The organism is Acidithrix sp. C25, from assembly GCF_904848545.2.
Genome location: NZ_CAJHCI020000003.1, coordinates 675,172 through 732,842 on the forward strand (window position 1 = coordinate 675,172; position 57,671 = coordinate 732,842).

Genomic DNA, 57,671 nt, shown 5'->3' on the forward strand with positions numbered 1-57,671 from the left:
TTCTTGAAGAGAATCGTTAAAATCCCAATTAAAACCAAAAGTGGTACGCAGGTAGATAGTGCACTAATGACCGTAATCGGACTCCATCGCCCCAACTTAGCCGGAATGAATTTTCCGTGATCGTCGGGTGAATTTGCCAAAGCGTCTTCAACAACAGATGTGGCCATTTGTAGTCCTCGTCTAATTGGTGGATTGTATTTAATTCTTCGACAAACGACCTGACATGGAAGTCAGGTCGTTTGTTTTGTACAGCCGCTTGGAAATATTCGAATGATTTCTAGCGGATTATTTTTTAGCCAGCTTGGATCTTGTTAATTTGCGCAAGAGAAAGAGCAGCTACGGACGATGGCAGAGGTTGGAAATTGACCTGGCTTAGATACGAGGCGGCATTCCCATGACTTGGATCGATCGCCCAGGTAAGTACGGATCTGATGGTGGCTGCTTTGTTCGCATCGGTTTGTGCTGTATTTACTATCGCGTATTCAAAGTTGATTATCGGATAAGACGCTGTCCCTGGGCCGTAAATAAGCGAGATCGCTTCGTTGCTAGGCACCTTGGCGATGAAGCTTTGGGCTTCAGCTTGAATGGAAGTTGGGGTTGGGACTACATATTTTCCGGCGGCATTTGAAATGGCTGCCATGGTAAGGTTGGCTTTCTGAGCAGACGATGCAAAGCTAACACCGACATATGCAATGCAACCCTTAGTGGCGCCGCATGTGGTCACCATTCCACCGTTCCCATTTGCTGATAGAGCAGTCGATACGGCTGGCCATGGCACCGTGGTTCCATAGGATACGCTACTTCCCCATCCGCTTGGATCGACAGCTGAGAGATATTGCGTAAATATGAAGGTATCACCTGAGCCATCAATTCTGTGAACGGGGATGATTGCTAGGTGTGGCAATGTCGCCGAGGGATTTAGGGCTTTGATGGCCGGGTCGTCCCAATATTGAATCTTGCCCTGATAGATCTTTGAAATGACCGATCCGCTTAGATCAAGTTGTGTCGTTACTCCAGGGATGTTGTAGACGATCTCCTGAGCCGAGATAGCTAGGGGGATATTTACCAGTGTTGGACTCTTGGTAGTTTGGGTGGAGGAGAGATATGCATCCGAGGCACCTATGTCGACAGTGGCTGAAGCAGCATCTGCTATTCCGGTCCCAGATCCCGTTCCCGCAGTAGTTATTGTAATGTTAGGAAATTGCTTTTGATAGTCGGGTGCCCAAAGGTTAAAGAGTGGATAAAGTAGAGTGGAACCGGTCTCTTGTATTGCAACCTTTGCAGTCGGTGGATTTTCTCCTGATGCAAAGTTCGGTGCAGTAGTTGTTGAGGCTGACGGGGCGGCGGTCGTAGCTGCTGCTGTGGTAACGCTCGACGAGTTTGACGACGATGACGAGGAGCTACCGCAAGCTGATGCGACCAACCCGCCTGACAGAAAGATGCCAGCGAGTAATAGAGGTTTTTTCGGCAACATGCCGTTTCCTTTCAATAGAGTGGTTTTTGTCTAGATCGACGTTTTTGTTTACCCGATACGTCCGGAGATGTAAAATTGGGTCTCTGGCATCTGAGGGTTTTCGAATATCTCCGAAGTCACTCCAGATTCCATTAACTTTCCGTCGAAAAAGAACATCGTGTAATCAGAGATTCGTTTGGCTTGAGCCAAGGAATGTGTCACAACGATGAAGGTGATCTCTGGGACGAGCTTGGAAAATAGATTTTCTACGGCTTCCACAGAGATCGGGTCAAGCGCAGACGTGGGTTCGTCTAGCAGCAGGACTTTTGGTTGCACGGCAAGACTTCTTGCCAAGCACAATAATTGTTGTTGTCCTCCAGAGAGTCTGAAAGGGGAATCATCCAAGCGATCATATACGGCTTTCCAAAGGCCGACCTTTTCAAGGGCGTCTTGAACGATCTCTTTGTATGCAGCGCGCGGAGCCATTTTGTGGGCTTTGATTCCGGCAAGTACGTTATCCTTGATTGACATTGGAAAAGGATTTGGTCGTTGAAAAAGCATTCCTACTTGGCGGCGTAACTCTAGAAGGTCGATCTCCTTGGAGAGGACCTCTTGGTCAAGGAGATTGATGCTGCCTTTGGTCCAAAAGCCCGATACTTTGTCGTTTAGTCTGTTTACACTTCGTAAAAACGTAGTTTTGCCTGACCCTGTTGGTCCAATTAGGGAAACGATTGACCCTGTAGGCATCGCTAAATTTACATCTTGGATGACATGCTTGTCTCCGAAACCAATATCAAGATGTCGGACGTTGAGAATTGTTCTCGACGTACTGACATCTGTCCTTTGAGAGGTCTTATTGCCCGGATCCTCTTCGCGGTCTATAACCAAGTCTTTCATTTGCCCCTCACCAAGGTGATGCCATTTGGTTTCCAAGTATTTCTTCGAACCTTGGTTATGAACTTAACGAGGCAATGTTAACGCCGGGTAAACATGGACGATTATTTGGATTTATTAATGTGCAATATTGATAGCTCCTATGGTCTTTTCTAGTAATGCTGATGGAATCTAAGTTGGATGAAAGAGCCATAAATAGATCACGAACAGGTATTTAGTAATTGCTATTGTAGGTTAACTTCGCTGGGAGATATTAATGATAATTTCTGAAACCTTTGTCAGGATTATCGGATTTTGAGGCTCTTTTTTAGTATTAATAGGACGGTTGTATCTTAAATGAGTACGATTGATGATTTTGAAATGTATTCTTTTGCTTGTAAGTGGGCTGAGTATAGATGAAGGCGAATTCGCGTATCGATGAGTATTTCACTGAGATCTGTTAGGATTGGAATTAATCAGGTTATTAACATGAGCCATTTTTCGCATAAGAGCAGTATGTAACCCAAATGATCATCCACGCAAAGTGATCAGCCAATATGATCACAATTTTGGACAATCATTGCGGCCTTGGTTGTCGCCTCATATAGGGCTATCGTTATCTTATGGATCTAAACGTAAATGTCCGAAATGCCGATGTTGTAACCATCAAAATCCCATTCAACAGAGAACTCCGCTCTTCGCTCCATCGGGATAACTTTAAATCGGGGGTTATCCTGACTTTGGAAGGCGGTGGCCATCTCGGATTTGGTGAAGCTCCAACATTGGCACTTCCCAGCTATGGCCCAGACTTCACCAATGGGGCATTTGTGGCTGTGGAGTTGTTTCTGGAGATGGCAAAGGGCTATTACGAATCGAACTCTAAGGAGATTACTATTCCAGTCGGCGACTTTATAGGTAGGTTGCTGCAGAGTTATAGAGGCAACAGACCCGCTATAGCCGCAATTGAGATGGCGCTTTTGGATCTTTATGCCCGTCAAAATAGTATTGGTCCACTTGAGACTATCGCGCAATATTTGAATCATGGCGAGGTTGAATATGGAGTCGGTGCCGGGGCTCTTGTGGATCGTTCCGGAGACCTTTTGGACTTTGAACTGGAGCCCCAGGGTGGCTCGCTTGGTTTTCTGCCCCTATCTGGGCTGGAGGGTGCCGAGGCGGATGATTCCTATGACTACTCCCAGTATCTAGCTTTGATCGAGTCAGGGTTTCGTCGAATCAAAGTCAAGGTTGACGGATCCAAGGGTGGATCGATATTGGGGTCACTTGCTAAGGTTTGTGAACTCAATCAAGGTTTTGTAGAACTATCGGTTGATGCCAACTGTAGTTTACGCCAGCCATTTCTGCTGGAGAGTATCTACGATATCGGCTTTTCCTACGTTGAGGATCCCTATGAGTTTGATTCTCTAAGCAACCTTGCCGACTCTCTCTCCAATAAGAGCGGAAGGGTCGCCTTGGATGGTTGTTTGACTTCGCTTCCTGTGGTCAGCGACTATATCAAACTCGTTAACTTTGACATCGGGGTACTCAAGCTCGATCGAATGGGATCAATACTTGAGGTTGTGAGGTCGGCAAATGCGCTAGCTCTGGCTGGTAAGAATTTCTACATCGGGGGTATGTACGATAGTCCGATACTTCGTCGTTTGAATGGGAATTTGATTCGAGTTCTAAGGCCGACTGAGGCGAGCGACTTAGGCGCCGACGGTGATTACTTTGATTGCGAATTGCTTCCAAGTGCTCTTCGAATGGATGATGGGAGACTAACGCTCCCAGGTGGAGTGGGTCTTTGTGGCATATTTCTACCAAATGAAGATCAAATCGGTATTTCAACGTCTCTTTTATTTGTTTGAGTTGATGCGCCATCCGCATAAAGATAATTCCACCATAGTCTTGTGCTTCTTTTGGAGTCGATAAAATTAAAGTCTGCGATATCAAATACAGCCCGTTGGGTTTGGACGTTCGGCGGACGGGAAAACCTTCGTATTGATCTTGAACAAGTTCTGCGTTGGCGGATCCCAATAGATGTTAATCGAGCCCCAGTTGAGTATTCCAAAACTCTTTACTAGTCATTGTGGCCTTTTATTCAAGGTCTGTCATCTGAAAACTAGGGTTCGCTCGAATGATCGAGTTCCTAGATCGCGATTTCGTTGGGAACGCCAAGCGCTCTAGGCCAAAATTAAATAGTCCAATAGCTTTATGTCGCCTGAGATGTATGTCGTCAATTAGGATAGCTCATGCCGCGTATGACCCCTTATGTGGACTAACCGAGTCGTCTTTAAGCGCAATGGTAGAGCGGTTCACGTAAAAGTGTTTTTGAATATTGGTTTAGCGCAAAGGGTCGATATTATGATCTTCGAGCTATCAGCAACCTTGCAAGAGCTGGATTGCGAAGATCGTCCTTGGCGTCTCTTCGACGTCAATCGGCCAAAGGCGTTAAATTCAGAGAGGCGCCAAGCTGCTTACTTAGATTCATTTGGCATGAAGACTAATTTTTGCTAGCGTCCATGAGTGCGGATAGCCTCTTGGATATAAGGGTTGGTGAGGCGCTCTGTGCCAATAGTTGTGCTGGGGCCATGGCCTGGTAGCACAACGGTATCGTCTGAAAGTGGCAGGATCTTGGTCACGAGAGACTCCATTAGCGAATCGAGCGAACCTCCTGGCAGGTCAGTTCTACCAATTGAGCCCGCGAAGAGATGATCTCCGGTGAATATGAGGGGCGGGAGACCCTCAACCTTGACTTTAAAGCACGTCGAACCTTGTGTGTGTCCAGGCGTATGAAGGGCGTCGAAAGACAATCCAGCTCCAGAGAATGTCACATCGTCGTCTAGATACTCGATCAATTCAGGAATTTTGGTGGACAGGCGTGCTTGAAGAAGAGCTTGGCCAAGCATCGCTGATGAACCTATCGGGTCTCGGATTAACTCTATGTCATTTTTGTGGGCTATCACTCTGATTTTCTGATGATCCAAGTCGTCTAGGAACTCTTTTTCCTCCACAACAGTTGGAATTCCCCCAATGTGGTCGATATGGCCATGGGTAGCTATGATGGCTACTACTTTGAGATTGGCGTCTTTGACGAACTTGATTACCTTTGCAGGCTCGGGTGGAACATCTACTAGAACGCACTCCCTCTGGCTTGTTGAGGATCGAATAACCCAAAAGTTGGTTGCAGCCAGCCACAGTGGCGCTCCATGTATAAGTTCCATTTTTGTATCTTCTTTTTTTGATGATCTTTCTTTGGTGAAAGCTTACATGAGCTACGCCACGTTCAATTTTGAGTGATTGATGTATTTGGGACTGCAACTATGCCGGATGGTCAAAGCTGAATCTGGCATCTTCTGATAAAGTTCTACGGATGTGATATCTGTTGGTTTCATCGAACTGAATTCTTTTTTTTATGCGACAATTGCAGTGCTTAGATCCATCTAGCGTCACATCTCGGCGGCTCTTGGCCCTGATGATCACGGCACTGATAATCTCGGATCGAACGGGAAAGTTTCTGGCTATCGGCAAAGGACAAATTAAGGTTTAAAAGGTTCCCCGTCGTCTCCTTGGCTACCACAACTTCGCAAACCATGGTGACTAGGATCCCCTTTATAAGACGACTTCAAAGTTCAAGTTTCGATGGGACTCTTTGGCAATTGGCTCGGTTGATTTCACCATGAGTATTCGCATCAAGATGTATTTTTTCTAATCAACCGTATACCTATTCACACCCCGCCTAGAGATCGCTTCGGGGGTCTTATCGGAGCTTTCACGGGGGGGGTGGTTCTCCTGTTGCTAGTCATCGTGATCTTTATCGTCATCTCTTTTTGCGGCTGCTACTTGCTATTTTAGGTTGGATCGGCTATCTCTATGGGATTTTGCAATTGTTCGTAATAGTTACGAAGTGCAAATTATGGGTGTCAAGCTTGCATTGGCTGTGGATCAACCAGATGAGAGGTATCCAGCTTTGGGTCTTTTGATTGCGATCGCTGAGTCCACCCGAGACAAGGATGGATGAGCTGTTGCAAATAGATCTTTAGTTCGCCGACAGCGGGGTTTAGGATAGAATCCTTGTGGTTTTTCAAATTTGATTACCATATAAAAATTAAAGTGTTATCAAAATGTGTTTGAGGTTAAGGTTCGATTTGAGTAAAAGATCATCGATCATCTAAGTTACGATGATGGGTTGCGGTTGACTTTGGTTAGAGACGGTCGAGTTTGATTGGTTCGAGGTCGATCTCTTTTTTACGCCTGGATCCTTCATTTCGCTGGCGAAGGTGATCTCCGGGCGAGCTAATTGAGGTTTACCTCACCTTTTCTGGCAAATCTTTTCCAATCAGCCTTTTTAGATTTGCCCATTACTCGTTGACTTGTTTGGAGATATTGACTTACCTTGGGGGTAGTCTGAAATCTTTGCCGAGTTTGCAGATGCCCGGACTCATGCGAACTATTTGATATTATTAGCTCTTTTTGAAGTTCTGACCTAGGTTCATCGACATGTGGCATTGAGTGTAGTTTGAGGGATTTATCCTTGTTCTAGACTATCTTCTTTAGATGTATTGGGATACTACGCAGTAGTTGTCCGGAACTTTTTTCGAAGTTGAGCGGTTTTGTCGCCGCAAAACTTGTGGATTTTGGTCGATGGATCGAGATCGAATGGAGGCTCAAATGGCTCGTGTGGTAATCGCAGAAGACGAAGCGATAATTCGGCTTGATCTGAAGGAAGCTCTTGAAGAGCTTGGGTACGAGGTAGTTGGCGCAGCAAGTACTGGAGATGAGGGACTGGAAATGATCCGATCCCTAAAGCCCGACTTCGCAATTTTGGATATCAAGATGCCGGGCCTCGATGGATTGCAGGTTGCCCATGAAGTGGGCGAAGATAAGATCTGTCCGGTAATTATTTTGACTGCTTTCTCGCAGAGGGCCTTGATTGAACAGGCGAGAGATGCTGGCGCTCTGGCATATTTAGTTAAGCCATTTCAGCCAGCGGATTTGGTTCCAGCGATTGAGATTGCAATCGCTCGGTTCGCGCAGGCCCGGGCACTTGAAGAGGAGATCGCAGCACTTTCGGATCGCTCGGATTCACTCAGCGCGCAGCTTGAACTTCGAAAGTTGCTCGATCGTGCAAAAGGAATACTGATGGAGCGTTATGATATGACCGAGCCGGAATCATTCAGCTTTATACAGCGATCCGCTATGGACAGCCGCGCGCGAATGTCAGAGGTCGCAACCAAAGTTATCTCTGGGGAGCTTACCCCGCTGGCTCAATAAGGGTCTCTAGGGATATATCCGCGGCCAAAGGGTGAACCTAGCGGGTTCATTTCTATTTGATACCTATTCCACCCATTCATTGGCTCAGATTTAATAAGGCGTAGATATGAAAAGACTTGTCGTTGTCGATGGATTCAGCCTCGCGTTTCGCGCATTCTTTGCAATTCCATTTGAAACCATGCACAACTCTTCTGGCTTACGCACTAATGCGCTTTACGGTCTAGTGTCCATGCTCGATGGTCTACTGGAAAATTGGAAGCCATCGCATATGGCTGTGGCACTTGATTTGCCGGAGCCTACCTTTCGCGACGAGTTAAATCCAAACTATAAGGGTCATAGGCCTCCAACTCATGAAGCTCTAGTTGAGCAGTTGGAACTTCTATCTTTGGCTATAGGTTCGCTAGGAATAGCGGTTGTCTCTAAATCAGGCTTCGAAGCTGATGACATTTTGGCGACCCTGAGTAATTTAGGCAAGGGTGCTTCGATTGAAACAATTCTTGTAACGGGCGATCGTGATAGCTATCAATTGGTAGAAGACCCATTCGTCAAGGTGCTTTATAATCGTCGGGGTGTTAGCGACTATCTCTTGCTCGATGAAGCAGGGGTGATGGAAAAAGTTGGTGCTACCCCTAAAAATTATCCGTTACTAGCTGCTCTTCGAGGAGACCCTTCAGATAACCTAATGGGCGTTACCGGAGTAGGGGATAAGACGGCTGCCAAGTTGGCAACTACCTACGGGACACTCGATTCGCTTTTGAGTAACTTGGATGCGTTGACCCCCAAGATTTCTCGTGCAATTGAGGCTGGCGTCGACAACCTGCGCCTGAATCTTGAGCTTACTCACCTGCGTGGAGATTTGGATCTTTCCTTGTCGCTTGCGGATTTAGAGCTAGGGCCACTAGACGATTCTAAGGCTAAGGAATTTTTTGATCTAATCGAGTCGAAGAAACTTTATTCACGCACCCTTGGTGCATTTGACTATATTGGGCACCTGTCCAGTGGTCATGACAATACTAATGAACCAACAGTAGAGATCAGAGACGTTACCCGTGAAGAGTTTTTTAAAGACATAGGATCTTCGCAGAATGATTTTGCCGTTGGCATCGATGTTACCTACACAGGCGAGGCAGGAAGAAGTTCGATTGATGTTATCTGGTTGGCAAAAAGAGAGGGACCTGCCCAAATTGCCACCACCAAGGTGGCGCTAGAGTACCAAGATGAACGTCTTTGCCTTGAGACTCTTATTAGAGATTTGGGCGATCTTTCACTTGTTGGCTTTGGACTCAAAGAGTTTTTACGAAGACTATTTACAATAGGGCTTACTTCTCCAAAAATCGGTGCAGACTTAGGACTGAGCGCTTATTTGCTCGACAGTTCACTAGGGGATTACGATCCATTTTCGGTTCTAGAGGCCTTTACCCCTGAGGTAGTCGGTTCTATCCGTCAGGTTGAAGGAGGAAGCGGAGATTTGATACCAGATCTCTTCTCAACTCTAAAAGATGATGTTTCATCTATGCAGATCGCATCGATGGCTGCGCTCGCCGATTTGGAGATTCGACGGTTGATCGAAGCTGACAAGAGTGATTGGCTACTTGATGCGATAGAAAATCCGCTTTTAGTCGTCCTAGCCAAGATGGAGGCGGTAGGTGTGTTGGTCGATCGCGGCTACTTGAGCGATCTCAAGGACGATTTCATCCGTCAGGCCAGGCAGTTGTCGAATCAAATACAATCGATGGCAAGAAGGACCTTCAACGTAAATTCAACCAAGCAATTGGGATCAGTTCTATTTGAGGATCTGGGTCTAACTCCGCCTAAAAAGACAAAGACGGGGTTTTCGACTGACGCCTCGACACTTGAGAAGCTGGTAGGTATCCACCCAATCATCGAATTGATTATTCGGTATCGAGAGGTGGAAAAGCTACGATCGACTTACGGTGAGAGCCTTTTAGCTGAAGTAGGAGGTGATGACCGTATTCATGCAACCTTTAATCAAATGGTTGCCCGGACTGGGCGACTATCTTCGGATCATCCAAACCTTCACAATATACCAATTCGTTCCGAAGAGGGAAAGAAGTTTAGATTTGCGTTTGTTGCGCCACAAGCAACCAAATTAATCGTTGCGGATTACTCACAAATAGAGTTGCGAGTAATTGCGCACCTGAGCGGAGATCCCGGTCTGGTGGAAGCTTTTTCATTGGGGACAGATATTCACACCGAGTTGGCATCTCGTGTATTTGGTATCCCCTCGAGCCAGGTAACCTCCGCGCAACGATCAAAAGCAAAGATGGTCGCTTATGGCCTTGCCTATGGAATGGAGGCATACGGCCTAGCAACACGTTTGAACATCGATGTTGGGGAGGCCGATTCCATTTTGCAAAGCTTCTTCGGCGCTTTTCCAAAGTTGCGCCAATATATGGATTCAGTAGTTAAAGAGGCCGTCAAGAATGGCTTTACCGAGACCCAGTTCGGTCGCAAAAGACGTATTCCGGATCTTTCTAATCCAAACGGGCGACTACGTCAAGGGGCAGAGCGTCAGGCCATGAACTCTGTAATTCAAGGGCTTGCAGCTGATATCTTCAAACTTGCGATTGTAAACCTCGACACCAGCCTTGATCCCGAAAATGCACGTCTGATACTTCAGGTGCACGATGAGGTTTTGGTGGAAGTAAGAACGCCAGTTGCCCAAGAGGTTGCAGACGTCGTCGTCGACGTGATGGAGAATGCGGCGAGCCTGAAGGTCCCACTGATGGTCAACTCCTACATCGTTGACAAGTGGGGGGATTCAAAATGAATCGCTACAGGAAGTTGCCGAAATGGACTTCAATCAAAAGATCGTGCAAGGCAACTTTTAGATAGATCGAAGAGGCGTTGCAAAAAATGTCTTCTAATTGTTTGATTTCGTTTAGGTAATATAAAGTAATTATTAACTATTATTATGCTTTGAGGAAAAAGTATGTCTTCATTACTTAGATTGTGGTAGAGGTTTATCATAAATGTGGATATGCTTTGAGATGAAGCGTAATCATTTTTTTGATTTGCTTTCAAAATTGTAAGTAAAGAAAGCGTTCTACATTCATGTCCGATTCGGTTAGCGCGCCAGAAGTTGAAGTTGAAGAAATTCAGCTTGAAGACGAAGGCACACCGCGAGTAATAGTAGCAGACGATCTCGGCGATCTCTCATTTGATGATGCGATTGCACAAACGATCGTTCGTTTTGACGATGGAGATATCGTCAAAGGTAAAGTTGTAAGGGTCGATAAAGACGAGGTTCTCCTCGACATCGGTTTCAAGTCCGAGGGTGTTATCCCCGCGCGGGAACTTTCGATCCGTCACGACGTCAACCCATTTGAAGTCGTCAAAGTTGGCGACGAGGTTGAGGCACTTGTCATCCAAAAGGAAGACAAGGAAGGTCGTCTAATCCTCTCCAAGAAGCGAGCTCAGTATGAGCGCGCTTGGGGCTCTATAGAAGAGGTCAAGGAGAAGAATGGCTCAGTCAAGGGTGCGGTAATCGAAGTCGTCAAGGGCGGACTTATCGTAGACATCGGACTTCGCGGTTTCTTGCCGGCATCGTTGGTAGAGCTTCGTCGAGTACGAGACCTCACTCCATACATTGGCAAGATGATGGAAGCTAAGATCATCGAGCTGGATAAGAATCGAAACAACGTTGTTCTTTCACGTCGAGCATGGTTAGAGGAGACTCAGAAAGAGCAGCGCGAAGAGTTCTTGGCCAACCTCAAGCCTGGCGACGTTCGAAAAGGTGTGGTTTCGTCTATCGTTGCCTTTGGTGTCTTTGTGGACCTTGGCGGAATGGACGGCCTCGTTCACGTCTCGGAACTTTCATGGAAGCATGTCGACCATCCATCTTCGGTAGTACAAGTTGGCGATGAGATTGACGTTCAGATTCTTGAAGTGGATCGATCCAAGGAGCGAATTTCGCTCTCCCTCAAGGCAACTCAGCGTGATCCTTGGGAAGAGTTCGCAAGCGCACATAAGCCTGGAGAATTGGTTTATGGTCGCGTAACTAAGCTGGTTCCCTTTGGTGCATTTATTCAGGTTGCTGAAGGAATCGAAGGTTTGGTCCATATTTCAGAGATGTCTTTCCAACATGTCGACTCGCCTGACCATGTAGTGGAAGTTGGCGAAGAGCTTTGGATTAAGATCATCGATATCGATCTTGCACGTCGACGAATTAGCATCTCCATCAAGCAAGCTGCAGATGGTGGCGAAGTGGCTGCTGAATATCAAGATATCTACGGTGAGCATGCCTACGATGACGATGGTAACTTTATTGGTACCTATGACTACTCAGCAGTTGACTTTGAACCCGAAACCGAAGCCCAAAAGGCTTGGCTTGCAGACCTAGAGTCCCAGCGGGGCACCTCGGCGAGCTCAGAAGAGGATTCGCAAGAGTAATATTTGTCATCAGGAGTTACCTATCAAAGCGACAGCTCGATAGCTATTACTGACGGAAATTACTATAAATACTGTCTCAGACCACTTGGTTTGGGACAGTATTTTTTTATATAGCCATGATGAATCGTGGGAGTGCTAGTTCAATGTCGCATCTTCGTATCATTGTTGGGGCTGGTTAGGATAGAGTTATGCGAATCTTTGGTTTGACTGGTGGTATAGGGTCGGGTAAGTCGACGGTTGCTGCGTATTTAGGTAGGAGCGGTTTTGAAGTCATTGATGCCGATGAGATTGCACGCTATGTGGTAGAACCAGGTACGGCAGCCCTGCTTGAGATTGTCGGGGAATTTGGCACTTCTATCCTCGATGCCAGTGGTGCATTGGATCGGGCAAAGCTTGCCTCCATTGTATTTTATGATTCGGATAAGTTGCAGCTCTTGAACAGCATCACACATCCAGCCATAGGAGTGGAGATCGCGAGAAGAATTGGAAAAATTGGAGCTGGTAATCCTGATGGCGTAGTCCTGCTTGACATCCCTCTTTTGGTCGAGGGAGGAGGTAAAGCTAGATACGGTCTTGAAGCGCTAATAGTGGTAGATTGTGATCCCGCTATTGCATTGGAGCGGATCGTAGCCAACCGCGATATTACAAGGCAAGAGGCTCTTGCAAGGATAAATTCCCAAGTTTCTCGGGAGGTGCGCCTTGGTGTAGCAGATTACGTCCTAGATAACTCTTCGACCAAGGAAGATCTTTTGAGACAGGTTGAAGATCTGGTCGACCTATTAGATATTGCCTGAGGTACTGGAGTAGCAATTCTCTTCTAATTTGGCTTTCAATATAAATATCCATGAATCTGGATATTTAAATTGAATTGCGATATCCAACTACATTAGATCTTTGAATTTGCTATAAAAGTGCTAGTTTAGGTTTGTAATTCAGCCTCTATCGATTTTTGCAGAACCTTTTGGATCTCTTGTGAAACAGACCTCAAAGTCTGTTGGTCTATATATTTGTCAGATTAAATGGCCAGACAAAGTGATGCTTGTTGGCTTAAGCTTTTCCTCATGTTCGGTGGTATGACTGAGGGATGAAAGTCCAGATGGCTTTACTGTTTCGAAGACTTCGCTACCAAGATGATCGAGGCGATGTTCTGATCGCACACCTTGTCTGATCGAATCTTTAGTTGCTTGGTATCTTCCAGCCCTTGGCCTGAGCAACTTCTTTGCACGTGGGACATAGTGGATACTTTTGAGGATCTCGAGTTGGGACCCAGGTCTTGCCACAAAGGGCTGTGCATGGCTTTCCCGTGATGATAGCTTCGGTAACAGCTGAGGCAGGTAGAACGATATGGGCCATTCGGTCCCTCTCGTCGATATCGTTATTGTCTGTTCTGGTATCTTCAAGTACGTCAACTCGAGACATTTATTAGATCCCCTTGCGCAATATATCTTTACTGCTACAATAGTTGATTTTGGCTGGAGTCGATCTAAAAAACCTGTCACCGGCTCTCTCGCCTCGTTGATAGGTCAATGGCTACTTCTATCAATTCGCCTCTAGTTTTCATTGTTTGCAGGTCCTGGGTAAGTTTGACGCAGGGAGTCCCTGTTGTTTTTGTTAATCTGGTCGGAACGGCAAGAGTTGGCGTTGGGGTGGTTCATTTTTTTGTGGGAACTTTTGCGGCTTTAAAGGTATAGGTAAGGGAATCGTAGTTTCGGATGGCGCCCTAGATTGATGTTGTGACTAAATTCAAAGTTGTTTCTCCTTATCAGCCTGCAGGGGATCAGCCTACGGCGATAGCCGAGCTAAGCGATGGAATTCAGCGCGGCGAGAGGTTCCAAACCCTTCTTGGAATTACCGGTTCGGGCAAAAGTGCAACTATAGCTTGGACTATAGAGGCGGTACAGCGCCCGACCCTAGTGATTGCGCCTAATAAATCATTGGCTGCACAATTGGCGAGTGAGTTTCGCGAGTTTTTTCCAGATAATCGAGTCGAATACTTTGTGTCATATTACGACTACTATCAGCCCGAGGCTTACATACCTTCCTCAGATACCTATATCGAGAAGGATTCTTCTGTAAATGATGAGATCGATCGATTGCGCCACGCCGCTACCTCTGCTCTTTTGACGCGCCGAGATGTGATTGTAGTGGCATCTGTCTCCTGCATCTATGGCCTAGGATCCCCGATCGAATATTCGGAGAGGATGCTCGCCTTTCAGGTCGGGGAGAGCTATGAACTAAGAGGTGTTTTACGAAGGCTTGTCGACATCCACTACGACCGGAATGATCAAAATCTCGTACGCGGAAAGTTTAGGGTTAGGGGGGATACACTAGAGATTCACCCAGCTTATGAAGAGAGGGCCTATCGCTTTGAGTTTTTTGGTGACGAATTGGAGCGGATTCAGGGTTACGACGTTTTGACCGGAGAGGTTACGGAGGAGCTCGCCGAGTATGTGGTCTTTCCTGCTACCCACTACGTAGCTAGTAACGAGACTATGACAAGGGCCATCGCGTCGATCGAAGTCGAGTTGGGCGAGCGCCTGCGGGAATTAGAGGGTACCAATAGGCTTCTTGAGGCGCAAAGACTTAGGATGCGAACTGAATTTGACCTTGAGATGATGGCTGAAGTCGGATTCTGTAATGGTATTGAGAACTATTCGCGACACCTAGACGGACGATCGCCAGGAGAGCCTCCCTTTACTCTGTTGGACTTCTTTCCCAAGGACTTTCTTTTGGTGATTGACGAGTCCCACGTTAGCATTCCACAATTGCATGGTCAATATGCAGGCGATAGAAGTCGAAAAGAGAACCTCGTTGAGTTTGGTTTTCGGCTTCCTTCTGCTCTGGACAATCGACCGCTTAGGTTTGATGAATTTTATGAGAGAATCAATCAGGTCGTCTTTTTGTCTGCAACGCCCTCGAAATACGAGATCGCCCAATCCAGTCAGGTTGTCCAGCAAATAGTAAGGCCCACTGGACTGCTCGATCCTAAGGTAGTCGTGCGTCCTACTCAGCATCAGATAGATGACCTTCTTTCGGAGATTCGCGTTCGAATTGAAAAGAATGAACGTATCCTCGTGACTACTTTAACGAAAAAGATGGCGGAGGATCTAAGCGATTACCTTCTTGAACAGGGGCTTAGGGTTCGTTATCTGCACTCGAATATAGACACCCTTGAGAGGGTGACCATTCTTCGAGACCTGCGTCTTGGTGAGTTTGACGTTTTAGTGGGTATCAACCTTCTTCGAGAGGGTTTGGATCTGCCCGAGGTTACTTTGGTTGCGATACTCGATGCAGATAAGGAGGGGTTTTTGCGCTCTGAGACAGCTTTGATACAGACTATCGGGAGGGCTGCAAGGAATTCGGAGGGATTTGTGATCTTGTATGCGGATACAATTACAAATTCCATGACGAGAGCTATCTCTGAGACTGAGCGTCGCAGGGCCCTCCAGCAGGCCTACAACCTAGAGCATAATATAAACCCTGTAACAATCACTAAAGCGGTAACAGACATATTGGACCAATTGAGACCATCCAAGACTGCTCCGCTTCCCAAATCTAATTCAAGACGAAATAAGGGTATCTCGGACTATGCAACTATGAATATGAATGAGGTGGTAGCGCTTGTTCAAACCCTAGAGGCCGAGATGGCCGAAGCCGCAGCCGACCTTCGTTTTGAATATGCCGGAAGACTGAGAGATGAGATTAAAGAGTTGCGTAAGTATCTCGCTGATGTGGGTTGAATAAATTGCAACATAGAAGAATCGACGCTACTCTTGTAGCTGGATTTGGGGTCCTAATTGTTAGATATTCCACTTATCAACGGGTTACCTGGAAGTTGAAATTCTGGGTTGATAGAATTTCCTAGCTACGATTTTTACGGAAGGTCTTGGTTTGTCTCTTATCTATCTTCAAAGAGCGCTGTTACCTCTTGACGCACTGAACCCTGGCGTTGGTATGGATCATCCGATGCGAAAAGTTGTCAGGCAGGTCGCTTTTGAGAGGGATGGATGGACGAAAGAGCGTGCTAAAAAAGTAGGCGACCTCTTTGATTCAATGGCAGAAGACTGGAGTCAGAGGAGCGGCGCAGAAAGGACTGAAGCCCTCTTGGACGGACTTAACCGCGCTCAGTATTTGAATGGAAGATGCTTGGAGATCGGATGTGGCACTGGATCTAATCTAGAACTCCTCTGTAATTTCTTCGGGGAGGTAGTTGGTATCGACTTATCTCTGTCCATGCTTTTAAAAATGACCACTCAATCGCCGCCGGTTATCAATTGTGATGCCAGTTGTTTGCCATTTAGCGACGAAAGCTTCGATTCAATTGTGATTCAGAATTCATTTCTCTTTCGAGACGAAGTTTTGCGACTACTACGTCCGAGTGGAACCCTCTTTTGGGTCTCTACAAACGCAGATCGAACTCCTATTTATTTGAGTCCATACGATGTCCACAAAGCGCTTGGGGCCGATTTTAACGGAGTCACCTCGCTCGCTGGGAATGGCATTTGGTCGGCGTTCTCAAGATCCATGACGACCTAGGAGGTCTCAGGCTTTTTCAGATCGCCCTTGCCTGTTGGGGTATATCTTCGAAGGAAGATTTTGTGACTGGTTTATCTTCAGACGAATCTTCCTAACCAGAGTCACTAGGAGGCAATTGCGCAATTCATAATTCGACTCTTTCAGGTGGCATTTTTTGACTCAGAATGCAGGTACTATACCTTGTTGGGCATTAAGTGCGGACCTTAAAATCCAAAACGGGTAACAATCCACTTATGCAAGTGTCTCCTAGGCCTTTGCCGAAGCCAAATCCTTCGAGCTATACATTTTTTAGCTGTTTGTATGAGGATAGACCGCTATGCCTAACTATATGAATGTGTAGCTACGAAGCTCAGGACCCATCAAAGGGTGAGAGATTCTAAATTAAAATTGGTGGTGATATTTATCGGTAGTCATCTTTTTGGGGTGTGACAAGATCTAATTGTTGGCTAACCCCAGCTTCGTTAGAAGCTCGAATTGTGACATAGAGGTGATCTCGATCACTTTATTTCGATTATGAGCACCCATCACAATATTTACAAGAGATTTTTGAGTTGAAAGTGCCTTGGCGAGAAATGTTACCAGTTCTTGATTTGCGCGATCCTCAACGGCTGGTGATGTGAGCGATATCGCGATTGCTGTTTCTCGTATGCCTGTGATCTCAGTTCTTGATTTTCGAGTCGAGATATAAAAAGGAACCCTGATCCCATCTTTATATTCGGTGATTGCAATCTGGTTTGGTTGGTAATTAGGATTCACGCAATTTCAATTTTATACCCAAGATTAGTCCAAGGACAAGGTTAGCGACATAGTTGGAAAGCAGCTCCCATAATTCTCTGAGCTGAACCTAGGTGGATGTGTGGTGGTTGGCTCTAAATTGGGAGCAATTTTTCCTCTATTGTCGACCTTGAAGAGATGAGCCATTTGCTTATTTGGCAAATCCAAGGTTGCCCTCACCTTGATTCTGGATGGGGGTAGCTTAGGCTAATGATGTAGGTTGACTGGCGCTGTGGTCGATGCTCTTTCCGATCGATAAGGAGATGACGAGGATTAGAAGGCACGCAATCGCATCAAAGGCGAGTCCGTGCGATATAGACCTGGAGCCATGAATGGCCAATGCGGTCGCGATAAGTCCGCCTGCGACGCCAGTTCCAACCGAAACACCAGTCGTGTCAGCTAAGGCGAGTGCGGAGCTCGATTCATCTAAGTGGTCTCTAGGTGCGACATCAAGTAAGGCGACAGAGAGCGAGACGTAGGAGATGCCCATCCCAAGGCCAGCGATCGTCCACCCTGCCAGGATGAACCATGATCCAATACCTTGAAAATAGAGGGATATCCCTGTCATTGCTACCCCTATTAGAGCTATTGCGATTCCGCGCCGAAAGAGCGTTCCTCGATGGTTGGGCTTGGTGAATCGTGAATGTAAATAGGAGCCGGCGCTCCAACTCAAGCTTGCTAGGGTCAAAGTTGATCCGGCTAACGCCAGGCTGTATCCTCTATCCCTAAAGAGGGCAAGGGGTAAGAAGCCGTCGATTCCAAAGAAGGCGAAGTTTGTCAGAACCCGCAGCAGAATGATCCTTCGAAGGGCTGGGAATTGCGAGAACGCAACTTTTGGAAGGAGGCGTTTTCCAGCGATGCCAGCGAAGACGATGCCCGGGATGATTATCAAGAGTGGTGTGATACGTGGAATAGAGTCCAGCGCTAGGAGGATCGCAAGGATCGATGCGGCGAAAATTGTGGCATAGACGATTCGTAGGAGAGGATTGGACTCGAGTACTCGAGGCTTTATCTTCGACCTTTTAGGTAGCGCTAGGGCTAGGACCAAGGTCGCTATCAGAGAGATCGGGAGTACTACTAGGAATGGAAATTGCCATCCAAAGTTTTGTGCTAGGTATCCAGAGATTCCAGGTGATATCAATGACGGGACAACCCATGCTAGTGAGAAGGCAAAGAAGATCTTTGGTCTTTCGGTTGTATCGAAGTAATCATTGATGATTACATAACCAACCGATCCGAAGGCGCCCCCTCCAAGGCCCTGGATGCCTCGCATCAAGATTAGGAAGGTAATGTTGGGGCTGAGCGAGACCAGTACTATCCCTACCTGAAATAGTGTGCTTCCGACAAGCACTGCAAGTTTTGGACCGCGGACTTTGGAAAGCTCCGATAGAGCGACAACCCCAACTATCTCGGCAACAAGAAAAAAACTAAGAATGAGAGCGAGTGACTTTGTGGTATGAAAGTGTACCCCAATGGCTCCAAGGTCTGCAGTAGCTGCGAGGTTCTCGAATGCAACCGCGGTTATCATAGTTATTAGGGAGACTTTTAGCAGCCTCTTGTTTATGTTCTTTTGTTCCAAGATTTTCCTAGGTCATTGCCTTGGCTCGAAGGCTATTTTTTCACCTTGAATCGCAAGGATATCTTTCGAAGCGTCCAATTTTGTTAGGAAATCGATGGCGATGAATCTCAAGTCGAATAACTAAGTGTAATTCGAACCAACCGGATGTGATTAAATAATTTAGTTTTTGTTCAAACAAGCCATCGTGGAAGGCGCACATGGGTTGTAATTATTTCCAATTTTACTTTCCGATAGTTGAAGTGTTCTACATATTTATGGTGCTTTTTCGCCTGCCGAATACCTTGAAAACTTTGGAAGTAACTTCCAGATCGCCAAGGAACCAGCGACGCAGGCGACCCCACCAGTAATTACGGCCAACGTGGTTCCAAGGAGCGCACTAGCGCCGCCGGACTCTAGGTCGCCAAGGCGAGGGCCACCAGTCACCACTGAGATTTGTATTGAGAACAGTCGACCCCTCATCTCCGGAGGCGCGATCCTTTGTAGGATTGCATTTCTTAGAACTGACGAGACCAGATCTACATATCCAGCCACCGCCAGAAGTAAAAGTGCAAGAGAGATTGAGTTGATAGCTCCAAAGACAATTATTGCAGTTCCCCATGATAGGACGGAAAGTATTATTCCTAATCCCTGTCGTTTGATGTTTGTGACCCATCCCGAGGTAACCGCTCCGATTGAGGCACCAACTCCTAAGGCGCTATAGAGGTACCCAAGTCCGCTTGCCCCGTCATGAAAGTGTGTTAAAGCCAATGCAGGAAAGAGGGCTCGGGGCATCCCAAAGACCATGGCTACCAGGTCAATTAGGAAGATTCCTTTTAGAATTTGGCTTGATGCAACTTCGCTAAACCCTTCTTTGATTGACTTTAATCCTCTGCTCTTACTTTTTTCGACGGGATGCAATGGGGGTAGAAAAAAGCACGCTATTGCTCCGACTAAATAGGTCAGGGCATCGATGCCCAGGGCGGTTGCTACGGCGAAATGCGCGATGAGTATGCCAGCAACTGCCGGACCAACGACTAATCCAATTTGGAACATCATCTGACGGATGGCTATGGCTGCAGTGACCTTATCCCTGGCGACCATTTGTGGAATTACTGCGCTCTGTGCGGGTTTGACGATTCCTGATACACCAGCGCTAAAGGCGCTCAGGGCAAAGATGGGCCAAATTGACGGGTGTGAAGGAATCACATCTAGATAGAGCACAACCCCGGCTAAGGTAGACGCGCCGAAGCCCCAAATGAGTAGTCGCCTGCGATCTGTCCTATCGATGATCGGCCCTCCTCCAAGAGAGGCCAAAAGAAGGGGAATTAGCTGAACGAGGCTTACCAAGCCAACTAGAAGCGACGAGTGGGTCAATCTGTAGATCTCATATGAGATAGCAACGATCGTGATCTGGTCGCCCAGGCCGGAGATGAGTTGACCGATAAAGAGAAGGCGAAAATTCTTACTGTCGCGTAATGGACTGAGGTCTACGAATAGATTTGCCACCTCGTCTAACTCTCCTTCTTCGTTCTGGCGATTGGGTTTGCTTCATCTTGTGCACTTGACTTCCAATCCGGGCGCGACCCTATAGATGCCGCGGTGTTTTTTGACGGACATTTGGTTATTGATTGAACCGCATTGTGGCTATTGGCGCTGACCTTAAACCAGAAATCGACCGGTATGACTTTGGGGCAACTTAGCGATCTCTTGTGGCGTGCCGCAGCCGACTACTGATCCGCCTTTGTCGCCACCATCGGGGCCAAGGTCAATTATCCAGTCGGAACATTTGATCACGTCGAGATTGTGCTCAATTACTAATACGGTATTGCCATTGTCGACAAGACGTTGGAGAACAACCAGAAGACGCCTTACGTCTTCAAAGTGCAGCCCCGTAGTGGGCTCATCTAGAATATAAAAGGTGTGACCGGTTGGGCGTTTGGCTAATTCGGTGGCCAATTTCACGCGCTGTGCTTCACCGCCGCTAAGAGTTGTAGCGGGCTGGCCAAGACGAACATAACCCAAACCGACTTCGGAAAGGGTTCGTAAGTGGCGTTCGATGGACGGCAGGCTTTTGAAGAAGAAGAGGGCTTCTTCAATTGGAAGGTCAAGGACTTCAGCGATGGATTTTCCTTTATAGAGGATCTCTAAGGTATCGCGGTTGTAACGGGTCCCTTTGCACTGCTCACAGGGGACATAGACGTCCGGGAGAAAGTTCATCTCGATACGAATCGTCCCATCGCCAGAACAGGACTCGCAACGGCCGCCTCGAATATTGAATGAAAATCGTCCTTGCTCGTAGCCTCTAACTCTCGATTCTGGAGTACCTGCAAAGAGGGCACGTATCTTGTCGAAGACCCCGGTATATGTAGCAGGATTTGACCGTGGAGTGCGTCCAATAGGCGACTGATCGATGTCTACGATCTTGTCTATATTCTCAAGTCCTCGTATCTCGCGATGTCTTGCTGGGACAACTTTAGACTTATAGATCTTCAGCATCAGCGCGTTTCGCAGGATATCGTTGACCAGGGTTGATTTGCCAGAGCCCGAAACACCAGTTACTGCTACGAAGCAACCAAGTGGTATCTCGACGTCTATTCCCTTTAGGTTGTTTGCGGCTGCACCGATAATCTCAATCCTTTTGTCGGAGCGCGGTCTCGGATAGGCCGGGAATTCGACACTTCTTCGCTTGGCCAAGTAGTCACCAGTTACAGACTCGGAGGAGTTGATAATATCTTGGACGCTTCCGGTTGCTACGACGCGTCCTCCGTTCTCTCCAGCCCCTGGACCTATATCTACCACATAGTCAGCAGCTCTAATGGTGTCTTCGTCGTGTTCTACAACTATTACAGAGTTGTCTAGGTCTCTGAGCTTTTCTAGAGTCTGAATAAGGCGATGGTTGTCGCGTTGGTGAAGTCCAATCGATGGTTCGTCTAAGACATATAGTACGCCGGTTAGACCCGATCCAATCTGAGAAGCTAAGCGAATTCGCTGGGCCTCGCCGCCGCTTAGGGTATTTGCACCTCGATCTAAGGTTAGATATTCAAGGCCGACATCCATTAAGAATTTAAGGCGAGCTCGCACCTCCCTTAGAATCGGTGTAGTTATTATGGCACGTCGCTCATCAAAATGAAAGGAGTCGATCACCTCGAGGCTACGGGCAATTGAAAGCGAAGAGAGGTATGAAATTGAGTGCGACTCGACTGAAACCGCAAGGGACTCGGGTTTGAGACGTGCTCCGTGACATGACTCGCAGGCCACATCACTCATGTAAGCCTTTATCTGTTCTTTTGCTCCTTCAGAGGATGCAGTTTCGAAGCGGCGACGAAGCCACGGAATGACACCTTCCCACTTTAGGTTGATCTCACCTTTGTTATATCTCGAGCCGAGTTTCACCTTTAGTTTGAGTCCGCCCCTCCCATGGAGAATCTCGTCTTTTACCTCTTTGGGGAGGTCGGACCAAGGCGTGGTTAGGTCAAAGTCCATCTTCTTTGCTAGAGCTTCGAGGCCACTAAGGTAGAAGTCGCTGCGCATATGAGACCATGGCGCCACTGCGCCTTGATATAGCGACAGCGTTTGGTCTGGAACGATTCGTTCTGGGTCTACCTCTATCATCGTTCCGATGCCTGAACAGGCCTCGCAGGCGCCATACGGAGAGTTGAATGAGAAGTTTCTTGGCGCTAATTCCGAGAAGCTGATACCGCAGTCTGCGCACGCTAAAAGCTCTGAAAATACAAGTTCATGCTCAGAGTTCGCGTTTGATTCGTCCGTTAATACGAGGACTTTGAGACGTCTGGTGCCAAGTTCGAGAGCGGTCTCAACCGAATCGGTTAGTCGTGGTTGAATTCCGTCTCGGCGACTGAGGCGATCTACGATTACGTCAATGCTGTGGCTTTCATAGCGTGCCAAGTCAATGTGGCTATCGCCTTGTATCTCCACGATTTCGTTATCGATGCGCGCCCTAGAGTAGCCCTTTCGTGCAATCTCTTTGATAAGGGCAGAGTATTCTCCCTTTCTCCCCTCAACAATTGGCGCCATAACCATAAAACGAGTACCATCTGGGATCTTCATTAGTTGATCCACAATCTGCTGAGGTGTTTGGCGTTCAACCCTTTGGCCGCATTTGTGGCAGTGCTGGATGCCTACTCGTGCAAACAGGAGACGTAGGTAGTCGTTGATCTCGGTTACAGTTCCAACGGTCGACCGTGGATTTCGCGGTGCTGACTTTTGGTCAATGGAGATTGCTGGAGAAAGGCCATCAATCTGGTCTACATCAGGTTTGTCCAATTGGCCGAGGAATTGACGTGCATAAGAGGATAGGGATTCTAGATACCTTCGTTGGCCCTCCGCAAAGATTGTGTCAAAGGCTAAACTCGACTTGCCTGACCCGGATAGTCCAGTGAAGACTACTAGCTTATTTCGTGGTATCGACAGGTCAACCTCTTTGAGGTTGTGTACTCTTGCACCTTTTACTACTAGCTCATTTGCCACAATTGGTAAACCCAATTTCTTTGAAGATTATTGCCATTTGCATGAAAGCCCTGAAATCATTTGCATGAGAGCCTTGTAGTTAGGTAAAGACGCCTCTTGCTTTCGCAAAGGCAATAACTACGAGGTTGCATTATTTCCTTGGCCGGCAGGGCTCTTTGTCTTTGCTATTTGTGGATTACCCTCTAAGGCGATTTAGTTTAATGGTTGTTGATAGCGAATTGGGTTGCAATTAGAGAGATAAGCATCGTGCTTGAAGTTCGGAGGATGGATTTGTCAGGTAATTTTCAAATTCGACCGATGATGACAGCTAAAGATCGAATCGCTAGGTTGTTCAAAAAGAGAGATCGGAGACTGCTTTGCCTATTGATTTTTTGGTATCTAAAATTTATATACAAGGTGGGCTTGTTAGTCTGTGATGGTAAGTGAGCAGCCGATGGCGATATTTCGGTATTTGGAGCAGTTGGATTGATAAATCGTATTGATCTGGGTACAATTCCGGATTCTCCTGGTTCGTACCAGTTTAAGGATCAGGACGGTCGAGTAATTTACGTCGGCAAGGCGAAGAGTTTGCGGTCGCGTCTTCAAAATTACTTCGCGCCTATCGAAAGCCTCCATCCCCGGGTGGCTGCAATGGTAACAGCGGCAGTTGACGTCGAGTGGATAACTGTTTCAAATGACGTCGAAGCTCTCATGCTTGAATTTAGTCTGATCAAGAAGTTCCGACCGCGTTTTAATGTTCGTCTTAGAGACGATAAAAGTTATCCCTACTTGATGGTTACAGCTGATCAGCTTTGGCCAAGAGCGGTGATAACACGATCGCCTCATCGAAAGGGTGCTCGTTACTTTGGCCCATATCCGCATACCTATGCGATAAGGGAGACGCTTGACCTCCTTATTCGGACATTTCCAATTAGAACATGTTCCGATTCCAAGTTTCAACGGGCAGCGAAAGTTAAAAAGCCTTGTCTTTTGTACCATATCGAAAGGTGTAGCGGACCTTGTGTGAATCTCGTAAGTGACCGTGAATACGCCGAGATAGTCTCTAACTTCGAATCGATTTTAAAGGGTAATTCTAAAAGCTTTGTCGATCGCCTGAGAGCTGATATGACCAAGGCTGCAAGTGAACTCGATTTTGAGAGCGCTGCCAGGCTAAGGGATCGTCTAGGCGCTCTAGAACGTGCTGTTGAACGTCAGGAGATGGTCGGCAATCCCAACGACAATTTTGATGTGATTGGTTTGTGCTTTGATGAACTTGAATGTCAGGTAGACGTTCTGGTCGTGCGTGCCGGCAGAGTCAGTGGACGGCGATCCACTACGGTTGATAGGGTCGAGGAGTTATCGGAGGATGAGCTTCTAGAGGTCTTGATTGAGCAACTTTATTTTGATTCTCCGGCCGAACTCCCCAAGGAACTGATCGTCCCGTTTGTACCAACGAACACTGAGATAATAGAGGATTGGCTCTGTGAACTTCGAGGTAACTTAGTGTCAATAAGGGTTGCGCGTCGTGGCCATAAAAAGGCACTTTTGGATCGAGCAAATGCAAATGCTAGTGAGTCCTTTAGACGCCATCGCCTAAAGAGGGCATCAGACCATAATGCCCGATCGCGAGCCCTTACCGCTCTGGCTGATGAGTTATCTTTGCCAATCTTTCCGCTTCGAATTGAATGTTACGATATGAGCCACCTAAGTGGAACTAATTACGTCGGTTCGATGGTGGTGATGGAAGATGGTCTTCCTAAGAAGTCAGAGTACCGACGATTTAAGGTATCGATAGAACAAAATGACGACTTTGCGGCTATGTACGAGGTTCTTACTAGACGTCTGCGCCGCCTCAATGATGCCAATGACGATGCGATGGTTGATGATTCGAAAAGGGCAAGGTTTTCCTATCCACCGTCTTTGATGGTAATTGATGGAGGTAAAGGTCAACTCTCGATGGCGTACAAAGCGCTTTGCGAAGCTGGCTTGCAGGACGAGATCCCTGTGATTTCATTGGCGAAGAAGTTTGAGGAGGTTTACCGTCCGAATGAGTCGGAGCCGATTCGAATTCCTAGAACTTCAGAGTCACTTTTTTTACTTCAATCGATTCGAGATGAAGCGCATAGATTTGCCATTTCATTTCACCGTCAGTTACGTGATAAGGAGATGACGCAATCTATTTTGGATGATGTCCGCGGGTTGGGGCCGATACGAAAAAAGCGACTACTCAATGAATACGGAAGCATTAAAAAGTTGCGTACTGCATCTCTCGAAGAGCTATCCAATTTGAGGTGGCTACCAGGTGAGGTGGGTGCTGCAGTGTATTCGACCTTGCACGACCTGCCCAGTTAGTCCTATGTTTATTTGTTGGATAAAGAGTATTTTCAGGTCAATTTAAATGTGATCTCCAAGATCTATTCTCAATTGCGCAAATGGTCGTTGCGCAAATGGTCGTTGGATCTCGACTCCGTCCCTATCTGCTATACCATAGGCTGCCTAGAGAGTGCGCATTGAGAGGTGTCGACTAATGCATTGACAAGATAGAACGGCTGCCCCTAGGGTGGCCGAGTGGCTTCTAATTGGTTGATTTCCACTAAATTCCATCTGTCTTTTTGGTGTGGAGATGCTTGTTCTTTGAGTCGGTGTAGTCAGTTACATTTTTCCCTTGGTTGCTAGGGTTTTTGCGATAAGAGTAGAATGAACAAATTCGCATAACAAGCCTGGAAGGCGTAAATAATTTTCCATGCTGACTTTGAATTGATTTACTAACCAAGGGTGATGGGCATATGAGCTTCGAGGAAAACTATTTACGTGATGAGTTCGCACCCATCGCAGCCGAGCTTTGGAGTCACAACGCCGCTTGGTGGCAGGAGGGGTTCACAGAAGGCGCAGATCCTGAGTATGTAGAACAGATACTCCCGATCATCGCCAATTGGACGGGAGCCTCGCAGCGTGTTTTAGAAGTGGGAACGGGCGAGGGGCAAATTCTTCGGTCGCTTTCAAAGCTTTTCGAGCGCAAACTTCTAGTTGGAATCGATCCAACGCCCGAGCAGCTTGTTTTAGCAAAGGAGCGTGGCGGAGAGATTGAGTACATCCGTTCCGACGCTGCCTCAATTCCTTTGGCGGATGCTCATTTCGACACAGTGATTGCATGTTTAGTCTTTGAACACATAATGGATCTGTCCAAAGCACTCGAGGAGGTTGCTCGGCTGCTGGAAACCGGTGGGCAATTTATCTTTCTCTTAAATCACCCTCTTTTTCAAACGCCTGACTCAGGTTGGGTTGATGATACGACATTTGGGGAACAGTATTGGAGAATTGGTAAATATCTTCAGGTTAGTCAAAATGTGGAGGAAGTGGAGAAAGATGTGTTTATTCCATTTGTACATCGTCCCCTTTCGCACTACATAAATGCCGCCATTTCATCAAGTTTGTCGTTAGCACAGATGCTGGAGCCGGCTCCACCACAGGGTTTTATTGATCTTGCACCCGAGTATTACGAGGCCAGATTCGTCCCGCGACTTCTGGCACTTCGATTCATAAAGAGCTAGCAACACATCGTTAGGGTGTCTATGAATGAAGTTAGCGTAGAGGCTATTTTCAGCTCGAAACTCACCTCCTAAGGCGGTGTTTTTCTCAACAGATTGCGATGATTTATCTACCGAAAGCTTGACTGACAGCAAAGTAGTCAAATTCAAAAAGTCGTAGTGGCGATCATGAGGTTAGGGCGTCGATACGTGTCAGACACGTGGCGGTTGAACACGTCGATTCGTTATCCTTGAGTCTGCTTTTACCCTTATTAAATATTCTACTTTGGGTCGTCCTTCGTAATCTGGGTACCAGATCGCTGTTAATTGACTATTAATCTTTGTGATCCGCAAATCTCATGGGTTAGTTCCTTTGATAACCTGGGAGATGGCTGGCGCTAGTCATCAATAGAGATGGCTGGTTTAGTGTTTTGAGATCTAGTAATTCCAAGGTACCTCGTCGTGCATTCCATGAATCAATACGTCCATTGACCCGTTGTCCTTCATGAATGCTCTCTAGGAAGCCGTAGGTGTTCTTTACCGGGCACTCCAGGTCGAACTTCTTGGAAAATTGATGGTCACTCGTAAGATCTTGATTAGGTATCTATGGTTGGACCATGGACTAGATTTTTTTGAAAGGATATCTAAAACTCAAGGCGTGTCGAGTTGGGTTCGATTCTTTTACAGCCGTGTTTTTTAAGGCGAGGAACCATATGTCAGAGTATCTCTTTATTACTGGAATGTCCGGTGCAGGCCGCTCTACTGCTGGGGCAGCGCTGGAAGACCTTGGTTGGTTCGTGATCGATAACATGCCGGTTGAGTTGATATCAAAGGTCTCTGACCTGGCAGATCGAAATAGTGATGCCGATCGACTCGCCTTCGTGATAGGACGTTTTGGGTATGAGGCTATTGATGGAGTGGTGTCGGAGATTGAGCGGCTTAGATTTAACGGCGCAACTGTGAAGGTGCTCTATCTGGAAGCTACCGATGAAGCGCTAATAACGCGTTTTGAATCGACCCGACGACGGCATCCTATCGGCGAGGAAGGTGTTGGAAATGCTATTGGGCGCGAGCGCAGAATGCTTTTGGTCTTGCGCGACATCGCCGACATCATAGTTGACACCTCGAATCTCAATGTTCACGAGCTCAAACGTCGTTTAAACGAGCTTTTTTCAGGTCCAGTATCAAGCTCTACTCTTACTGTGACGGTTGTTTCGTTCGGGTTTAGTTATGGAACTCCGAGGGATGTCGATCTGCTTTTTGATTGTCGTTTTTTACCAAATCCGCACTGGATCCCAGAGCTGAGACCACATACGGGCCTCGAAGAACCCGTTCGGGATTATGTTCTAGAGCAGGCGGATACGAATGAATTTATAAAGAGACTTACCTATCTCTTTGACTTTTTGATACCAGCTTATATTCAAGAGGGAAAGTCCTATTTGACTGTGGCTGTTGGATGTACAGGTGGAAGGCATCGTTCTGTAGTACTAACCGAGGTCTTGGCCAGATATTTTAGAGAACAGGGACTGATTCCTAAGGTAATCCATAGGGATGTCGAAAGGTGATCCTTGAAGATGTTGCTCCCCAATTTTTGCACTCATCGAGTCGAATAGTTGCTATAGGAGGGGGCCATGGCTTGGGCGTGACACTAGATGCTCTAGCCAGAGGTGGCCATTTCCCGATAGGTATAGTTTCCGTTGCGGACGACGGCGGTTCTTCGGGAAGATTGAGGGAAGCCTTCGGTCAAATCCCTCCAGGTGACCTTCGTCGCTGCATATCAGCGTTGGTGCCTAGCGACTCGCTCTGGCGCGAGTTGCTGGAATTTCGTTTTGGTGAATCTGAGTTGCGGGGCCATGCTCTTGGAAATCTTATTTTCACCGCGTTGGCAACTCTAAACCAGGATCCAATGATAGCGGCACTGGAGCTTGCTAGGCTGACACATGCTGCAGGGCGAATATTTCCAGCGAGTCTTGACCCCATAACTTTGGTGGGTGAATTTCAAGGTAAACAAATACTTGGGCAAGCTAGACTCTCGAATACCGCAGGGATTCAGGAGTTGCACCATCTTCCAAATAATCCAAGAGTTGCCCCGGTTGTCGTTGAGGCAATTGAACGCGCTACGACCATAGTTTTGGGCCCTGGTTCGATTTATACGAGTGTCATCGCAGTATGTCAAATTCATGAGATTCGAGAGGCGCTTAGTCGTTCCAAGGCAAGGCTGGTCTATGTCGCAAATCTTGCATCTCAGGTTGGGGAGGCACAAAATATGACCGTAGTGGACCACATTCGTGCAATCGGAAGATACGGAGTCACTCCTGATGTAGTTCTATACGATGATCGATCCATCGAATTAGGAGACATCCAAATGATGGATCCTACCAACCTGGTTCGCGCCTCCTTGGGTTGTCGCGATGATACCCGAATTCACGACGTTAGTCGCCTTCAGAAACATCTTGAGGCGGTTATTGTATAGCGAGTGGACGAGTAGCTGGATCTTTGAATCCATTTGAACTTTAACCTTGTTTCACTGTGACATTAAATAGTGCGATCGATATTCAAGCCGAAATACAATTCCATCGGTAACGTGGCGTTTTGGTTTTGAAATTGTCTTAAACCACTAGCTTTAGTTACTCTTGGCCTTAGAGCAATATGACAGAGCCATTTGGCAGAGCAATTCGGTCACCATTGGAAATTACCTCAAAGATGATTTTTCATATTTGCAGAAATCGTCTTTTGTGGACCAAGGTCGAACTAATATCGATTTATCGCGCCGATAAAGTGAATTGGTATTAACGGGATGATTGAACGCTTTCTTGCTCGAACTTTTTTAGGTGACTGGTTTTGAAGATTTCCTTCAAGTGCTCATTTGGCAGTGTCGGGGTTTTTCGAGATCGTCTCCGTGATATTTTGGATTTGGTTGACATCTATTCTCTTTGAGTGGATGTCGTGACTGCGATTTTTAGGCTCACGTCCCGAAATTTGAGTCATTGGCGAATATGCAAGTTATTGCCTATCCTCGGATGCCCACAAGCATTGATCAGTGATAGACAACATATCGGCGGAAGCTAGTTACGTAGTGGCTGATTCTTGTTATTTCGATATATTGTGGAAGCCGTTGTTGGATGTTTAATATTAAATGACCAAAAGGTCTGAAGATGGGGGTTTTAAGTGGCGCTTCGAGTCGGAATCAATGGTTTTGGTAGAATTGGGCGAAACTTCTATAGAGCGGCAGCCAAGCAGGGCGTCGATATTGAGGTCGTAGCAGTAAATGACTTGACGTCGCCTGAGATAAACGCCCATCTTCTTAAGTACGATACGACGCATGGTCGCTTAGGAGTGGACGTTAGAGTCAGTCCTGAAGGAATCATCGTAGGAGAGTCTTTGATTCGAGTATTCTCTGAGCGTGATCCAAAGACGCTACCCTGGGGAGAACTAGGATGCGATGTTGTAATCGAGAGTACCGGAATATTTACTGATGGAAATAAAGCCTCGGCTCATATCGATGCCGGAGCCAAGAAGGTCATCATTTCAGCGCCTGGAACTAATGTTGATGCGACCTTTGTGGTCGGAGTGAACGACGGTGATTATGATCCAAAAATCCATCACATAGTTTCGAACGCTTCGTGCACTACAAACTGTTTTGTACCAATGGTTAAAGTGTTAGACGATGCCTTCGGCGTGCATAAGGGACTTATGAGCACCGTTCACGCCTACACGAACGATCAGAACCTTCTCGATCTAGCTCATAAAGATCCACGTCGAGCACGAGCGGCCGCATCGAATATAGTCCCATCTTCTACGGGTGCAGCTAAGGCTACGGGACTTGTGCTTCAAGCAATGGCAGGTCGCCTTGATGGAACCTCGCTTAGAGTTCCGGTTCCAGATGGTTCGATCACCGATGCTACGTTGGTTTTGAATGGCGAGTTTACCAAGGATGAGATAAATGCGGCTTATCAAAGGGCTGCCACCTCGGGTCCATTGTCGAAGGTTCTGGTTTATTCGACCGAACCATTGGTCTCATCTGACATTGTCGGAACACCTGCTTCTTGTACTATCGACGCAGCAATGACTATGGCGATGAACCTAGATAATGGAACAACCCTCGTTAAGGTGTTCGGTTGGTATGACAACGAATGGGGCTATTCAAATCGCCTCGTTGATCTGGCTCGCATTATGGCGACTTCGATTTAATTATTTTTAGAAATTGCAAGGATTCTCAAGTACGCTCCAAATTATTTAAGTTGGGGATCCTTGCTTTTTGCGATCATTGAAAATCTGACTTTTTGTGAGTTTCGAGGTCGTCGTATTGTTTTTATGGAATTAAAGATCTTCTTCAGTAATACTGAGTTGGAAAAATGGTGAGGTTTTTAGATGGATATTCCCCAGCTAGAAGACTTGGGCGATGTCTCTGGTAAGTCAGTGCTGGTTCGGTCGGATCTGAATGTTCCGCTTCAATATGATGACGACTTGGATGCAAGCATAATTGATCCTTTTCGAATTACCTCTAGCTTGCCTACCTTGGATTATCTCATAAAAAATGGGGCCAGAGTGACGGTTTGTTCGCACCTTGGGCGACCAAAAGGAGTTCCAGATCCAAGATATCTCATGGCTCCGGTGCGCAACTACCTGAAAGCCATCTACCCAGAGATCGAGGTGATGGAGAATGTGCGTTTCAACAAGGGTGAAGAGGCTAACGACCCGGAGTTCGTGCAATTTCTAATCGCTGGTCAGGATCTTTATGTAAACGACGCTTTTGGAGTATGCCATAGATCTCATGCCTCTGTGGTTGGTCCGCCGAAGTATTTAAAGTCCGCTGCTGGTCGTCTACTGTCGAAAGAGGTAAATGTTCTAAGCGGTCTTTTGGAGGCACCAAAGGGGCCATTTGTAGCGATTATAGGCGGGGCAAAGGTATCGGATAAGATCGCATTGATTCGCGCGATAGAACCGAAGGTCGACAAGATCCTTATTGGCGGCGCTATGGCATTTACCTTTTTGGCAGCGATGGGTCATAGTGTAGGGGATTCACTTTTCGAAGTGGATTTGGTGGAAGAATGCAAAGCTCTTTTGGCCGGTAGCGATACCCTTGTGGTCCCGATTGACTTTCTTGGTCTTCAAAGCTCGATAAAATTTGGACGGGGTGAATCAGGAGCCGATCCCGTCTCCCTAGGGGAAGATGTCCCGAGTGGGTTTCGTGGCCTAGATATTGGTCCCAAGAGTATTGAGCTTTTTATTGCGGAGATCAATCATGCAGCCACAATCTTATGGAATGGACCGATGGGCGTCTTTGAAGATGACCGTTTTTCAAGAGGAACTTTGGCCATTGCAAATGCCGTGGCCGAAAGTGGTGCATTTTCAGTGGTAGGCGGAGGGGATTCCGCAGCTGCCATTGACGCAGCCGGCTTGGCGCCTCGTATCAGTCACCTATCTACCGGAGGTGGCGCATCTCTAGAACTTCTAGAGAAGGGTGATCTGCCGGGTCTCGCTGCTCTTCGGCATGGGCTTGTTTTATAACTGAGAACTCCTTTAGGACTGGGTGACCAACAGGTAATTGCTAGGCCCTTGTAGTATGGAATGTTATATTGGTGTGGTTGACCTAATCTATATTTGAGGAGAAGCTTTGTCGGCAAAAAAGGGCTATGAACTTAAGCCGAATCCAGCAACTGGTCGTTATCGCCTAATAAGTGGCAACTGGAAGATGAATCTCAATCACCTTGAAGCGATTCAGCTTGTACAAAAGCTCTATTTTGGTTTGAGAGACGTGGACTACTCTTTTAGCGAGATTAGTATTCATCCACCAGCAACTTCAATTAGACCTCTTCAGTTGCTAATAGAGAGCGACAAGATGCGCTTTAGTCTTGGTGCCCAAAATTGCTTTTATGAGCCTTCCGGGGCTTATACCGGGGAGATTTCAGCGTCGATGCTCTCGAAACTGAACGTGAAATACGTAATTGTTGGTCACTCTGAGCGGCGTCGAATTTTTGGTGAAACTGATGAAGTTGTCGCCGCCAAGGTTCAGAGTGTCTTTAGTGAAGCAATGACTCCGATTCTGTGCGTTGGAGAAACTGCACAAGAACGCCAGGATGGACTGACGGATGAAGTTATAACTCGACAAGTTCGAGGTGCTATGGCTGAACTTACAGGTGAGCTTGCCTCGAAGATTGTCGTAGCCTACGAACCTGTTTGGGCAATTGGAACAGGTGCGGTAGCCACATCAGACGATGCGGCAAGTGGGGCACAGCTGATTCGCCAAGAGATCAACACTCTTTTTGGACAAGGCGTGTCAAACTCAGTTCGTATTCAATATGGAGGTTCCGTGACTCCTGTTTCAGCTCCGGAACTTCTAGCCACCGAAGGTGTGGATGGTCTCCTCGTTGGTGGTGCTAGCTTGGATGCTGAGACTTTTGCCCGAATTATCCGAGGATAGTTTTTGGCACTAAATAGTGCTCTAAATAATTTAGGGTTTGGTTTTGTCTGTTTTTGGAAGGAAATTGAGTGCTTACCGCAATATTGGTGGTCATTGAGATCATCTCAGCACTAGCTTTGATTATTTTGATTTTGCTTCACTCCGGCAAGGGTGGGGGAATGTCTGAACTGTTAGGAGGCTCCGTTGGAGCTTCAGCCGCAGGTTCTACGGTTGCCGAACGTAACCTAGACCGTATTACTATCACATTTGCACTTGTCTTTATGTTTTCGGCAGTGGCTCTCTCGCTTCGAATTTGAAGATATTAGGCTATCGCAAGATTTTTAGGTAAGTAATTTGAGCCGAAGACACTCCAGCGTTATGGTCTCGGCCGAATAAGTGGTTATTGAGCCGAGAGGTTTTATCTTGGGCAAAAGTCCGAAAGGGATAGGGGTATTTGCCCAAGTGGGTGTCTTGCTAGCCTTGCTCACTACTTTGGCAGGCTGTTCATTGCTCTCGTCTGCTAAACCAGTAGCAAGAAGGCCGTTGGTTATCTCAGTTGCTTCAATTCCTTCGAATTTGAATCCGGCCTTAGCATCTGGAGATCCCTCGATCACGAAGATGGTCGATTCACTCTTTCTGCCAAGCGCGTTTTTGCTTGATTCCGGGGGGAACCTTGTACTTAACACTCCTTATGTGACATCAGCTGAAATCGTATCGGTGAACCCTCAGGTGATTGTATATAAAATAAATCAGAAGGCGATCTGGAGCGATGGTCACCCACTTTCCGCCCTTGACTTTATCTACACTTGGGAGTCGCAAAAGGCGGGGGTTCGCGGGATTGTGCCCAAGTACTTATCTTCCTTGGTCGATCCAACAAGATACAACGATATCTCATCAGTCGTCTCCAACAGCACAGGGAGTGCGGTAACGGTTACACTGTCTCATCCAGATTCGTCCTGGCGGAGCTTTTTTAATCCAGTCTTTCCGGCTCGGTATATGCAGGCCAATGGATTTGTTGCATCTATGTCTCTGGGACAACTAGCCTTTCCAACTATCGGATCCTACCGAATTGCTGATTACTCTTCTACCTCTATTGGCTTCAAAGCAAAAAAGGGAGCAGTTGCTTCGTTCTCTGGGGTCACCTTTGAAAGTGGTCTTGCGGTATCGCCTTCGTCTGGATCATTAAGCGCCAATATTTATCCGCCGGGAGTCATTCAATCTGGCGCCTCTGGTACTTTTGGATTTGTGAGCGGATCGACTCTCACCTCATTGCGATTCAATACAACTGCCTCCTCTCTAACTATGCGAAATGGCTTGGCATATGCGATCGACAGAAGGGCGCTTTGGAGCAATCTTTTCGGCCATAGTCCTCTGTCTAGTTATGAGTACAATCCACCTGGAAACAATTTATTCATGGAAGGGCAATCTGACTACAAGGATCAACAAGGATACTTTATGCTGGGGGATCCCGCTCGAGCTGAGCGCTCATTGATTATGGCCGGCTATACATATTCCCCCAATGGGATCTTTTACCCAACGTCAGGTTCGTCAACTATCGATTTGGTGTACAACTCTACCTCTGCCCTGGATTCCAAGGTGGCAACGATGATTGCGAGTGTCTGGCGATACTATGGATTGAGTGTTACCTCAGACCCAAAGAACAGCAAGAGTGCATTGAACAATGCGCTGTCTTCTGGAGCATTTACTGCGGCCATAGTTGATATCCCAATTACAGGAGCGGTGGCTCCCTTGGTGCAACCGTTTGTACCCTTGGCTGGAGCAAGTTATTCATCTATTCTAGGTAGCTCTCCAGTAGGGACAAAGAACACAGTTAGATCGGCTGGTGCGCAAGTCTATCCATTGAACTCCTCTCGTCTTTATAATAAAATTGATGCATTGATATGGGGTGATATGGCTGCACTGCCACTATTTCAGGTGCCACAGCAGGTAGTTTTTGGATCTTCGATCTCTAGTGAAGAGTTGCATGCAGCTTTGACATTGATAACAAGTGGGAATTTGAACTCCAGTGCATTTATTACGCTAGGTTGAAATGGGTACAGGGACAAGGCGCTGGAGTTGGTGATGTTCTTTTGAAGTTGAGACTTATTTCAAGCTGATTGAAGAGATGTTGTTTCTTAAAAGTTTGCTCCTATCTGGGTTGGCGTCTCTGACTATTCTTTGTGAACTATTCGATTTTGACTTTTGAATGATCGCTGCTTGTGTTTATAGTGGCGCCGTGGAGAACGCTCGATTGCAATGGCCCCAATCGTTCTGAGTGAATGATCCAAACCAACCATTGGATTGTAAAGACGAACTTCTTTGGAGTAGCAGTGAATAATTTAATCGAGAGTCCCTGCATTATCTTCTAGATGCAATTTCGGACTTGGTCTGCATCGCCTTTTTGAATTCAACCCCCAAAGCCCAAGGTTGAAGCCCATTGATACGCCCCGGAAATCTTGGAGACTCCTAGTCTTTCAGTTAAGGAGTCATCATTATGGCAAGAGTAAAGAAGTATTCACCCGAAGTTCGTGATCGAGCAATACGAATGGTCACGGACCATCGAGGTGAGTATCCCCCACAGTGGGCAGCTATCCAATCTGTTGCTCAGAAGCTGTAAATGACGCCCGAGACGCTACGTACTTGGGTACGTCAGGCTTCGATAGATGTCGGTGAGACTAAAGGAACAACTACTCAATGAGAGAGAGCGCACCCGTCAACTAGAGCGAGAAGTCGTAGAGCTTCGTAGAGCTAATGAGATTTTACGTGCGGCCTCGATTTTCTTTGCGACCGAGTTGGACGGTCAAAGCGCGAAGCGAAGCAAGTAATTGCTTTTATAGATTGCAATAAGCAAAAGTGGGGAGTCCAGCCGATCTGTAGGGTCTTACAGTTCGCTTCCTCGACTTATTACTCTAATAAATCACGAGTTGCCTCAGTGAGATCTATTCGTGATAAATCTCTCAAGACGAAGATAAGTAAAATTCACAAGGACAACTACTTTCGTATATGGGCTTAGGAAGCTCTGGTGTGCGCTTAAGCGCGAAGGTATCGACATCGCGCGCTGCACAACAGAGCGTTTGATGGCTGAGCTCGGTATTTCTGGGGTGAGACGTGGTAAGACTTACGTCGTAACCACCGTCGCGAATGAGCTCGTAGAACGCCCGAAAGACCTGGTAAACAGGAACTTTACGTCTAATGAGCCAAACAACTTGTGGGTGGCGGATATCACCTACGTCAAGACAAAGATTGGCTGGGCCTACGTTGCCTTCGTTACAGACGTATTTTCAAGGACGATCCTAGGATGGAAGGTATCGCCATCGCTTAAGGCAAACTTGGCAACCGATGCCCTTGAGATGGCTATTCACCAAAGAGCGGTGTCGCCAGGCCTTGTACACCATAGCGATCGCGGAGTACAGTACCTATCTGTTAGATATTCCCAACGCCTAATTGATGTCGGCATTACCGCCTCAGTGGGTTCCAAAGGCGATTCTTATGACAATGCCCTGGCTGAGACGACAAATGGCATCTATAAGGCAGAGTTGGTGAATCCTCATGGGCCCTTCTTTGACGTCGATGAACTTGAGTGGGCGACACTTGGCTATATCGACTGGTTCAATAATCGAAGGCTCCATGGCTCAATTGGAATGATTCCACCAGTTGAGTTTGAAGATAACCACCATAGTTCCTCTTGTGATAACAAAGTGGCATAGCCAAGCTAGCTTTTTCTTCTTTTTATAACCATCAGGTCGACTCATCGAATCAATTGTTAGGCTTTGCCATGAATAACCATGACAAGGCTAACAATTGCAACCGGTTATCGACACCTCAATCCCACACCTACTAGTGGGCTGCAAGTTGCAGCCCACTAGTAGGTGTACTTCGCGTTGTCATAAAAGACCCAAGTTCTCTCTCACATCTTTTCTGCCCAATCCCAGTGGAGTCAATATGACCGAGGTTGATAACCACGGCGCTTGAAGCCTAGGTGATCTCGAAGGTGCGCTTCATCGACGATGAGCCACAAGCACTGACCAGTCAGAAACCCGCCATGGCTATTGGAAGTAATAACGTAATCCTGGTCAGCAATTCCCATTCGTTACAATAGCGTTACGATATGAGTATGGTCATATGCGCGTGGTGCTGCAGTACCTTTATGGCTTCGAGACGGCGTAAGTATCACAGCGACGCCTGTCGCCAGGCGGCTTATCGAGCCCGCCATGGCTATTGGAAGTAATAACGTAATCCTGGTCAGCAATTCCCATTCGTTACAATAGCGTTACGATATGAGTATGGTCATATGCGCGTGGTGCTGCAGTACCTTTATGGCTTCGAGACGGCGTAAGTATCACAGCGACGCCTGTCGCCAGGCGGCTTATCGAGCCCGCCATGGCGTCAAAGCTGCTGTGTCTGATCCCTCCGATACCCGGCGGATGCAAGTCGTCTATGAGTGTCCCCGCTGCGAGAGTCGCTACCTCGGTATTTTAGAGATGCCCAGAATGCAACCTTTTGTGTACCCGTATTGGAACAGGTGGTCCTTGTCCTCATTGTGACGAACCAGTTGCCCACGTCGATCTCGATAACTAACCTTCCATCGTTAAATCCAGAGCTCCATCAAAGTTCCCGTAGGTATTTTGATGTACCCAGCATTTCAAGTCAACTATCACCACAAATGCTTCTGTTGTGATTGTGGATTTGTTTGTTACAAAGTTGGTGGTAGTGAGAGATGTCCTAAATAGTAAAGAACCAGCCATATTTTAAAGATTTAATCTAAACAACTAGTTCGCCAGACAGCTCAAATTCCATCAAATATCGTGCTTTTAGGGGTATTGACATCCGTCTCTGCTACGCTAATGCGTACCCAAGAGAACCGATTGGTTCTGCGATAATGGAGTCTCCATTAAACCCGGGGCGTATCACATTGCAACCATAGATAGGGTCAACGTCGATCTAAAAGGGGAATTTGGCGATGTGCTATGTTGGTATTCGGGGTCGATTGATGAGGCGCTCTCAATTCGAGTATCAAAAATGCGATCTTTTTTCTAAGGGGGATATGGGAGTTTTAGAAAAAAGGGGTCTGGTTTTGGGAGATGTTTCGACGATAGCCAAACAATTTATAAGTATCTTTATAGGACCGTCGGTAGCAGGCGACTTTTCCTAGGTTACTTTTTGGAAGGACTCCGATCATCTTTGCTGGCTGGTAGTTCTCAGTGTTAGTCACCGCTTGAGTTGGTTTGGTCTGTTAGATCGATAAAATCGATTCCTTCGATAGGGCCAAATCGTGCTTTGATAACATCGATTGCCATTGGGTTGGAGTCAACCAGGAGAAACTTTCTACCCAGTTCTTTTGCCGCTATCCCAGTGGTGCCACTGCCGGCGAAAAAGTCTAGGACAGTGTCGCCAGGCTGGGTAGAGGCTGTGATCATGCGCCTTAGTATTCCTAAGGGTTTTTGAGTCGGATAGCCGGTTTTTTCATGGCCAGTTGGAGATACGATCGTGTGCCACCACACATCGGTTGGAAGCTTTCCTAGTTCTCTCTTTTGTGGTGTCACCAGTCCAGGTGCCATATAAGGTTCTCGGTCTACGTCGGCAGAGTTGAAGTAATATTTGGATCGATCTTTTGAATAGAGCAAAATGTTGTCGTGTTTTGCTGGCCATTTTGACTTAGAACGGGCGCCATAGTCATAGGCCCAAATTATCTCGTTGATGAAGTTTTCGCGACCGAATTCTTCGTCTAACATTACTTTGGCGTAATGGACTTCTCGATAGTCAAGGTGAAGGTAGAGGCTTCCAGTCGGTGACAACAGTCTATGTGCAAGTTTTATACGCAATCGAAGGAAGCTTATAAAGTCATCGAAGGAGTCATCGTAGGAGACCGTAGAGGTAATTTCACTTCTGTAGCTTTGCCCTTGAAATCCGGTGTGGTTGCCATTTGGGTCTCGGACCATCTTTTTGTTTGTTCTTGTCTGGCGTATCCCGGTATTGAATGGTGGGTCGATGTAAATCATTGAAACCGAATTCGGCACTAGCTTTGGCAAAACCGCAAGGGAGTCCCCCAGGTAGACGGTTCCGATTGATTCATGGGCGGAGGAAAGTGTCAATTTGGAATTTCGTTTGATCAATACGTCAACGTTCATACTACAACCACACTAGGGAATAGATACCGTTGCCCAAATTGCGGTTTGACTTAGATTGCGTTTTTAAGTCAAACTGCGATAGTGTCTGGATCGTAAGATACATATAAATCCTATCGCTTTGGAGTTTCACCCCACTGCTCAAGACAAGACGGCAGGAGAGATTGACCCCTAACGTGGTCAAATCTGTTTTTGAGATGTCGGCGTTGAAACAGCAGATGTACCTTCTCTGGGAGGCTTTCAAATTTACAGATCAAAGACCATCTCTGAACTTATTGACTTGGACGTCTGTGGTGATTTGGATTTTCTATGAATAATTCCCCAATCGGCGATAGGGTCTTGATATTCCAACAGACGGAAATTCTAAGTGACATCGGAGGCGCCATGGATCGACTTATAACGACTCATCCCAAGGCTTGAGTGCCGTGCGCCGTCGTAATTTTCTGTATGATGCGGTGGCTGAGACGATTCGGTAGTTTGTTTGATGATCGTTTTGGCTTTGAACCAAGGGGTTGAAATGGCAATGATAAGTATTTGCTTGAACTTTCAGGAAAATTTGAAGAGGCCTTTGACGTCTACAAGTCCGTGTTTGACACAGATTACATTACACCAATTGCCAAAATGGGCGAAATATTTCCTAGGGGTAGCGAAGTCGAACTAAGCGATTTTGAGAGAAATGGGCTTGTAAATATGGAGTTGTCTGTCGTTGGTAGTCATCTGCTAATGGCTGCCGATATGATCGATTCCTTGGGCCAAAAGGTATCGATTGGAAACAGTACAACTACCAATCTTGAACTTGACGATGTCGATGGGGCCAGGTAGTTCCATGAAGCGCTGTCGCAAGGGGCAATATTCTGCGCTCAACCATCGCAGACCCCTTGGACTTCCCTATGGGGGGCAGGTCTAGATAGATTTGGAATTCGATGGATGTTTAATGTGATACTCCAAAATTAACTCTTGCGACTCGATTGTTCAAGTTGTTGACTTTACTTCCTTTGATTTTCGAGTGAGCCAAGATGTTTGGTTTATGAAGTTCCAAGTAACACCCGCCGCGATTTGTTGTGAACCTTCTAGTTCAACTCATATGGGGGCGTCGGTTCCTACCATTGTAGATTGATTCATTTGATGCATTGAACGTGTGAGTTAGCCCCACATATAGCGTCGACCGAGATTTCACCTTTGGAATAAATGGTTGGACTTTTGGTTGTCGTGATAACTGAAAGTTGAATGGGGCCACTAGCTCAAACGTGCTGGGGCCATTTTGGTCAAGCGTTTCCAAATTCGGTCGGTTGCACACGAGGAATTTGTCTATTGCTGGGTCACGATGCGCAGCACGATAATTTAGTTACATCTTTTGTGAAGGATTGACATGCAAGCTTTAGCGACTCGGCCATTGTTAGATACGGATGAAAGCTCGAGGCTAGGTCATCGATTGAAATGTTGTATTTGATCGCTAGAGATGCCGCCTGTATCACGTCACCAGCTCCTTCAGAGATGATATTGGCGCCCAAAAGCTTTCTAGTGGATTTGTCGGCAACTAGCTTTATTGCTCCATGGGTTTGGCCGTTCACCAAGGACCTTGGGATTTGATCGAGGGGCAGAATGGTCGTTATGGTATCGAGGCCCAAGATTTTAGCTTCACTCTCTCTAAGTCCTACCCCAGATATAGGAGGGTTGGTAAAGGTGACTCTTGGAAGGGCCGTGAGATCTAGACTTCGATTCGACGCCAAGACGCAATTATCGACTGCGAGTGCGCCCTCATAGGCGGCGACGTAGACAAATTGTGGACCGCCAATCACATCGCCCGCACTGTAGATCTGCGGGTTGGTAGTTTGTAGGAGATGATTTACTACGATTGCGCCATCTTTAGTGACCTCTACTCCGGCTTTTTCCAATCCAAGTCTATTTGTATTGGGTTTTCTTGTCGTGGCTATAAGTATCTTGTCAAATGCGATTGTGACCTTATCCATTTGTGATGTGAGCTCAATCGAGCGACTGCTGCCCTTCGCGTTCACTCTTGTAATTTGAGCAGAGGTATAGATAGTTGCACCTTGGCTGATCAAAGTATCTTTTAGAATGGCCGAGATTTCAGCCTCTTCTTGGGGCGCAATCTGTTCGCCTGCTTCGATAAAGGTGACTTGGGAACCTAGGTTCATAAATAGCTGTCCTAGTTCTAGTCCGATCGAGCCAGCGCCTACTATACAAAGGCGATTGGGGATCGACTTTGTATTTAGCGCGGTGGTGGAGGTTAGATAAGACGTAGAGAATAATCCAGGAATTGGCGGAATGTACGGCGAAGCCCCAGTAGCGATTAGGAAGTATTTTGCCCCTAGAACGCGATCACCTACTTCGATTTTGTCTTTTGCAACAAAGGATGCGTGTCCATATATAATATCGAAGCCGTAATCTTTTGCTAATTCTAGATATTTGGATCTTCGCAGGGAATTGACTAATTCATCTTTATTCTTGATCATTTGATTAATTTCGAATTGGACCCGAAAGGCCCCATTCGAGCTGAGGCGCTTTTCTTGAATTTGCTCGCTAGCGCGCAAGAGCGCCTTGGACGGAATGCATCCCACGTTTACGCATGTTCCGCCAACCACATCTTTTTCAATTATTGCAACAGACAGACCAGCTTCGCGAGCTCTTATTGCAGCTGCGAATGATGCTGAGCCGCTCCCGATCGCGATGAAATCGTAGTCATTACTTTCATCAACAGGAGCTGAATTGTCAATCTCGATAGAGATTGTCTCAACATGAAGTCTTCCTAATGCGGCTTCTATCTCACTTAGCGGTTTGTCGATTGGCAGGAGGAAGCGGATGTTGTGCTTGGATTCATCTTGCATTATTGAAGTTGCACCTGATTCTAGGAGCATCGCTACGACAGAGATGGTGTCGTAGCGGTAATTCGTTTGACTTATGATAACGGTGACACTGAGTAGGTTCTTCATGCGTAATCTCCGGTATTATGACTTCTATGGTTTGATTGATCTAAGTATATCCGTATAAACGGATATAAAATATGCAGTCAACCGATGTCAAATTTCGCAAAGTGTTGAGAGTTATGAATGATGTAAAAGAGCTGGAGCTTTCGATACCGGGAGTTTCGGATACGAGGTTGGTTTTAGCGAAGTTCTTTAGGGCAATTGCCGATCCCAATCGGTTATTGTTGCTTGAATTTCTCGTTTCCGGCGAACACACTGGTAATGAATGTGTTGCCCATGTAAGGCTTGCGCAGAGCAGGGTCTCGTCTCACCTACAGTGTCTGGTAAATTGCGGATTTGTACGTGTTCGACGTGAGGGACATTTTGCCTACTATCGAGTCGTTGATGAGCGTGTGATTGACTTAGTCGAGATAGGCCGAGAGATCGCTAGCGATCATAGCGGTACTATTCTCGAATGCACCAGAGTGACTTCCAGCTAGAAGACTTTAGATTTATTTGTCTGTCATTTATTGAAGTGGCCAGATGACCAGCGGCGGATCGAAAGGTTTCAGCCCTAACAACTTAGATCTAAGTGCTGTGGTCGTATTTGAATGTTCGTATTGTCGTTGGTTTAAAATATTTGCTTAACCCCTTGACGGAATGACTGCTTTGAGCTCCAAGAGGCGCACAGAGTTTCTAATTTGCACTGGTGATGTCAACTTTGTGTGCTGGTAGTTGTGAGACTTATGAAATGTCACAACTCCTTTTGATGCGTGTGCGTGAACTTCATTCATGGCCGGTCTCTAGATTGAGTTTGGGCTCTTTGGCTCAAATTCAAGGCGTAAGATATGCTCCCTAAGCCTGTCTAAGTCAAAGCCCATCAAGTTTCACAGGATCTCTCATTGGCTGAATCAGGATTTTATTACCTGATTCCATCTCGTAAATTGCCCTAGTCGTTCTTTTTGTCTTGGAAGCTGATTTGTATGTTCGGTATTTTGTGGTTGAACAGTTCAAGATTGAAATGGATTCATTCGATATTAATGTAAATATGCAATTGCAAATTTTCGCAATTACGAATTAGTTTGCTAGTGTAAGAGTGTGGTGCCAAGCTGGAAGTTGTCTTTCTTTTTTCCAGAATGGTCGAAGCAAACTGTCGGAGCGAGATTTCGCAATCGCAATCGGCAAATTGATGGTATTTTGAATGTTTACTGAGTTATCCAAGGTTGTATTTCGGACTGAGGAGGGGGTTTTCAACTTTGTGAAATCTCCAATCCTTGATTTTGCGAGTAGCCATCGATACTCTGGTTGCATTGTGGAGAATTTGAGTTCTTATAGGCGAGGTTGTGGCGTTTTGTGACTTCGAATCGATGTTATTTTATCGCAGCGCACTCGGTTTGACTGGAAGATGAAATGGATCTGCTGATCGTTGGTGTAGGTGAGTTCGCTCGGCGAGACGTTACCCTAGAGGCTTGCTGCTTGCTGACATATGTTGCTAAAAGGGTCTACCTAGCCACCAGGCGCTTATGGTGATTCTTTTTCATAGTTTTTACTCGTTTTGGATGGCGTGGCACTCTTCTTCTTTGGTTTTGACTATCGCAGAGTATGGATTTCCTTTTTTTTCAGAAAGGGGCGGAATTGCGCTTTTGGCGATAATCCTTTCGCTCGTTCTATACCTATTGTTTCGCAAACAGCGGAGTCAAGCCAATGCAGCGAAGCAGATTAGCGCATCGAGTAAATATATAGCGCGACTGAATCAGATAGCTAATGACGTTCATGAGGAGAGTGAACTTTTAGCTCTAGCCTGTGATCTCGCCGTTTCAGATGGCGGTTTTAGAACGTCGGCAATAGTTGAATTGACGAATGGTGAGCTTGATCAGCTCGATTTAGTGTTTGAATCGCAAGGGTCTGGGGTTTTTGAAGGTTATTTTGAGGCTATAAAGCCAGCAGTTCGTATTGGTTTAGACGCCGGATCTCCTTATTTTTTGGAGCTTCCTTCAACTTTGACCCGCCACATTTTTTCTTGGCGACGAGTTTTTGAGGGAAAGAGTACGGCTGTCGTATTGCCTTTGAAAAATTATTTAAAGAATCCCAGTGCGTTGATTCTTGTAACTTTCGACAACAAACGACACTTTCCAGCGAATCAATTTGTAAAAGAGCTTATGGCCGAGATCGCCAACGATCTCATGCGAGGGATCCACCGGATCGAACTCGTGAAACGCGATCTAAAGACTAGCGCAATGAATGAAACATTACTCGGAAGCCTTGGCGTGGGCATAAATGTCGTTCGATACCCAGAGCGGGTTATCGAGATTGCAAACCAAAAGTTGCTGGATATTGCAAAGGCAAAGGACCTTGAGGAGTTCAGGAACCAGCCCGTTCGCAGCCTGTACCTAGATGATGAACAATTTGAGCGGGTCGGCGAATTAGCCAAGCTTGTCGAGATGTGCGGCTCTGGGAGTTTGGATACTGTTGGTTACCGAACCATCACAGGTGAAAAGGTATTTCTTGACATGTCAGGTCGACTTTTGAACTTTGGAGATGGTATTACTCGAATTGTGTGGACACAGATTGACGTAACTGATAGAGTCGAGGCCGATCGTCAACGTAACGAAATTGGCAAGATGCGCGACGTCCTGCTAAACAATACAGTTGCGGGCATTGACCTAGTCGAGTACCCAACGCGTCGAATCATTGAGGCAAATCTAGCGTTCGCGGAGATGTTGGGATATGGTGATCTAACCGAGCTAATTGGAATGAATACCTCGACTCTTTACACTCTTGACTCCGAGAACGCGAGGATGGCGGCTTTGAGTCGATCGGTCCTCTCGAGCGGACAGGGGAGCCTGAGCGATCTTCAAGTTCTTAAAAAAGATGGGTCGACAATCTACGTAGATATTCACGGCCGCTATCTTGATGGTGGCGACTCCGAAAGTCAAGTGGTTGTTTGGACCTCGGTAGATGTGACGGGGAGACATCAACTCAACGACGAGCTACGTCGATTTGCGAACTTCGACTCCTTGACTAATCTTCCGAATCGACGCGCACTCCATCAATATCTAGAGGAGGCAATTGCCCGAGCACGTAGCGATGAACGACATCTCGCCGTAGGCGTTATAGACCTAGATGACTTCAAGCCAGTTAATGATGTCTATGGCCATTTATCTGGCGATGAACTCTTAAAAGAGTTTGCTAGACGTCTAAAGAGTGTCCTGCGTTCGGGGGATTTTGCCTCGCGGCTAGGAGGTGATGAGTTTGTTGTGATTCTAGAGGGCCTAAGCAAGGAGACTTTGGAATCACAACTTGAGACAGTTCTTCTGCGTTTATACGAGACTGTGGAGTCACCGTTTGAGATCGATGGGGGCCATCTGGTGAATGTTGGAATGTCAATGGGGATATCATTCTCAAACCCCACTATTGACGAGCCGGACATTCTTGTTAGGATGGCCGATTCGGCGATGTTCGCTATCAAAAAGCTTAAAGGTAACCGCAAAAGATGGTGGTTGGTTGCCGATTCTAAGATTGAAGATGCGGTTGAGATCGTTACGATTGATCCATACGGCAGCGAAGCCAACTTTTTGCTGGAAAACCTTTCGAAGACGGTCGCCAGTTCAATCCAAAGTTTCGTATCTGACTTCTACGATCGGTTGATTCAGGATGGTTCCATCTCGAAAAACCTGAATGAGATCTCCCCGGATGAGTTGGAATCCCTAAAGGCCATTCAAGTTCAATCCCTAAATACTCTTATAGATTGCTCCAGCGGAGTTGAACCGTTTAAGGAATTTTCGCGTCATCTTGGTGCAGTACATGCCTATGTGGGCACTTCTAGTAGTGCTTTGATTGAAATAACGAATCTATATAGAAAATTTATGGATACAGCCTTAGACGAAATGAGTATTCGTTCCATCGATCGTCTGCGTACTCAATCGGCGTTAGAGGCCAGACTGCAACTGGACCTTCAAATGCAACTCACAGCCATGGACGAAGCCATCGAAAGCTATCGTTCAGTTCTTTCGTCTCCATTACCGCAAATGAGCGAAAATTGGTTGGATGTGATATTGGGCGAAGCCAGAGTGCTTGGAGGGCTGACCGGGATTTTGGGATGCCAACTGTGGAGGCCCAATTTAGAGGGAGTTTTTTATCCGGATATCAACGTGGGTTTTTTGCAGGGAGCCATTGAAGAGGTTGTGGCTAGATCAATATTGCCGCGCCTTGACAGTCGCTTTCGAACAGGCGCGGGTTTGGTGCCAGCCGCAATGTTGTCAGGTGAGATTACATTCTCTTATTCTTTTTCTTCAGATCCCCGTACAGTATCGTGGCACGACCTGCTCCACCCTCTAGGTGTTCATTCCGTAGTTGCAATTCCAATTGCAGATCGTGGCTCTCCTAGCTCAGTTCTCGTACTCCATGGCGCCTACCCGAATCAGTTCTCCAGCAAGTGGAGTGCCTCGTTTTCCATGGAGCTTTGTCAGCGTTGGAGTCAATTGTTTCGTCGTATTGGCGAGAAACCCAATCGTTTGACGGTGCGCGAAGGGGAAGCTTTTAGAAAATTGCTGTATTCAGGAGCTTTGACGATGTACGCTCAGCCCATTGTAGATATTGCTAGTGGCGACACGATCAAGGTTGAGATGCTAGCGAGATTGACTAGCTTTGATGGCTCGGTGATAACGCCCGGACAATTTCTGCCCAGTTTCAGCGATGGCGATTTGGACACTTTGTTCTTACAAGGGTTAGATCAGTCGTTACGACAGTTACAAGCATGGGATCGCCAGGGTCTCAAGATAGATCTTTCAATGAACATCGCGCCCTCGACAGTGCTTAATCCCCAAAGCAACCTTTGGTTAAAGCAACACTTAGACACTTATTCAATTGATCCTCAGAGGATCACACTTGAGTTGGTAGAGAATCAGGAGATCACGGGCGACCGTCATTCTGATGCAGTTCGTACGCTTTCTAAGATTGGAATTCGATTGGCCATCGACGATCTTGGATCAGGATATTCGAGCTTAAAGCGGCTTGCAAGTTTGCCATTTGATGTTATAAAAGTTGATCAGTCAATCGTTCGGGCGTTAAAATATGATCCAATTGCTAACTTATCTTTGATAAGGACGATAATTCAAATTGGCGACGACTTCGATCGCTATGTAATAGTGGAGGGTTTGGAAAGTCGAGCGGAGATAGAAGCGATTCATCTTCTAGGAGCTACGGTTGCGCAAGGTTTTGAGATCGCTAAGCCCATGCCTGCTGGGATGATTTATAAATGGGTCACCGAAAAGGAATGGCAAAGACCGCGGTTCAACGAGATCTCTTCGTACTTAGGTGCTCTTGCCTATCATATGGCATATATTTATTTTGAAAGAGCAACTGCTAAATCAGATGCCAATGAATGTCCCGTAGATGCTTTTCTCGCCATAAGTGGATATCATGATAGCGAAATCAATGAATGTCACCGTCAGATCCACAGTGGAATTGATCGTGATCGTCGAAGAGAATTGAGCCGGAGCTTGCTGGGTTGGCTTGCCGATAAAGTGCGCGAGGGTGAAGAGTAGCTTTGAGCGCGATCTTCAATTCAAATAAGTTTTACCGGGTTAGTTTTGTATTTTGAAAGTGATAGAATATCTCATACAGAGTTAGGCGCTTTCAATCATTGCTCTTGATCTAAAAGTATTGGGAGTCATTATCAAGTTGGCTGATAGATGATAAGTGTGAAAATTTCGTACAGAAACCTTTTCCCCAAAGCATCGATAACCTTACTTATTTATAAGCAGAATCGGATTAAAAAACTAGCTGTATAGGTTCTCTATGTTGATACCTTGGATTTTGACTTGCATACGGATTTGTCATCGATATTTATAGGTTTGTTCTCGAAGTTACATTATTATTGCATTTAGTATGTTTCGTGGAATTTTGATAATCGAAGGCTAGCATCGATTATTATTGTAAGAATAAGTTAGTTTATGACTAGCTAATCTCAGTATAATGTTTTATTTGATTGATCTATCTATCGCAATCAATTTCATCAAAATTGGGTCTTGCATTGTGCGATCATCAAAGCAATATTCATTTTGTTTTTTGAGGAAATTTTCGATTACTTACAGGAGAGTTGCGCGGTATCTTTTGTATTTGCGCTTTTTGCAGACTATAAAGGTTGATGCATTACGACATCGAAGATGATTTGTTTAAATGATGTCTAATTGCTTATCGTAGTGATGTGCTCGCGACGGACAAGCCGCTTGCCTCTATTTATGACTTATGACCTATGAAGCTGATTACCGATATTAGCAAATATGGAAAATAGAACTATTTCTTTTTGAAGATACTTTTGCAATTGCAACGATTGATAACGCAATTTTCGAAAGAATTCTTTTTGTGAATGCTCTAATGGATGATCAGCAACCTTAGAAGAGGATGATTGGAATCGAATTCGACTTGTTTTGTCAACACTCGTGCGACTCTCTCGGGAATACTTCAAAGCGCTCCGGGAGGATGCATCGACTATGGATTCTAGCGTTTGAACTAAAGCTTTTTGAGGGTGATGAAGGCAACTTTGAACAACTTCATGAGGATTCGAAATGATGTGCAAGACTTCTCTGGCAACTTTAGTTTTTGGGTAATTTTTTCGACGAGGTTGTTTGCTCGTGGCGCACACCTCGATCGTCAAATGGAACTTCCAAGGCATCATAGATTGCCATAGATTTAGTAATCCTTTGGTTGAAATCAGCCTAGCAATTTTCAAAGGTAATTTCGAGTTCACTTATTGGCTTGCCGAATTGTTTACCATGAATATCTTGTGGCACTTAAATAACTTGCCTACCAAGAGTCGCAAGTATCTATGCCAGTGCAAAGGGCCAAATCTAAAAGACCAAATGCTTAAGTAAGATTTCGAAGGTCGAACGCCCAGTTACTAGTGCGATGCTGTTTCTGGCGTGACACTATTGTATGAATGGCAACCATATGGGCCTGGGCGAGATTGAAGTATTTGAACTCAAAGGAGATTCACCAAGACAAAAAGCTATTTTGAACCGATGCTAAAAGCACCATGATTTGGTGTCGGAGGGGGGACTTGAACCCCCACGCCCTTGCGGGCACTAGCCCCTCAAGCTAGCGCGTCTGCCTATTCCGCCACTCCGACAATCGAATTTACGTTCTGAAAATCTTAGCGACATTTTAACTTCTTTGCTGACGCTAATGGGTGAAAAATATTAATACCCATCAAACAAATGATCATTGGTTGTTTATGGGTGGTGTTTCCCCTTTTTGTTCAAGGACTGCCAGCTCGGTTGGCTTCAGCAATTATGGCAGTTGGGAGTACTGTGATCAATAGAGCCTCTAGTAATGTTTTTGCTGCATTACCTTTGAGATGTAGTATTGCGACATTTTGAGGCGACGGTTTGGATAGATTCACAAGAGGTTTCAACCGTTGCACCAGCGCGATCAATAGTGAGACCACTCAAAATGATGCACCTTTTCGAAGGTGTTCGCAGTTTATCGCCCTATTCGATGAATTGAATCAAGACTGGTACAAGCGGGGGATTATTGGATAAAGGCCCTCTCGATGAATGTTAGGATGGTCGGTTTTGCTCTTTAGCCTCCTTGGATCTTGGATATAAGTATTGTCTTGCTTTTAAGCGCAATCTTGCTCGTTCATTTTGAGTCGTCGCCAGATCTAATGATCTTTCGAAGCACAGCTCGCCCTTTCTGAAACAATGGGGCCCTTGGCTCTTTCTTTGGAGGAAAGATTCTTTAGGAGAAGCTCGTTTTGAAGCGGTCGGGTTCTTCGACGTTATCTAATTGAGCCTGTGAAATCCGTCTCATTCGAGCGGGAGCCATAAATGCACTTCAACAAGGGATTTTGCAGAAACACTCACTGAATTCACAGCACGACCCAAGAGCAGCTTTAGATCTATTCAGTTTGATCTCAATTGAAGCAATTAGAACGTTATCAGTGAACCGTTGCGCTTGTCTTCAAGCACAACATATTGCACAGAAGTTTATGGAGGAAATTTATGTCTGTCACATACACAACAGCCAGACCAACAGGACGATCGAGCGGTGAAGTGGCTCTTGCTCGGTCATCTAGGTTACATCGTACCGTAGTGGCGGTCTCAATTGCAGTAACAGCAACTTTTGCGCTGGTTCTAGCTAGGCTTAACCCGGGCGTCTCAACTGCGCCAACCTCGTCAACCTCAGCCAGTACCGGAGCTTCATCTGGAACTACTGCTTCGGGTTCGTCGGCACTCAATAGCACCTCGCCCACGTTGGCTCCCGTAGCGGGAACGCCCTCTGCCCAAGCTCCCGCTGCCCAAGCTCCAGTAGCAGCAACTGGGGGATCTTGAGATGTCTGAGAGCGACTTCATCGTTGAGAGCTTTGACGCGCTTGGCACTAGCTGTCAGATAATTCTGTACAAATCAACTGATTCGAAGTTAGCTATCTCTACCGCGCATTCCTACATTCGCCAGATGGACAAGGTAGCTAGCTTTTATCGTTCAGACTCCGAACTTACAACTCTGAATGTCGCTAGAAGTGAGACCGTTTCGGTTTCAGAACAACTTTTAGAGTTGCTGGAGCTCTACGATTGGGCATATTGCGAGAGCAAGTCCAAAATCGATGCCGCTGTTGGTCATCAACTCGTTGAGTTAGTAGCACCATACAATTCTATTCTTTATGAATTTGCTGTTCAAAATGCCCACGATGCTGAGACTACCTTTGGCGATGTCAAGATCGATTCTAAAAATAATTTGATCACTCGTCCGGTTGGACTTTTAATTGACTTTGGTGGTTTGGGTAAATCGTTTATTGCCGACAACCTTGCGATCAAAATCATAGAGGCTGGTGGTGGAGGCGTTTTGGTCAATCTAGGCGGTGATATTCGCGTAGAAGGAGAAGTTCCTCAAGGCGGTTGGCTTATTAAAGTCACAAACGATCTCTCGCTTTCTTCGGATGCCCCTGGTCAGTTGATTTCTATTGTCTTAGGTGGGGTGGCTACATCATCTAGGCTCACAAGACGTTGGATTGATAGGGCTGGAAATGATCGCGAACACATTGTTCTTGGCGACAAGAGTCCCATAAAATGTGATTACACGAGTGTCACGGTCGCAGCTTCCAGTGCTACTTTGGCCAATTTCTACACCCTCTTTGCTCTATTATCCCAAGATGAGGCTCCTGCGATGTTGGCTCGTTTTGGACTTCCAGCTTTGGTTCGCACCGCAGATGGGATTGGAATTGGCTTGGGTGGCTGGCCTAGTAATGAACTATCAAACAAAGGGCAGTCGTCACTGGTGGGCGCGCGATGAGCCATGTTAATCTTATTGGATCAATTGTATCTAATCCGAAGTTGCTTTGGTACATAACGCGTGCTACCGGTATTATCGCACTTTTGCTTTTAGGTGCGATTGTAATCCTTGGAATAATGACGGCCACTAAGTCAACTCCAGCTGGAATTGGCAAGTTTATCGGGCCAGATCTACATAGGCGACTTTCGCTTACTACAGTTATCTTCCTCGGGGTTCATATAGTAACTGCTATCTTGGATCCCTTTGTAAAGATTGGAATTACCACAACCATTATTCCCTTTGTCTCTAAATACCGTCCGCTGTGGGTCGGCCTTGGGACTTTATCTTTTGACTTGATGCTTATCATTATTGCTACGTCTATCGTTAGGCATAAGTTTCCACACTCCAGATGGAAAAAGATCCACTATCTGTCCTGGGCAGTGGTTGGCCTGGTTCTCTTTCATGCGCTTGGGACAGGCTCTGACGACAAGATCAAGATCGTCGAGATCATCTATGTGGCGTTTGTTTTGGGAGTTGGAGCCTTTGGAATCTTCAGAACTTCGCGCGAGCGCGGTTTGACGCCAATTCGCAAGTTGGTGGCCGGTGCGAGTTTGAGTTTAGTTCCCCTGGCTATTTTGGCGTGGGCATCTCAAGGTCCGTTAAAGCCAGGGTGGGCGAAGTCCTCGTCTAGCTTTTCTATATTGCCTAAGTCAACTTCATTGAGTGCAACAACGGTCGCTACGACAGGCGCAATCTCGTCTTCTTCACCCACTACGACCCCCTCGGTTGCTTTGCCGGTAAATGGGTCGATATCTGGAACGGTGGTTCAAAGCCAGACAAGTGCCGGTGTAGTTATTTTGACATTGCGTGGTTCGGTAGCCAACTCGCAGGACTATGTTGAAGTGCAGTTGAATGGTGTCCCTCAAAATGGGGCACTTGTATTGCAATCCAGCACGGCTTACTTTGGTACAGTCGCCAAACCCAACACCTATGTTGGCACGGTCTCCCAAGCAAATGGTTCTTCGCTAGTTCTCTCTTTGAGCGGGCCTAGCGGCAAGGTCCTTGCTTCGATGAATGTCTCCTTAAGCGGCAGTACTTTTAGCGGTACTTTTAGCGCTCCCTTCCAATTCTCAGGATCTTCCGAGGGACATTAAAGGTTATTGGGATATTTTACTATCTTGGAGGTTTTGAAGTAATGAATGAAAGCGTTTCAACTAGCATTATGGCACCGTCGGGTTCACGTCGCCTGAGCCTATCTTGGGAGACTTCGCTCAGAACGGGCAATCCCGATATTTCCTATGCTGGTGATTTCGAACTCCGATCAAAATCTCGAGTTACTTTGGCTGAACATATCTCAAACTATGGCCGAATTCCCACTGGGCTTAGTTTGAATATGATTATAGAGACACTTAGGGTTGCGAACCTTACCGGTCGCGGTGGTGCGCGTTTCCCGATGTATCGAAAGATAGATGCTGTAGCGAACGCTCGAACCAAGAAGGCTATCTATATCGTCGCCAATGGCTCAGAGTCAGAACCTTTGTCCAGGAAGGATTCTTCTTTACTACGAGCCAACCCTCATTTGGTATTAGATGGGATGTCCATTATTGCCGAGGTCTTGGGCGCTAAAGCAGGATATATTTACGTCAAAGATAAAGAGGCCCACGTAGCAATCAATGCTGCGCTTCGCGAACGTCGAGATCGTGGAATCAACGAGGTACGCGTTTCGGTCGTAGAGGCCCCACCTGGATACGTTTCGGGTCAGGAGACCTCTGTGGTACGACGCATTGAGCGCGGACCTGCTCTTCCTAGGTTTTCAACAGATCGACTCGCTACTTCGGGTATTAAAGGGGCGCCAACCCTACTATCCAACGTGGAGACTTTTGCAAATGCTGCTTTAATACTTCGCTTTGGAGGCGATTGGTATCGTAGTGGTGGTGTTGGGTATGACTCGGGAACAAGACTGCTTACCATATCCGGTTCGGTGGCTAGGCCGGGTGTCTATGAGGTGAACCCAGGAGTCTCTGTGGCTGCACTATTACGGGAGGCCGGAGCTTCCTCCGTCAGGGCTCTTTTGGTGGGCGGCTACTTTGGTGGTTGGATCAATGTCCGAGATGAAAGTGATCTTAATTTCTCTTTCGATGATCATACTTTGGCGGATCGCAAGCTTAATATCGGAGCAGGAATTATAGGCGTCCTATCCAAGGACACATGTCCAGTAGTTGAGGCTGCTGGAATTGTTGAATATCTTTCACGACAGAGCGCTGGACAGTGTGGCCCTTGCGTCTTTGGTCTCCCCGAGATTTCGACGGCATTTGCACGTATTGCCCTCTCTTCAAATGTTGAAAAAGGTATAGCTGAGCTGAGAAGTGTAATCCCGCTCGTCGAGCATCGAGGTGGCTGCCAGCATCCAGATGGTGTTATCGGATTGGTCCGCTCAACAGTAGGCGCCTTTGGAGATGAGATCAAGCTTCATAAGTCCGGGAACTGTTCGGTCGTTGGCGTAAACCATAGATCGGTTCTTCTGCCGACGCCGAAGATGAATAGCGGCATGTCGTCCATAGGCGGAAAATGAGAATCGTCATTGATCCTACGCGCTGTCACGGCCATGGAACGTGTGCTGCGTTATTGGAGGAGTATATGGAGCTCGACAAGTGGCACTACCCATTAGTTCATAACGATAAACTTCGAGATGTTCATCTTGAATCTGCCAAAAGAGCCGTACAGCTTTGTCCAGAGCTCGCAATTAAAATTGTAGACAACTAGCGGTATTGTATCGTCTCGGTTGGATCGAATACCGGAATACACCTCGATCTATCGAGTAATCCATTGCACATTACAATAGTCTGTGCAATCTACCCTAACTGACTAAGCTGTTATGGATAGATACAACAGGCGATATTAACGATGGAATCTGAAATTGGATCCGCTACTGATCAGGCTAGTCACAAAGCTTTGATTCTACAAGAAGTAGAGGTGGGGTTCATTTGACTTCGACTCAACCCCTAAAACTTCGTTCTCGCGGTGGGTACAGAGTCGCAGTGGCAATCTCAACGACCACTTCAACTGTGTTTCCTGTATTTCTTACCGGTGCATTGGCGGTGCAGGTTCGTCAAAGCCTTAAATTTTCCATCGGCCAACTCGGTATTTTGGTAGCTGTCTTCTTCGCATCTGCAGCGATCGTCTCTTTAGCCTCTGGATCCTTGGCTGAACGTGCAGGCGGACCCACGATAATGCGTATCTGTGTGTCGGTTTCAAGTCTGTCAATGGCATCGATATCATTATTTGTGCATTCGATATCTACCATGATTGTTATTTTGGCTATTGCGGGTATGGCAAATGGTGCTAATCAACCTGCGGCTAATCTCTTTGTCATTCATTCTGTAAACAAAAGTCGCCGTGGCTTTGCACTTGGGGTGAAGCAGGCCGCGATCCCAGTAGCAACCCTGTTAGCAGGTCTAGCGGTGCCTTCTGTTGCTTTGACGATCGGCTGGAGATATGCGTACGCCATGGGCGCGCTCTTTGCCCTTTTGGTCGTTATCGCCATTCCGAGAGAGCCACATGAAGGCGAAAGAATAATTGCAAAGGTCGACAAGGCGACCCGGCCTAAAATCGCTCTTGCTCCAATTTTGATGCTTACGCTTGCAATGGCTATCGGCGCTGGAGTGGCAAATGCTCTTGGTGCATTTTTGGTTGAGAATGCAGTGCATGCACACTGGACACCAGGTAATGCAGGATTGTTGGGCGCACTAGGTTCGGCAACTAGTTTGATTTCACGTTTGGCCGGCGGTTACTTCGCGGATAGGCGCGGTGGACGCCATTTGGTCGTGATAGCGACCATGTTATGTCTTGGATCCATTGGCTATTTAGGATTTGCAACTGGACTTTCATACCTGATTGTTCCTGCTACCGTTATTGGTTATGCCGCAGGTTGGGGATGGAACGGTGTCTTTAATTTTGCAATTATTGTCAACCACCCAGGAGCAGAAGGTCGCGCTACTGGAACTACTCAATCTGGCGCCTTTGTCGGATCCGTTGTCGGGCCATTGATCTTTGGCTATGTAGTAGATCATAATTCATTCGGGACGGCATGGGCAATGGCGAGTATTGCTGGTGTAGTGGCGGCTCTTTTGATGCTCGTAGGAAGAGGATTCCTTCTTAGAGAGCGCAACAGATTGGCCGGTGACTCGGTAACTATAATTCCAGGATGAAGTTGAAGTAGTTCATTGCTACTTTATATATTTTGGATATCCGGGTTGATTTCCATCCTATGCTTCGATAAATAATCGACCAATAACTCGATTTATGACTAAATAGCATTTTAAAACTGGGAATTGCACCTTTTATTTAGGGTTTAATAGCGCGCAAGTAGTCGTCTTTGAATAAAGTTTGCATGTCGGGTTATCTTTGTAATTTGCGTTACCTACGATTTGCGAAAGCATTAAATGTAAAGGTAACCATAATGCGATAGATAAGGGGTTCTAGTAACTCGAAGATTTCGTTGGCTCGTTCCTGTGCTTTAGTTATTGCTCCATTGAAATTCGCCTTCTAAGGGATTCGATCGGATCAAGGTAACCCCATTTAGATCGCAGATGCGGCTCAAATCGCATCTAGGGTTCGTATCGATCATCGAGTGTCCTTTGGAAATCGTTTCAATAAAAGCGAGTGTGGTTGGAAGCTGCGACCAACAAAGCTTTGAGTTCATGCGATTGATTGGTAGCCTTTGCGAGGGGTCATCGTAAAGGCACGTTTAGAGGTAAGGGGCTAGGTGCGACTTCAAATGAATCGCAGCTTTCTGCGATTCATATTTGGAGCATAAGAGGTGGCTTTTAAAAATTATATTCCACTGATGGTCTCTAAGCTACAATGTTCCGATTCATACAGTTGAGAACTTCCCTATAACTTGTTAGGGGCCATTGAGATCTGCAAGGTTTCATTTACGTTAGCTGCTACTCCGCCGATGTCCTAGCGGAGGAAGCAACTGCACTTTGGAGAATGAGGCTAGGCAGTCGGTTTGCAGTTACTTTATCCTCTCTGAATCTCGAGTTTCTATGAACCTTGACAGGTTGTTGACACTTTGACGCTGAGCTCTTCACTATGGGCGGGCGTTTATTTGATAGGCAAATTGCATGACTATGGGTTCAGATAAGGACCAAAGATATCGATCGCCTTGTAGAAGTAACCGTCGTGGTGTCCTTGAATGCCACAGAGTGCCGATTAGGAGTTTATTGTTTAGGTGATTTAAATATTGTAAATTTCGTTATGTGGGTTAACTCTGGAGTTTTGGATCTATCTCGATTCATTGGGATCACCAGGGTGAAGCAAGGGCTGGTTCGAGGTGGGGCGAGACAGGGAATCGACAGTATCTTCTGGAGCTAGCGTCTTGTACGACCGTAGGTGCCATCGGGGCTCCTTTTGATCCTGTAATCCATTCGGGCTTATCGACATAGCGCTCGATTTTTAGGATCGAAGTGAAACTTGTCTTTAAGTTGGCATCTGTATTGACGATAAATTGGGTACAAAGATTTTTCGGTGTAAAAACACTCAAGGTGAGAGCCACTAACACCGAAAGTAGTATTGGTTCATCTTTGTGATGAGAATGGCGGCTCTCGTCGAACAAATTGAACCAAAGTTGGCTCCGTTCCTATTCACAGGGGGGGACGGAGCCAGCGCCCATTTCTCTAACCCCAGTTTCGGCTGAATTCCCCCCAAGACCCCGTTTAAGCCCCCTTTTAGCCCCTATTTGGGGGTAACCCCTATTTGGAGATTGGAGATGCTGGTAGATGAAGTTCGGTTTTCTCAAGTGGCGAATGTAGTGCCCTAAGCTTAGAGTTAGCTGCGAATATTGGCCTACAAGGTAATTCATCTGGTATACTTGTTATATGTTCATTCGCGAGAAGACCACTAAGAATAAGGCAACTGGAACTAAATATATAAAGCATCAGTTAGTTAGGTCTTATCGCGAAGGAGACAAAGTACGCCAAGAGATAGTTATGGATCTAGGACGACTTGAGATCGATCCTAAGGACTACAAGAAGCTAGCTCAGATATTGACGATGAGACTAGCTGGCTCTGAGTCT

Annotated in this window: 38 protein-coding genes, 1 tRNA gene and 2 pseudogenes (2 of these 41 only partly in view); 27 read left to right on the forward strand and 14 right to left on the reverse strand. The window is 46.5% G+C overall.

Going from position 1 to position 57,671, the window contains the following annotated elements:
• The 3 genes from pstC to ACIDITHRIX25_RS000000102035 all read right to left on the reverse strand — a co-directional run.
• A protein-coding gene (gene pstC / locus ACIDITHRIX25_RS000000102025; RefSeq protein WP_082058647.1) for a phosphate ABC transporter permease subunit PstC crosses the window boundary here: on the reverse strand, positions 1 to 167 show its start. Its footprint begins 898 nt before the window's first position; 167 of the gene's 1,065 nt are visible here — the first part of the coding sequence; it begins with the start codon at positions 165 to 167; its stop codon lies beyond the left edge, outside the window.
• Between the two features lie 125 nt (positions 168 to 292).
• The gene (pstS, locus tag ACIDITHRIX25_RS000000102030) at positions 293 to 1,474 is read right to left on the reverse strand and encodes a phosphate ABC transporter substrate-binding protein PstS (protein ID WP_201732062.1); all 1,182 of its coding nucleotides are present in this window, start codon (positions 1,472 to 1,474) and stop codon (positions 293 to 295) included.
• Between the two features lie 48 nt (positions 1,475 to 1,522).
• A complete protein-coding gene (locus ACIDITHRIX25_RS000000102035; RefSeq protein WP_082058651.1) occupies positions 1,523 to 2,350 on the reverse strand; it encodes a phosphate ABC transporter ATP-binding protein in 828 nt (275 codons plus the stop codon).
• 599 nt (positions 2,351 to 2,949) lie between these two features.
• Between ACIDITHRIX25_RS000000102035 and ACIDITHRIX25_RS000000102040 the strand changes: the two genes are divergently transcribed.
• Positions 2,950 to 4,191: an enolase C-terminal domain-like protein gene (locus ACIDITHRIX25_RS000000102040; RefSeq protein WP_052605711.1), complete on the forward strand. Its 1,242-nt coding sequence runs from the start codon at positions 2,950 to 2,952 to the stop codon at positions 4,189 to 4,191.
• A 645-nt stretch (positions 4,192 to 4,836) separates the two neighbouring features.
• Here the strand turns inward: ACIDITHRIX25_RS000000102040 and ACIDITHRIX25_RS000000102045 are convergent.
• Positions 4,837 to 5,547 (reverse strand): MBL fold metallo-hydrolase, encoded by a 711-nt coding sequence (locus tag ACIDITHRIX25_RS000000102045; protein ID WP_052605713.1) that lies wholly within the window; start codon positions 5,545 to 5,547, stop codon positions 4,837 to 4,839.
• 1,420 nt (positions 5,548 to 6,967) lie between these two features.
• On the opposite strand from ACIDITHRIX25_RS000000102045, the gene ACIDITHRIX25_RS000000102050 reads away from it, so the two are divergent.
• From ACIDITHRIX25_RS000000102050 to coaE, 4 genes and pseudogenes are all read left to right on the forward strand, one after another.
• Positions 6,968 to 7,597, forward strand: a complete 630-nt coding sequence (locus ACIDITHRIX25_RS000000102050) for an ANTAR domain-containing response regulator (protein WP_052605715.1) — start codon at positions 6,968 to 6,970, stop codon at positions 7,595 to 7,597.
• Positions 7,598 to 7,703: 106 nt separating this feature from the next.
• Positions 7,704 to 10,388: a DNA polymerase I gene (polA, locus tag ACIDITHRIX25_RS000000102055; RefSeq protein ID WP_201732063.1), complete on the forward strand. Its 2,685-nt coding sequence runs from the start codon at positions 7,704 to 7,706 to the stop codon at positions 10,386 to 10,388.
• Between the two features lie 284 nt (positions 10,389 to 10,672).
• Positions 10,673 to 12,007 (forward strand): annotated as a pseudogene (gene rpsA / locus ACIDITHRIX25_RS000000102060) (30S ribosomal protein S1); the annotation flags it as partial.
• 191 nt (positions 12,008 to 12,198) lie between these two features.
• On the forward strand, positions 12,199 to 12,804 hold the full coding sequence (coaE, locus tag ACIDITHRIX25_RS000000102065) for a dephospho-CoA kinase (protein WP_052605717.1): 606 nt from the start codon (positions 12,199 to 12,201) through the stop codon (positions 12,802 to 12,804).
• 382 nt (positions 12,805 to 13,186) lie between these two features.
• Here coaE and ACIDITHRIX25_RS000000102070 read toward each other — a convergent pair whose 3' ends face one another.
• Positions 13,187 to 13,429, reverse strand: coding sequence for a DUF3039 domain-containing protein (locus ACIDITHRIX25_RS000000102070; RefSeq protein WP_052605718.1), 243 nt, complete (start codon positions 13,427 to 13,429; stop codon positions 13,187 to 13,189).
• A 314-nt stretch (positions 13,430 to 13,743) separates the two neighbouring features.
• Between ACIDITHRIX25_RS000000102070 and uvrB the strand changes: the two genes are divergently transcribed.
• Both uvrB and ACIDITHRIX25_RS000000102080 read left to right on the forward strand, forming a co-directional pair.
• The gene (uvrB, locus tag ACIDITHRIX25_RS000000102075; protein WP_152626017.1) at positions 13,744 to 15,750 is read left to right on the forward strand and encodes an excinuclease ABC subunit UvrB; all 2,007 of its coding nucleotides are present in this window, start codon (positions 13,744 to 13,746) and stop codon (positions 15,748 to 15,750) included.
• A 151-nt stretch (positions 15,751 to 15,901) separates the two neighbouring features.
• Entirely contained in the window at positions 15,902 to 16,546 is a 645-nt protein-coding gene (locus ACIDITHRIX25_RS000000102080) for a class I SAM-dependent methyltransferase (RefSeq protein ID WP_201732064.1), read from the forward strand.
• A 435-nt stretch (positions 16,547 to 16,981) separates the two neighbouring features.
• Here ACIDITHRIX25_RS000000102080 and ACIDITHRIX25_RS000000102085 read toward each other — a convergent pair whose 3' ends face one another.
• The 4 genes from ACIDITHRIX25_RS000000102085 to uvrA all read right to left on the reverse strand — a co-directional run bounded on the left by ACIDITHRIX25_RS000000102085 (position 16,982) and on the right by uvrA (position 23,366).
• Complete coding sequence (locus ACIDITHRIX25_RS000000102085; protein ID WP_052604658.1) at positions 16,982 to 17,302, reverse strand: DUF167 domain-containing protein; 321 nt, start codon at positions 17,300 to 17,302, stop codon at positions 16,982 to 16,984.
• 220 nt (positions 17,303 to 17,522) lie between these two features.
• Positions 17,523 to 18,899 (reverse strand): MFS transporter, encoded by a 1,377-nt coding sequence (locus ACIDITHRIX25_RS000000102090; RefSeq protein ID WP_201732065.1) that lies wholly within the window; start codon positions 18,897 to 18,899, stop codon positions 17,523 to 17,525.
• A 252-nt stretch (positions 18,900 to 19,151) separates the two neighbouring features.
• Complete coding sequence (locus ACIDITHRIX25_RS000000102095; protein ID WP_052604656.1) at positions 19,152 to 20,384, reverse strand: MFS transporter; 1,233 nt, start codon at positions 20,382 to 20,384, stop codon at positions 19,152 to 19,154.
• Between the two features lie 153 nt (positions 20,385 to 20,537).
• Positions 20,538 to 23,366 (reverse strand): excinuclease ABC subunit UvrA, encoded by a 2,829-nt coding sequence (gene uvrA / locus ACIDITHRIX25_RS000000102100; RefSeq protein WP_201732066.1) that lies wholly within the window; start codon positions 23,364 to 23,366, stop codon positions 20,538 to 20,540.
• A gap of 465 nt (positions 23,367 to 23,831) precedes the next feature.
• Here uvrA and uvrC point away from each other — a divergent pair, with 465 nt between their 5' ends.
• From uvrC to ACIDITHRIX25_RS000000102150, 10 genes and pseudogenes are all read left to right on the forward strand, one after another.
• On the forward strand, positions 23,832 to 25,697 hold the full coding sequence (gene uvrC / locus ACIDITHRIX25_RS000000102105; RefSeq protein WP_052604653.1) for an excinuclease ABC subunit UvrC: 1,866 nt from the start codon (positions 23,832 to 23,834) through the stop codon (positions 25,695 to 25,697).
• Between the two features lie 434 nt (positions 25,698 to 26,131).
• Positions 26,132 to 26,896: a class I SAM-dependent methyltransferase gene (locus tag ACIDITHRIX25_RS000000102110; protein WP_052604652.1), complete on the forward strand. Its 765-nt coding sequence runs from the start codon at positions 26,132 to 26,134 to the stop codon at positions 26,894 to 26,896.
• Positions 26,897 to 27,585: 689 nt separating this feature from the next.
• Positions 27,586 to 28,437 carry an RNase adapter RapZ gene (gene rapZ, locus ACIDITHRIX25_RS000000102115; protein ID WP_052604651.1) on the forward strand — a complete coding sequence of 284 codons (852 nt, stop codon included), beginning with the start codon at positions 27,586 to 27,588 and terminating at the stop codon, positions 28,435 to 28,437.
• On the forward strand, positions 28,434 to 29,345 hold the full coding sequence (locus ACIDITHRIX25_RS000000102120) for a gluconeogenesis factor YvcK family protein (RefSeq protein ID WP_201732067.1): 912 nt from the start codon (positions 28,434 to 28,436) through the stop codon (positions 29,343 to 29,345). The genes rapZ and ACIDITHRIX25_RS000000102120 overlap by 4 nt, the downstream gene beginning before the upstream one ends.
• A 695-nt stretch (positions 29,346 to 30,040) precedes the next feature.
• Entirely contained in the window at positions 30,041 to 31,063 is a 1,023-nt protein-coding gene (gap, locus tag ACIDITHRIX25_RS000000102125; RefSeq protein WP_052604649.1) for a type I glyceraldehyde-3-phosphate dehydrogenase, read from the forward strand.
• A gap of 180 nt (positions 31,064 to 31,243) precedes the next feature.
• Positions 31,244 to 32,383, forward strand: coding sequence for a phosphoglycerate kinase (locus ACIDITHRIX25_RS000000102130; protein ID WP_201732068.1), 1,140 nt, complete (start codon positions 31,244 to 31,246; stop codon positions 32,381 to 32,383).
• Between the two features lie 106 nt (positions 32,384 to 32,489).
• Complete coding sequence (tpiA, locus tag ACIDITHRIX25_RS000000102135; protein ID WP_235347599.1) at positions 32,490 to 33,296, forward strand: triose-phosphate isomerase; 807 nt, start codon at positions 32,490 to 32,492, stop codon at positions 33,294 to 33,296.
• 68 nt (positions 33,297 to 33,364) lie between these two features.
• Complete coding sequence (secG, locus tag ACIDITHRIX25_RS000000102140; protein WP_052604647.1) at positions 33,365 to 33,592, forward strand: preprotein translocase subunit SecG; 228 nt, start codon at positions 33,365 to 33,367, stop codon at positions 33,590 to 33,592.
• A gap of 106 nt (positions 33,593 to 33,698) precedes the next feature.
• A complete protein-coding gene (locus tag ACIDITHRIX25_RS000000102145; RefSeq protein ID WP_201732069.1) occupies positions 33,699 to 35,324 on the forward strand; it encodes an ABC transporter substrate-binding protein in 1,626 nt (541 codons plus the stop codon).
• Positions 35,325 to 35,769: 445 nt separating this feature from the next.
• Positions 35,770 to 36,982: pseudogene (locus ACIDITHRIX25_RS000000102150) on the forward strand (IS3 family transposase).
• A 383-nt stretch (positions 36,983 to 37,365) separates the two neighbouring features.
• Here the strand turns inward: ACIDITHRIX25_RS000000102150 and ACIDITHRIX25_RS000000102155 are convergent.
• From ACIDITHRIX25_RS000000102155 to ACIDITHRIX25_RS000000102165, 3 genes are all read right to left on the reverse strand, one after another.
• A complete protein-coding gene (locus ACIDITHRIX25_RS000000102155) occupies positions 37,366 to 37,524 on the reverse strand; it encodes a hypothetical protein (RefSeq protein ID WP_201732070.1) in 159 nt (52 codons plus the stop codon).
• Positions 37,525 to 37,534: 10 nt separating this feature from the next.
• Positions 37,535 to 37,705, reverse strand: coding sequence for a hypothetical protein (locus tag ACIDITHRIX25_RS000000102160; RefSeq protein WP_201732071.1), 171 nt, complete (start codon positions 37,703 to 37,705; stop codon positions 37,535 to 37,537).
• Between the two features lie 774 nt (positions 37,706 to 38,479).
• Positions 38,480 to 39,403, reverse strand: a complete 924-nt coding sequence (locus ACIDITHRIX25_RS000000102165; protein ID WP_201732072.1) for a DNA-methyltransferase — start codon at positions 39,401 to 39,403, stop codon at positions 38,480 to 38,482.
• Between the two features lie 531 nt (positions 39,404 to 39,934).
• Between ACIDITHRIX25_RS000000102165 and ACIDITHRIX25_RS000000102170 the strand changes: the two genes are divergently transcribed.
• On the forward strand, positions 39,935 to 40,222 hold the full coding sequence (locus tag ACIDITHRIX25_RS000000102170) for a hypothetical protein (RefSeq protein ID WP_201732073.1): 288 nt from the start codon (positions 39,935 to 39,937) through the stop codon (positions 40,220 to 40,222).
• Positions 40,223 to 40,719: 497 nt separating this feature from the next.
• On the opposite strand, the gene merA is transcribed toward ACIDITHRIX25_RS000000102170, so the two are convergent.
• Positions 40,720 to 42,351 carry a mercury(II) reductase gene (gene merA, locus ACIDITHRIX25_RS000000102175; RefSeq protein ID WP_201732074.1) on the reverse strand — a complete coding sequence of 544 codons (1,632 nt, stop codon included), beginning with the start codon at positions 42,349 to 42,351 and terminating at the stop codon, positions 40,720 to 40,722.
• 113 nt (positions 42,352 to 42,464) lie between these two features.
• Between merA and ACIDITHRIX25_RS000000102180 the strand changes: the two genes are divergently transcribed.
• Positions 42,465 to 42,824: an ArsR/SmtB family transcription factor gene (locus ACIDITHRIX25_RS000000102180; protein ID WP_201732075.1), complete on the forward strand. Its 360-nt coding sequence runs from the start codon at positions 42,465 to 42,467 to the stop codon at positions 42,822 to 42,824.
• Positions 42,825 to 43,910: 1,086 nt separating this feature from the next.
• A complete protein-coding gene (locus tag ACIDITHRIX25_RS000000102185) occupies positions 43,911 to 47,870 on the forward strand; it encodes an EAL domain-containing protein (RefSeq protein ID WP_213333484.1) in 3,960 nt (1,319 codons plus the stop codon).
• Between the two features lie 1,496 nt (positions 47,871 to 49,366).
• Here the strand turns inward: ACIDITHRIX25_RS000000102185 and ACIDITHRIX25_RS000000102190 are convergent.
• Positions 49,367 to 49,453 (reverse strand) — tRNA-Leu (locus ACIDITHRIX25_RS000000102190).
• Positions 49,454 to 50,327: 874 nt separating this feature from the next.
• Between ACIDITHRIX25_RS000000102190 and ACIDITHRIX25_RS000000102195 the strand changes: the two genes are divergently transcribed.
• From ACIDITHRIX25_RS000000102195 to ACIDITHRIX25_RS000000102225, 7 genes are all read left to right on the forward strand, one after another.
• Complete coding sequence (locus ACIDITHRIX25_RS000000102195; RefSeq protein ID WP_201732077.1) at positions 50,328 to 50,657, forward strand: hypothetical protein; 330 nt, start codon at positions 50,328 to 50,330, stop codon at positions 50,655 to 50,657.
• Position 50,658: 1 nt separating this feature from the next.
• Entirely contained in the window at positions 50,659 to 51,615 is a 957-nt protein-coding gene (locus ACIDITHRIX25_RS000000102200; protein WP_201732078.1) for an FAD:protein FMN transferase, read from the forward strand.
• On the forward strand, positions 51,612 to 52,748 hold the full coding sequence (locus tag ACIDITHRIX25_RS000000102205; protein WP_052604635.1) for a ferric reductase-like transmembrane domain-containing protein: 1,137 nt from the start codon (positions 51,612 to 51,614) through the stop codon (positions 52,746 to 52,748). The genes ACIDITHRIX25_RS000000102200 and ACIDITHRIX25_RS000000102205 overlap by 4 nt, the downstream gene beginning before the upstream one ends.
• A gap of 41 nt (positions 52,749 to 52,789) precedes the next feature.
• Positions 52,790 to 54,166, forward strand: a complete 1,377-nt coding sequence (locus ACIDITHRIX25_RS000000102210) for an NADH-ubiquinone oxidoreductase-F iron-sulfur binding region domain-containing protein (protein ID WP_052604634.1) — start codon at positions 52,790 to 52,792, stop codon at positions 54,164 to 54,166.
• Positions 54,163 to 54,357, forward strand: a complete 195-nt coding sequence (locus tag ACIDITHRIX25_RS000000102215; RefSeq protein WP_052604633.1) for a ferredoxin — start codon at positions 54,163 to 54,165, stop codon at positions 54,355 to 54,357. Before ACIDITHRIX25_RS000000102210 ends, ACIDITHRIX25_RS000000102215 begins: the two co-directional genes overlap by 4 nt.
• 221 nt (positions 54,358 to 54,578) lie before the next feature.
• Entirely contained in the window at positions 54,579 to 55,802 is a 1,224-nt protein-coding gene (locus tag ACIDITHRIX25_RS000000102220; RefSeq protein ID WP_052604632.1) for an MFS transporter, read from the forward strand.
• A gap of 1,671 nt (positions 55,803 to 57,473) precedes the next feature.
• Positions 57,474 to 57,671, forward strand: the start of a protein-coding gene (locus ACIDITHRIX25_RS000000102225; RefSeq protein ID WP_201732079.1) for an IS1634 family transposase N-terminal domain-related protein. The gene runs 348 nt beyond the window's last position; the window shows 198 of its 546 coding nt (coding positions 1–198); its start codon is at positions 57,474 to 57,476; the stop codon falls past the right edge of the window.

Coding starts and splice junctions, on each gene's coding strand:
- pstS (WP_201732062.1), bottom strand. CDS start 1,474: ATGTTGCCGAAAAAACCTCTATTACTCGCTGGCATCTTTCTGTCAGGC.
- ACIDITHRIX25_RS000000102035 (WP_082058651.1), bottom strand. CDS start 2,350: ATGAAAGACTTGGTTATAGACCGCGAAGAGGATCCGGGCAATAAGACC.
- ACIDITHRIX25_RS000000102040 (WP_052605711.1), top strand. CDS start 2,950: ATGGATCTAAACGTAAATGTCCGAAATGCCGATGTTGTAACCATCAAA.
- ACIDITHRIX25_RS000000102045 (WP_052605713.1), bottom strand. CDS start 5,547: ATGGAACTTATACATGGAGCGCCACTGTGGCTGGCTGCAACCAACTTT.
- ACIDITHRIX25_RS000000102050 (WP_052605715.1), top strand. CDS start 6,968: ATGGATCGAGATCGAATGGAGGCTCAAATGGCTCGTGTGGTAATCGCA.
- polA (WP_201732063.1), top strand. CDS start 7,704: ATGAAAAGACTTGTCGTTGTCGATGGATTCAGCCTCGCGTTTCGCGCA.
- coaE (WP_052605717.1), top strand. CDS start 12,199: ATGCGAATCTTTGGTTTGACTGGTGGTATAGGGTCGGGTAAGTCGACG.
- ACIDITHRIX25_RS000000102070 (WP_052605718.1), bottom strand. CDS start 13,429: ATGTCTCGAGTTGACGTACTTGAAGATACCAGAACAGACAATAACGAT.
- ACIDITHRIX25_RS000000102110 (WP_052604652.1), top strand. CDS start 26,132: ATGAGCTTCGAGGAAAACTATTTACGTGATGAGTTCGCACCCATCGCA.
- rapZ (WP_052604651.1), top strand. CDS start 27,586: ATGTCAGAGTATCTCTTTATTACTGGAATGTCCGGTGCAGGCCGCTCT.
- ACIDITHRIX25_RS000000102130 (WP_201732068.1), top strand. CDS start 31,244: ATGGATATTCCCCAGCTAGAAGACTTGGGCGATGTCTCTGGTAAGTCA.
- ACIDITHRIX25_RS000000102165 (WP_201732072.1), bottom strand. CDS start 39,403: ATGAACGTTGACGTATTGATCAAACGAAATTCCAAATTGACACTTTCC.
- merA (WP_201732074.1), bottom strand. CDS start 42,351: ATGAAGAACCTACTCAGTGTCACCGTTATCATAAGTCAAACGAATTAC.
- ACIDITHRIX25_RS000000102180 (WP_201732075.1), top strand. CDS start 42,465: ATGAATGATGTAAAAGAGCTGGAGCTTTCGATACCGGGAGTTTCGGAT.
- ACIDITHRIX25_RS000000102195 (WP_201732077.1), top strand. CDS start 50,328: ATGTCTGTCACATACACAACAGCCAGACCAACAGGACGATCGAGCGGT.
- ACIDITHRIX25_RS000000102200 (WP_201732078.1), top strand. CDS start 50,659: ATGTCTGAGAGCGACTTCATCGTTGAGAGCTTTGACGCGCTTGGCACT.
- ACIDITHRIX25_RS000000102205 (WP_052604635.1), top strand. CDS start 51,612: ATGAGCCATGTTAATCTTATTGGATCAATTGTATCTAATCCGAAGTTG.
- ACIDITHRIX25_RS000000102210 (WP_052604634.1), top strand. CDS start 52,790: ATGAATGAAAGCGTTTCAACTAGCATTATGGCACCGTCGGGTTCACGT.
- ACIDITHRIX25_RS000000102215 (WP_052604633.1), top strand. CDS start 54,163: ATGAGAATCGTCATTGATCCTACGCGCTGTCACGGCCATGGAACGTGT.